This window comes from Novosphingobium sp. BF6, from assembly GCF_058273105.1.
Genome location: NZ_CM177775.1, coordinates 2288094 through 2345764 on the forward strand (window position 1 = coordinate 2288094; position 57671 = coordinate 2345764).

Consider the following 57671-nt stretch of genomic DNA (forward strand, 5'->3'; position numbering starts at 1 on the left):
ACTATCGATCCTGAAGCAAGATTTTCTATACGCCAGAGAGGTTGCTGCGGATAGCAGCAACCTCTCTGCATCCTCATTAGTTGTCCCGCTTCCAACCGAATGCCGAAAGCATGATGTCGAACAGCCGGGTGTTCGGCATGAAGCCATGCACTTTGTCTGCACCAGGGCCGGTTGCGGCTACGATGACCTCCTCGCCCGTGTGTCCGTCCTGCACGCTAATGACTTCGTTGGCGGTATTTGTCATGCCCAGCTTGGCGGCTTCGACATCGTACTGCTCCAGCAGCGGCGTCCCACGCTTGCCACCACCCACGCGCAGGCCGAAGCTGTGGTCCGCGGTAAACAGGATCAGCGTATCCTTGCCCGCGATCTGGCTGACGCGGCGGATCATGTCGTCCATTTCCTTGACGTGCGCGAGGCCCTTCTTCGCATCGTCAGTGTGCATGTCCCACTCGACCATCAGGAAATAGCCCTTGGGGTTGCGCGCAAGCTGGGCGATCGTCGCTTCCACTGCCGGAATCGGTGCGAAGTCGGCGTCTCGCAGCACGGCCACGCGGGCACCGTCGCGCACGATCGCCGGGTCTTCGCCATAGCGGTAGCCCGCCGCGTTGAAGGCCTTCTCCGGCGTGGTCTGCTGTGCGGCAAACGACCCGGCGGCATCGGCGCGGCCCTTGCCGATCAGGATGTCCACGCCGTCACCGAAGCGGGGCTTGAGCATCTGGCGAAAGATCTCGTCCTTGTTCTTGCGGGCACCGACGTGAGCGAAGGTCGCCGCGGGCGTCGCGTCCCAGATCTTCATATTCGTCATGACGCCGGTGGAAAGGCCGCGCTCCTCGGCATATTCGAGCAGGCTCTTGACCGGTACGACCGCGCCGCCGGTTCCCGAGGGAATGGCCGAGACCATAGCGTTGTTGGTCTTGTGGCCGGTCATGATCGCGGTCATCCCCGCACCCGAATCCGTCACCCACTGGTTGAGCGAGGACGTGTCCGACAGGCCGACGTAAGGCATCGTGTGGATGTACAGCGACTGCGGCGCGTCATTGGCAAGGATGCCGCCCGCGTTGAGCGTGGGCAGGCCGCCCGCATCGCCTAGAAACAGGATCACGTTGCGCGCTTCCTGCGCCATGGCGCTGCCCGAGGCACTTGACAGGAGGAGAGCGGAGAGCCCCGCGAGGACGCGGCGTGTCTTGGGAGAAAGGGTCATTCGGATGCTCCTTGATGATCGGATGAAGACGCAGGAAGGCGCGAAAGGATCAGGCGGGCGCGCAGGCCGGGGTGGTTGTCCTCCAGTTCCAGCCGCCCGCCGTGCAGCGAGGCCACCGCACTCGCCAGGCTGAGGCCGAGGCCCGTGCCCGGCGTGCTGCGCGAAGCGTCGAGGCGGCCGAACTTGCGCATCGCCTCGTCGCGGCGCGATGCGGGGATGCCGCTTGCGCGATCGGCGACGCAGATCTGCGCCTCGGCATCGACGGCTTCGGCCTCCAGCGCGATCAATCCGCCCGCCGCGCCGTACTTCAGTGCATTGTCAATGAGGTTCGCCAGCGCGCGCGCCACCAAGGCGCGGTTGCCGTGCAGTTCCAGGCAGGGCGGGCAGGCGACGGTGATCGTCACGCCCCCGGCTGCGGCCAGCGGCTGGTAGATCTCGCCAAGGTCGGCCAGCATTGCGCCAAGGTCGAACGGTTCGAACGTGCCGCGCCCCACCCCGGCTTCAGCACGGCTGATCTCCAGTGCGCTTTCCAGCATGTGCAGGACGATGCCGACTTCGTGCGCGATCGCCTCGAACCGGGCGAGATCGGCCGGATCGGGTGCTGCCGCCAGCGCCTCGGTGACCTGGATGTGGATGCGGGTCAGCGGAGACCGCAAATCGTGGGCCAAGGCGTCGGTAAGGGTGCGATGTTCCTCCACCAGCACTTCGATCCGGTCGAGCATGGCGTTCAGCGAAGTCTTGAGCCGGTCCACCGGATCGCCGCTGCCGTCCGTCTCGGCACGGCGGCGCAAGTCCCCGGCGCCGACATGCTCGCCCACGGTGGCGATCGTCTCGACCATGCGGTTCATCTCACGCACCAGCACGATGCTGCCGAGCAGGCCGATCGGGATCGCCAGCGCCAGCGCGCCGGCAAGTCCGCGCAGCAGTGCCAGCTGCATATGGATGCGGTTGTCGAGCAGGCCGCCCAGCAGCAGTCGCTCACCGGTCGGATAGCGGGTCGTCAGGACGAGAAACTCTTCCGGCCTGGCGCGGTCCTGCCGGTGCAGCAGGCCGGTTCGCCACGTCTCGGGTGCGCCGATACCCGGGGGCCAGGCCAGGACATTGCCCGCGAGCTTTCGGCCCCGCGCATCGACGAGCAGAATGGCGGTGTCGTCCTTGTAATCCGGCCCCGACCGGTCCGCGACCGCCTTGCCGAGGTTGGGAATACCGCCCCGTTTGTAATGGCTGAGCAGATGGCTCTGCTCGTGCTCCAGCGGGCGCTGGAAGTTCGACAGGAGGATGCGGTCGGTCTCGAAATAGACGTAGAGCAGCGCGGGCACGGTGCATGCGAAGCACAGCGCCAGATACAGCAGCAGGAACTTGCCTGCCGTGGAGCGCCAGGGCGCGCGTCGACGAAGGAGGGAGGCGAAGTTCACCGCGGCGTCCCAAGCCTGTATCCAGCACCGCGCACGGTGCGGAGTAAAGGCACCAGACCCGGTCGGTCGACTTCCTTGCGCAAGTTGCTGACGTAGACGTCGATGACATTGGTGCCGGGATCGAAGTCGTAGTTCCACACCTTCTGGAAGATCATCGAGCGGGTGACGACCTGTCCCTGGTTGCGCATCAGGAATTCGAGAAGCTGGATCGCCCGCGGTTGCAACATCAGCACATGTCCGGCGCGCTCGGCACGGGACGCGAGCAGGTCCAGCGTGAGGTCTTCGCAGGCAAGTCGGGTCACGACGGCCGGTGCTGTGGCACGGCGCCGATGGAACACTTCCAGACGGGCCAGCAGTTCGGGCATGGCGAAGGGCTTGACCAGATAGTCGTCCGATCCGGCGCGCAGGCCCCGGACGCGCTCGTCGGTGGAGCCGATGGCGGAAAGGATGATGACCGGCGTGTCGCAGCCCTGCGCGCGCAGCGTCTCCAGCAGGGTCAGGCCATCGAGGCCGGGCAGCATCCGGTCGAGCACGATCCCGTCCAGATCGCCCGACTGCGCCAGTTCGAGACCCCGCAACCCGTCTGCCGCGCGTTGGACGCGGTAGCCCTCCTGTTCGAGGCCGGAAGCCAGGAAGTCTGCGGTGGCGGGGTCGTCCTCGACGACCAGGATGGTCCTGTTCATGCTGCTCCGGTCTGCGGGAAGGAGGCGCCCGCCGGGCGCCTCCCTCGTTTTACGCTCAGAAGTTGACGCGCACACCGGCAAGGTAGCGGCGACCGAACGTTTCGTGTTCGATCGGGCGCGAATAGACACCCTGATAACGGATACCCGCCTCGTTGGTGAGGTTGTTGGCATCGAGATAGAGCTGGACGTTCTCGTTGATCGAGTAGCGCAGCGAAGCGTCGAGACGCGCCACGTTGGCCCAGTAGGCATCGCCAATGATGTCGCCGTCGCCCAGCGAGTCGAGGTATGCCTTCTGCCACTGGTAGCTGACGCGGGCCGAGAAGCCGTAGCGCTCGTAGTAACCCGAGACGTTGTAGATCAGCGGCGAGGCGCCCGGCAGATCGGTGGTGCGGCCGTCCGGCGTGGTCGCCTTGGAGTCATTGAGCGTCAGGTTGGCCTGAACGCCGAAGCCCTGCGCCCAGTCGGGCAGGCCGGCGGCACGGGCAAGGCCTTCGAACGGCTGCGAGAACGCAAACTCGACGCCGGTGATATGGCCGCCGCCGCCGTTGGCCACAGTGGAGTAGCGATAGTCCGAACGGTCCACGCCCGCCGAGTTGAGAACGTCGGAACCGAACGAGGTCAGCTCGACGTCGTAGAGAATGTTCTTCAGGTCCTTGTAGTAGCCGCCGACCGAGAAGAACCCGCGCGAGGGCATGTACCATTCGAAGTAGAGGTCCACGCCCTTGGCGCGTTCCGGCTTGGCCTTGGGATTGCCGCCCGAGACCACCTGCTCGACGTCGTTGTACGAGAAGTTCGGGCGCATCTGGTCATAGTCGGGACGGGCGGCGCCGGTGTTCCCCGACAGGCGCAGCTTCATGTCGCGATTGATGTCCCAGTTGATGTGGATGCTGGGATAGACCGAGGTGAAGCTGTTGGAGACGTGGGTGGGCGTCCAGGCATTGTCCACCAGGGACAGGGCCGAGCCGGTGTTGGTGATCCGCTCGATGCGGGCGCCGTAGACGATATTGCCCCAGTCGAAATAGCTGGTGCCCATCGCGTAACCGGCGATGACTTCCTCGGTCACGCGGTAGTTGTTCTTTTCGCTGGTGTCCTTCTGGATCTGCGCGGCACCGGCGGCGACGTACTTGTCGAACAGCGCCTCACCCAGTTCGCTGGAGAAGTATTTCCAGCCGTAGCCCATCGGCAGCTTGCCCTTGTAGGGTGTGTCGATGCTGATATCCGCCTGGGTGGGGTTCGTCAGACCCGCGGCGGCGAGCGTCGCCGGGGTCACTTCCAGCACGGAGCGGGTCGAGGTCTTGACGCGCTTGTCGTACTCGCCGCCGAACTGGAACACGGTTTCGGCACCGAACAGATCGAGGTTGTGCTCGATGTCCAGCTTCGCGGTATAGGCATTGGTGCGATCGAGCTGGCGGTTGCGCGTCATCGACAGGAAGTTCAGCTCGGTTGGCGAGATGAACGGTCGCGATGCACCGGCGCTATAGGTGCCGTTCGAATTGAGCACGGTGTCGTAGAGCTGGATCTTCGACAGGTTCGGGTCGGTGAAATCGTAGACCAGCGTGGGACGCTTGGTGAAATCGCTCGGGCTGGCCCACGACGACTGGAACGGCGGCTTGCTGCGGTCATCGGCGCGGGTGTAGTTCAGGCGCCACCTGACCTTCCACGAGTCCATCGCGTGCTCGCCCGCCAGGGTATTGGTGAAGATGCTCTGGCGCGAGGAGTTGGAGTTCAGCGTGCTCTCGATCTCGGCACCGTAGAGGGTGCCCTGCATCGGCGTGTTGCCGGTGCGGATATCGGCATAGCCGGTGGTCTTGCCCACCGTGCTGCTGCCGGTCTTCTTGGCGTCCTGATCGAGGTCGAAGACCCAGGCATTGCGCAGTTCGTCATCGCGGAACTGGCTGTAGATCGAGGACAGGAACACCTTGTTGTCGCTGTCCGGGCGCCATTCGAGGCGGCCGGAGAACGACGTGTTACTGCGCTTCAGGCGATAGAGCTTGTTCTGCGTCTTGGCGTTCCAGATGCGGTCCTCGCCGCCCGGCTCCTGGTCTTCCGGCGAGATTTCCCAGGAGTTCTCGAAGTTGTCGGTCACCATGTCGCGCTCATAGCGCGAGGCGCCGACGAGGATGCCGAGCGTGTCGTTCGCGAAGCGGTCTGACAGGAAACCGCTGAGGTTGTACTGCTTGCCCTGGCCCAGGTCGTTGTAGCCGTAGCCCGCATCCAGCGCACCCTTCAGGCCGGGATAGTCGAACGGGCTGCGTGTCACGATGTTGATGTTGCCTGCCACGGTTTCGCCCGGCATGTCGGCCGTCACGGCCTTGCGGATGATCGTCTGGCTGGCGATCGAGGACGGGATCGTGTCGAAGCGGGTCTCGCGTCCGGCGGGGCTGATGACGTTGACGCCGTCGAAAGCCATCGTCGTCCAGCTTGCCGGTGAGCCGCGCAAGCTGATGTAGCGTTCCTGACCCTGATCGCGGCCGACGCTGACGCCCGGCAGGCGGCTGACGGCGGCGGCGATGTTCTGGTCGGGGAAGCGGCCTGCACTGTCAGCGGCGATGACATCGACCAGCGAGGTGGACGAGCGCTTGATCTGGAGCGCGGCTTCTTCCGATTCCGCGATCGGGCGGCTGCCGCTGACCACGATGTCGTTCGCAGCGTCCACCGCACGAGGCTTGAGGGCGACGCGCAGGTCGGCGGCACCGGCTTCGACCGCCTGATGGCCGGTCTCATAGCCGATATAGGCAATGCTCAGCTGCTGGGTGCCCGCGGGCACGCGCTGGAGCGTGAAGCGGCCGTCGCTGTCGGTTACGCCGACGATGTCCGAGCCGTCCACACGCACTTCGGCGCCGCGCAGGAAATCTCCCGCGCCGTTCACCACTACGCCCGAAATGCGGCCCTCTGCACGCACGGCGGTTTCCGACTGGGCCTGCGCGGGCGCGAAGGTCAGCGGCAGGCTCGAACCGGCGACGGCCGCGATGGCGACTTGCAGACGCAGACGGTTCTTCGAATTGCTCAGGAAAATCGACATGACAAATAGCCCCCTTCTTCGCAATTCAAAGAATTGCGAATTTCCAATATACTGAGTTATTCGTGAAAGCATTTTCCGCGGCGGCGGAATTGGCTGTACTTACACCTTGTGTATTGATTTCCCATCCGCACGGTAATTGCGGCGCGACATCGTTGTGGTTCGTTGGGAAGGCGCACTAGGCAGGGCTATTTACGCTTCTGTGACATTCGCGAAGATTAGGGAAATTTAAGATTTAGCCTGAGGGGTGCTCCCTTTCGACGATCCTCACGATATCGGGCCGATCTTTCCTTCAAGGAGCGGCGCGCCTGTCTTGGAACCGTCACAAAGCCTGCATACCGGCTAGGGCGCACCTAACAGGGGAACTTCCCGTCATGAATCACACGCCGCGCTTGCGCCCGATCGGCGCCCTGCTTGCCGTCGCTTCGGCGCTTGCGCTTTCCGCTACCGCCGGTGCCGCGCCCAAGGCTGCCGATCTGACCGTGGAGCGCGTCGTTATCTTGATGCGCCATGGCGTGCGCCCCTCCACCAAGTTTCCGGCAACTCCCGAAGGCACCACGCGCGAGGCATGGCCCGCCTGGTCGACGCCCGCGGGAGATCTGACTCCGCACGGCGCCGAGGGTATCCGCCGCCTGGCCGCCTACGACCGCGAAGTGCTGGCAATTCAGGGTCTGCTGCCCGCCACCGGCTGCGCCGCTCCGGGAACGATCAGTGCCTGGTCCAGCGGCAGCTCGCGCGCGATCAAGACCGGGCTGGCCTTCATCGAGACGCTGCAACCGGGCTGCAAGGTTGCTCTCGATCATCCAGCCGGCGAGGATGATGAGGACCAGTTCCACCCCTCCACATCCAAAGCTGCGATGGACGGGGACCGGGCGCTGGCGGCATCACAGGCGCAGTTCCCGGCGAGCGGGCTGCAAGGCGTGATCGCCGCGCGCAAGGCGGACTTCGCCACGCTGGAGCGCATCGTCGGCGTGCCGGTGGACACCACCTCGACGCTGAAGGCGACGCCGGGCGACAAGCCCGACCTCAAGGGCGGCCTTTCGTTCGGATCGACGGCGGGGCAAACGATCCTGCTCCAGTACCTGGAAGGCATGCCGATGGAGCAGGTCGGCTGGGGCCGCGCGAGCAAGGCGGACATTCGCGCCATCCTGCGCTTCCACCCGATCAAGTTCCAGTACGAGACGCGCCCCGCCTACGTCGCGCAGCGCCTGGCTGCGCCGATTGTCACGCGCATCGTCGATGCCCTGTCCGGGCAGGGTGGTCGCCTGACGCTGCTGTTCGGGCACGACACCAACATCGCCGCACTGGGCGGCTTCTACGATCTGCACTGGACAATGGCCGACTACCCGCGCGACGACATCGCGCCTGGCGGCGCCATCGGCTTCGAGCTGGTGCGCGATGCCGCAGGTCGGCGCTATGTCCGCGTTTTCCAGCAAGCGCAGTCGATGGACCAGTTGCGCAGTCTCGCGCCGCTAAGCCAAGCCACTCCGCCAAGCCGCAGCTATCTTGCACTTCCGGGATGCGGATCAGGGAGCAAGCCATGCGATCTGGAGACGTTTGAAAAGCTGACGCGCGAACGATTGGCCAACCCTACCGGCTAAAGGCGCGATTGACGCTTTCGGACGAGCAACTCGCGCTTCCGGTCACGGGAGGCGTTCAGTCGAGTTTCTGAAACCCAGAAGGCTGAATTACTCCATTTTTGTGTCAAAACGAAAGCGCCGATATAGCGGTCGTCGCCGGTGCGCGAGAGGCTCAAAACGTTCATTCATTCTCCAGTGGAATGGAGAATGGAGTTTGACCTTCAAATCAGGCTTTGCACTCAAATTTCCGATTCGGTAGCGCATCATTCATGCAATTTAGACCTATTCGCCAGTCCGTTCTCTGCGCCTTTGCATCTCTCTGCCTGACGAGTTGCACGGACTCGGCGGATTACATGTCCATAGAGGACTTCAGGAAACTCTGCCGGCACTTCAAGTTCATTGGAGCCGAGTGGATGCCTGTTGCCGATACCCTTCGGAGTAAGATCGCATCTGGGGAAATCAACCGCGATCGCGAAATATTGTTTAAAAGCGGATTGCATAATTCCGGAGAATACAGGCGTCCGCTCGGCAAATTGAGCAGGTATAAAAATCTCTGGATCATGATCATCGACGTGAATTACAATGGACGGCGGGTTATGCAGATGATCATGCCGACATATCGCGTTAAAGGAAGTTGGATATCGCTAAGCGCTCCGGAATATCATGAACTAGATTGTTCCGGTGAGAATGGAAAATCGCTAAGCGATTACATCTAGAGATGCACTCAACCCGAGTGAATATAGCAAGCGGGTAGGCTGACCTTAATCGCCTCTGATGTTGATGCTTACGTGGAAAAGCCAATCCGGCAGTGCCATTCCAAATGGCAACTAGCCACCCATCTCCGACGTAAGCGGCGCGCACCTGCGCTCCCGTAACCGAAACGGCAAGATTTCACGATTTTTGATCCGAAATGTGCCTGACCGGACCCGCCGACTTTGCAGACGTGGCCAGCGGCAGGATTCGAACCCGCACCTCGCGTAACGAGCTCCGCCCGAAGGCAACGGGATTCTCCATTCTCCCACGCTGACAAACCATCGTAGCTCAGGCTGCTACCAATCTACATACAGAGTACCCAACAAAGCGGAATGGCGGATTTTCAGAGTTTTAACCGAAAACCTACCGCTCCGGAGTCCCGACCTTTCCGACTTTGAGGGAACCTAACTCGGGCGCCAGGACCGGTCGGTCGTTCAGCCGAAGGGCGGCTTTTCAGGATTTTAATCCGAAACTTGCCCTTCCGGAGCCGCCGACATTGCGGACGTATTGGCCCGACCTGATAGGGCTTTTATACACCCAAGCACCATTCCACTAAAATGTAGCGGAGCCTTTGCAAAAGGCGCTCAGGGAGGTTCGCAGATGATTAGATTTGGGGGATTTTATGTTCAAGATGGATCGCGAATTCAGCTGCCCTTGAGAGAAAATCCTGATCTAAATTCAATTATTGCCGCGATGACATCCATTAGCGACTACGGAGTTATTGTCCTCATATACTCGGATGAAGGTTTAAAAATTTCCGAGTTAAAAATACATATCAGCAAATTCCGTTATATGCCGCATCTAGAAACTATTACTGCAGACGGAGTGATCGTTAGATCGATCGACAACCATGAAATGATTTGTGGATTGATTGAATTCATGGGCGAACTATATCCTTCTGGTAATATTACCGATGATATCCAGTATGTAGTTGATATCTGTGCCGAGTTCATTAATTCTGGAACCGTTTCGGGAATGATTGTGATCTGAGCCGATCAAATCCAGATTTGCTGTTTTCCCCGACATTTTGGTCGTAGAGGGTCTCGATCCGCCCCAGGCATAGCGTCCGTCCGTTCAGATTGTGGCCAACCCAGCAATTGGCCGCTTTCATGGCGCCACAGAGGCCACGTGAAGGTCAGCTAAGTCGGGGATTCCAGACATTGCAAACGCAGCGTGCTTATTGCACTGCAGTCATATGCAAGGGACCGATCCGATAGCGCCAACGTCGATCGAACACTCGATCGATGAAGTTTGGAATGGAGAGGAGTTGGATCAATATTACAACTTTATCGATTATCATTTCGAAGAATCTGGCGCTTATCTGCGGGCACGATTTTATCTAGATGAGCCGCAAAAGGTTTTTCTGAGCGGTCCGTTTGAATCGCGTCGAAGCAAGGTCGCTGTTGCAGCAGACAGTACTCGGGAAGCTGTCATCACATACTTGAAGCGGCGCTTCGCGAAAATTGTGGCGCGGTAAAAGCCAACGTCCGATTTAGGGCGGTCCGGTCAGGCACCTTTCGGATTAAAATCGTGAAATCTTGCCGCTCCGGTTACGGGAGCGCAGGTGCGCGTCGCTTACGTCGGAGATGGGTGGTTTTGCGACGGTCTGTTTTTCGACATCTTCACCGGTAAAACCGACCTTCAGCTAGTCGCAGTGAGAAAGCGGCAAGGCACCGCGCTCTTGGGGCACTTCATGGACGTGCCATCTCGCGGATAGTTTTTTCACGGTAGCATCTGCAAATGCCTTCGCTTCATTCAGGTCGTCACCGTTAAATCCTATCGCGATTTGATCTGTAGGCAGGCCTAGGTTTCCAGCACCAAAGCTAAATGCACTTCCTCTCTCCGCCCCAATATTCACAGCGCGGTCATTTACGGGCACGTTTTTATTATCTGAGGCCAGATTTTTTAATTCATCATGTGTTTGGCCGCTTCGATCAAAAAACTTCATTCGATATGATTGCGCGATTTCATTCATGAAGCTGGTAAAAGCCGGAATTTCTTGCGGACCAGCGAGACAAAACTGAACCATGCGGAAAGGCTGCTTCCCTTGGGAGCAGCCTGCCAACCCTAAGATCAAAACACCAAGTATCGTAGCGCGGGAAACGATAACTAACCGCATACCTTACCGCCCTCATGTCTGCTTTCAGGAGTGATCCATGAAAGAATGAGAGGCTGCAAGGGGGCGGGTTCGGTCAGGCACCTTTCGGATTAAAATCGTGAAATCTTGCCGTTCCGGTTACGGGACCGCAGTTGCGCGCCGCTTACGTCGGAGATGGGTGGATTGCGGTCAGACTGCCTGATAGCCTCTGGCCATGGATTTCTCAATAATCTTGGTGTTGCCCATCGCAGCGCTCATTGCGTTTATTACCTGCATCGGAGCAGCGGTCGCCTCACATCCGAGGCCGCGTCTGATCTGGCCATGCGCTCTGTCGATCCTGCTGACAGCTTCCGTGTTTACAGGCCTACCTTCGGCCGCGTTATTCGGCGTCTGGGCTATGACCCTTTTCGTGGTCACTGTTTGGGCGGGGATGGGAACGGTATTCGGGGCGCTTTTGGCAAAATTGGCCACCGCTGCGATCCGTCTTTTTAGGACCAGTTGAACGTCGCCTTTGTCGGCGTGTCCGGAAAGGCGGGTTCGTGGTTAAAATCGTGCAAGGCTGCCATATGTCAGGAGTTGCCATTCCAGCAGCCAGAGGGGAACAGCTCAAGTTGGTCGACTGCCGAATCCGTGCGAGCGTCTGCTATGCCCGCAACCCGGCTCCGGTCCGGACATTCGCCTAACGGCCAGTGTTGCGCGTTGGCATTTGGAAAGCTGCCGGTCTGCCCCTGGCGAGTGAAAATCGAAGGCTGAACGGCCGACAAGGGTCGGCTCAGGATGTGATAGCCATCTGATGTGACAGCCAGTATCGGTCTTGGACACTCACACTGTGCTGACCGTACCACCGTCGATGACGAACTCGTTGACCCGAACGCCTTTAGGACCGAGCTCCTTCGAGATCGAATTACTGTAGGTCCTCAGCGCAGCCTTGGCGGCGGAATAGCCGGTGGTGGATTCGGGCAGCGGGAGGACGGACTGGATCGAGGTGAGGTGAACCACAATGCCCTCGCCCCTCTCGAGCATCTGGGGATCAGCAACCGATCGAGCCGGACTGTCGCAAGGAGATTGAGGTTCATCTCGGCAAGCCAGTGGTCATCTGTCAGCGCGGTGAAGCCACCTGCCGGCGAAGCTGAACCGCCGATGACATGGGCAAGAATGTCGATGCCGCCCAGCCGCTCCAACGCAACCTTGGCTAGCGCTTCGCCACCCTTTGCGGTCGTTAGGTCCGCCTGCACATATTCGACGCCTTCTATGGTGTCCCTGATCGAGCGGGCGGCGGTGATGACACGGGCTCCGCCAGCCAGGAAGCGCTTTACAGTGGCGCGGCCCAGTCCTTTCGTGCCACCGCTGACGAGAACGCGTTTACCGGCGAACTCGGCGGGATCGGCCCTGATACTCATAGCGTGACCTCCAGCTTTGCGATGGCGCCGTTCACAAGCGTGTCTTCGGATAGTGAGCCCCCTTCGAGAACTGATCGACTTTATTTACCTTCGAATCCGGTCTTTGTCGCAGCGCGTGCATCGATCCAGCTCAAAGGGCGTGTACCTCTACTCTGGCGGCTCGACGGCAGCTACTTTTGTTCAATCAGCAGGCGGTTCAACCGCGGGCCGCGTATGCATGACTGGGCCCTTTTGAGAACTAATCGCTCCTACTTGTCTTCGGCCCCTGTGAAAATTACTGTGGGCAGCCGCAATTCCACCTCGAACCCGGTCACGCCGCCTAAGATCTGCACGGTACCGCCATGCGCGAGCATAATGGCCTTTACCATGCTCAGACCAAGCCCATGCCCCTCGGTGCTGCGGGACCGCTCTGCACGTGCGAAGCGCCGGAACAATCTACTTCTGTCTGCCTCGGTGACGCCAGGACCATCGTCGGACAGGGACAGGACGATTTCACCATCATCCGCGCTTGCTTTGAGCCTGGCAACGGTTCCCATTGCGGTGTGTCGTAAGGTGTTATCAAGTAGGTTTGCCAGTGCCTGACTCAATAGACGGCGATCGCCTGCCGTCACCAACCCCTGCGCGATTCCGTGTTGAAGGAACCTGCCGCTATCCTCGAAATCCGGCCCGTAGGTTTCAACCATCTGTTCAAGCAAAAGCGAAACGTCGATTTCCTGCCGCGGAATTTTCTCGGAAAGCCCTTCAACTTCGGCAATCCGCAGCAAAGATGCGAAAATTTCCAGCAAGTCTGAAGCTTGCCTTCGTGCGTTTTCTATCAGGCTCAGACGAACGGAGGCATCTCCCGCCACTTCGGCCATTTCAAGGCTGCCGCAGAGCCGGGTCAGAGGCGTTCGCAGGTCATGGGCAACGTCGCTCGACACCTGCCTGAGGTTTTCCATTAGGTTTTCGATGCGATCCAGCATGCGGTTCAGTGTGCCGGACAAGCGGTCGAACTCGCTGCCGGATCCGTCGAGGGGAATGCGGCGTGCCAAATCCCCCTCGATGATCGCCTGCGCCGTCGTATCGATCCGGCTGAGCCGACGGCGCGTCACCCAGCCGACGAGACCGGCTGCCAACAGACCGAGCACAAGACTGGCCGCCATGGCCCCTGCAAAGAGACGCGACAATGTCCAGTCGATCTCATCCAGATCGGAGCGGTCCGCCGCCACGACAAGCACTCCGCCGGGAACCCGGGTGACAAGCGCCTGTGCGATCCCTTCGCGCCCGGAACCCTTGTGCCGATAAGCCAGAAGTTCCTCAAAGCCTTCGCGCGAGGGAAGCTGAGCATCGAGCGCCCCGGCGAGAGACTTGCCGCGATCGTCGGTCAGGAGATAGTCGAGACTGGCGGTGGACCGCGCAGCCTCGCGCCGACCGATCGCGGCAGTCAGCGCGGGAAGACCATCGTTCCTGGCTTCGGCGAGCAGGCCCGAGGTCTCGGCCGCGATGCGATGATCGAGCTGCTGTTCGAACGCCTCGTGCGTGACTTCGTAGGCAACCGCGCCGATTGCCACGATCCCCAGCGCGAAGACCAGCGCGACGATGGCGACAAGGCCTGTCGTCGTCCTCCAGAACCGGCGCATCCTAACGAGACCTGATCATGTAGCCCGCGCCCCGGATGGTCTCGATGGCGTCTTCCTCGAAACCGGCGTTGAGCTTGGACCGCAGGCGGCTTAGGTGGGTTTCGACGATATTGGTCTTGGGATCGAAATCGAAATCCCAGACCCGTTCCAGTAGCATCGTGCGCGTCATGATCCGGCGGGGATTGCGCATGAGTTCCGCCAGCAGAGTAAATTCGCGCGGCTGCAAAGCGATGCGCTGCCCTTTCCGATCCACGGTGCGACGGTGCAGATCCAGCACGATATCTCCCACCTCCAGTCGATGGACCTCCGCACGGACTGCCGGACGGCGGGCCAATGCATTGATCCGCGCCAAAAGCTCGGAAAAGGCGAAAGGCTTCACCAGATAGTCGTCGGCGCCCGCATCGAGCCCGTCTACACGATCGGCGATGCCGCCCACCGCCGTCAGCATCAGCGCCGGGGTTTCATCGGCGGCGGCTCTCAAAGCCTTGACCACAGAGAGCCCGTCCAGCCCCGGCAACATGCGGTCGACGACGATCACGTCGAAACCACCGCCGGTAGCCTCGAAAAGGCCGTCGCGACCGTCGCGGGCGAGGACGACAGTGTGCCCCGCCTCCTCCAGTCCGCGCGAAACGAACCGGCCGGTTTCCTCGTCGTCCTCGATCATCAGGATTCGCATAGTCGCATGCCTTAGCCCGGCTCCTGCACGGTGCGCCAGCCACCTCCGAGTGCGCGAAACAGGGCAACTTCTGCAGCAGCCACCGCAAGATCGCTTTGCGCCTTGGCCAGTCGCGCATTGGCCAGAGTGCGCTCGGCATCGACTTGGAGCAGCCCCGAGGCATCGCCCTGACGTACGCGGGCCGCGGAACGCCGGGAATAGGCCTGCGCCTCCACCACCGCATCGGTCAGCAGAGCGTTGCGCCGTACTTCGGCATCGTAGCCCGCGAGCGCCGTTTCCACTTCCCGCAGGGCCTTCAGCACGACCACGTCCCACCCCGCCAGAGCCGCCTGCTCAGAGGCGCGGGACTGCGCCAACATCGCCCTTGCCGGCCCCTGGTTGGGAAAGGCCCAGCTCACCAGCGGCGTGGCGACAGCGTCAAAGCCGCCCGCCAGCAGGCCCAGCGCGCCACCCAGGTTGACGCGCGGATAGAGGTCCGCCCGCGCCACCCCCACCCGCGCGGTGGCAGCAGCGAGCTTGCGCTCGGCCTCGCGAATGTCGGGTCGGCGCAGGAGCAGCGCGGTGCCGTCACCCACCGGAGCGGCTGCGGCGAGGCGCGGCGGCTTGATGCAGGCGAAACTATAGCCGCGCGCCTCCGCCGGAGGCCGTCCCTGCAACGTGGCGATGCGATAGAGCGCATTGGCCCGCTGCGCTTCGTAAGGCGCGAGTGCCGCGCGTGAGGACGCCGCCAGCGCCGCCGATTGCGAGACTTCGAGCGGCGAAACGTCGCCCGCGCTCAATTGCTCGCGCACAAGTGCCAGCGAACGATCCTGCGCAGCGACGATCGCCTCGGCCTCGCGCTGGGCCTGATTGGCCGAACAGAGATCGACATAGGCCTGAACCATATCCGCAACGACCGTGACTTTCACGGCATCGAGCGCGGCCTGCTGGGCCTCCGCATCGGCCTGCGCGGCCAGCGCGCCAGAGCGCAGACGGCCGAACAAGTCGATGTCCCAGCTAGCCGTCGCGGCGATATCCCAGTCGCTGGCGGAAACAGATGCGGCGCTGGGTTGCTGGCTGGGATTGTCGAGCGTCAGTGCGCTTTCGATTGTCGTCGTCGGCAGGCGGGCCGCCCTGGCCGACCGCAAGGCGGCGCGGGCACCGTCGAGGTTGGCATAGGCGACGCGCAGGTCGGCGTTGGCGGCAAGGCTTCCTGCGACGAGTTCGTCGAGCTGCGGGTCCGCATAGAGCCGCCACCAGTCGTCCGGGACCGGTGCGATCGAGGAGACCGGCAGGCTGGCGAAGGCTCCCGTCGCGCTCGGCGGCGCGACCGGGGCCGGGACCTTCGGCGCGGTCATGCAGGCGGAGGTCGCAAGGGCGAGAAGCGGCGCAAGGCGCCGGGCGAAGCGCACGCTCATGCCTGCGCCTCCCTGCCCTGCTCGCTTGAGGCGCGGCGCTCCTCCCCGAAGCGTCCATAAAGCGACGGCATCAGAAAGAGGTTGAGCACTGTCGAGGAGATCAGCCCGCCCAGGATGACGATCGCCATGGGATGTTCGATCTCGTGCCCCGGCGCATGGCCCGCGACAATCAACGGCACGAGGGCAAGGCCCGCGCAGGCCGCCGTCATCAGGATCGGCACCAGCCGTTCCTCGGCACCGCGCAGCACCAGTTCCCGGCCAAACGGCATACCTTCCTGCCGCTCCAGATGGCGATAGTGCGAAAGCAGCATGATGCCGTTGCGCGCGGCGATGCCGATCACCGTCACGAAGCCGACCAGCGAACCCAGCGAGAGCATGCCGCCGGTGAAGGCGACCGCGACCACCCCGCCGACGAGCGCGAACGGCAGGCTCACACCGACGAGCACGGTGATCCGGCGCGAGCGAAATTCGATCCACACGAGCAGCAGGACGCCCAGCAGGCAGAGGGCGCCGGTGGTCCAAAGGCGCTGACGCGATTCCTTGAGGGCCGCATATTCGCCCAGCACTTCGGGGTGATAGCCTGCCGCGAACGTCACTTTGTCGACAGCCGCCTCGACCTCGCGCGCCACGGTGCCGAGCTCCGCGCCGGAGACGTTCAGCGTTACGTCGAGACGGCGCTGGCCGTTCTCGCGCTTCACTTCGTTGGGCGCGGGAACGATTTGCACATCGGCCACGTCGGACAGGCGCACCGGCGCTCCGGTAGGCGACTGGATCATCAGGTCGCGCAGGGCGTGGATATTGCCGCGCACTTCGGGTTCTCCCCATATCGCCACGTCGAAGGCGCGCTGGTTGCGGTAGATTTCGCCGACCTTCTGCTGCGCGACGAGCGTCTGGGCCTGCCGCCGCACTTCGCCCGCCGTCAGGCCGAGCCGCGCCAGTTCGGCTGCGCGCGGCTGGATGCGCAGCTGGGCGGCCAGCACCTGGCTCTCCAGCTTGAGATCGGCGACCCCCTGGATTTTCGCGATGGCATCGCGCACCCGCTGACCGGCGGCGCGCAATTCGTCCTGATCGGGACCGTAGATCCGCACGACGACCGTGGCACCGGCCCCGGTGAGCACTTCCTTGATCCGCTCGCGAAGGTAGGTGAGCACGTCGCGGAACAGGCCCGGATAGCCGTCTATCACGTCCTTGATACGCTTCACCGAAGCATCGTAGTCCGCCTTTTCATCGAGACTGATCCACAGTTCGGTGAAGTTGGGGCCGACCACTTCGTCGGCCTGCTCGGCGCGGCCGATATGGGCGCCGAAGTTGCGCACGCCCGGAATGGACCGCAGTTCCTTCGAGGCGCGGATAGTGATGCGGTCCATCGCCTCGATCGAGGTGCCGGGCTTCTCGACGAAGTGCATGAGGAAATCCGTCTCGCGGAAATCGGGCAGGAACTGGTCCTTGAAGGTCGTATAGCCGATTCCCGCCAGCAGCAGCCCTCCGGCCACGACGCCGACCGCCAGCTTCGGCCGTACGATCACCGCAGGCAGCGCGCCGACGTAACGGCGCTTGAGCCAGCCGACCACGCGGGTATCCCGCTCCGGCCTCAGCGGTGCATTGGGCAGCAGCATCAGGCATAGCGCCGGCGTCACGGTCAGCGCCACGAGCAGCGAGGCCGCGATCGCCAGCACATAGGCGATTGCCAGCGGCTGGAAGAACGTTCCGGCAAGCCCGCCGAGGAAGAATATCGGCAGGAACACCATCATCACGATCAGCGAGGCGAAGACCACGGCCGAGCGCACCTCCAGGGAAGCGGCCAACACGACCGCGAAAGCGGATTTCGGATCTTTCGCTTCGCGGTTGAGCCGTAGGCGGCGGGCGATGTTTTCGACATCGATGATCGCATCGTCGACAACTTCGCCCAGCGCAATGACGAGGCCTGCGATGACCATGACGTTGATCGTCGCCCCGCTCCACAGCAGGACCAGTCCGGCTCCAAGAAGCGAAAGCGGGATCGCCGTGAGGCTGATCGCGGCCTGCCGCCAGTCGCGGGTGAACAGGAACAGCACTGCCGCAACGAGCGCGCAGCCGATCAGCAGCGCCCGGGTCAGGTTGTCGATGGAGCGTTCGATGAAGGTCGCCGGGCGGAAGATGGTGGTGTCGACCTTCACCTCGCCCAGCCCCGGCTTCAGTTCGGCGATGGCTGCCTCGACCGCGCGGGTGAGTTCGAGCGTGTTGGCGGTCGGCTGTTTCTCGACGATGAGCATGATGCCAGGTACGTCGTCGATGATCGCATTGCCGATCGGCGGGGCATGACCGTCCACGACGCGGGCAACGTCGCCGAGTCGGACCGGCGCGTCGCCGCTCTGCCTGACGATCGCCTGCGCCAGTTGGCCCGCATCCTGCACCATGCCTGACTGCTGGACGGCGATGCGCTGGTTCGGGGTATCGACGAAACCGCCGCCGCCCACCAGCACGGCATCACCCGTCGCTGCACGCACTTCGGCCAGCGTCACGCCCGCCGCCCGCAGCCGGTCGGGGTCGACCAGCACTTGCAACTGTCGGTCGCGCTGCCCCCAGACCGCAACATTGGCCACGCCCGGCACCGCCATCAGCCGGGGCCGGATCGTCCAGCGCACCAGCTCGGAGAGCTTCATCTGGTCGAGCTTGTCCGAGGTCAGCCCGATCTTCATCGCCCGGCTGGTCGAGGACAGCGGCGGCATCAGCACCGGCTGTCGCGCCGCGAGCGGCAGGCGCGCCTGCACTTGCGCTACGCGCTCACCCACCATCTGGCGCGCGCGCATAACATCGGTGCCGCGCTCGAAAAGGATCTGCACCGAGGACAGGCCGAGCACCGACTTGGAGCGCAGTGTGATCAGGTCCGGCACGCCGTTCACCGCGGTCTCGATCGGAACGGTAACGAGGCTCTCGACTTCCTCGGTCGACAGGCCGGGCGCCTCGGTCTGGATCTCGACCATCGGCGGTGCGAATTCAGGGAAGACGTCCAATGGCACATCGCGACCGGCACGCAGGCCGAGCACGATCAGGACGGCGGCCAGCGCGAGCACGAGCACGCGCTGGACGAGGGCGAAGCGAACGAGACCGGCCAGCATCAGTGGGCCGCTCCGAATTCGGTGCCGAACAGCTCAGCCGCGCCGACGGACACGATCTCGGCTCCATTTTCCAGTCCGCGAGCGAGCAACGCCTGACCGTTCACTTCGGAGGCCACCTCCACGCGCTGGCGCACGAATGTGTCCTTGGCGGTGCGGCGATAGACCCATTCACCGCCGTAGATATCCCGCAGGATTGCGGAAGACGGGACCGACAGGCCCTCTTTGCGGCCCGCCATCGGCAAGTCCACCGAAACGCGCTGGCCGACGCGGAAGCGCCGGTCGCGATTGTCGAGCGCGTAATAGAGATCGACCGTACCTGCCGCCGTGTTCGCCGAAGGCGGCGCCGCGACCGGACGCGCCCCGCGCGCGCCGCCCTGCACACCGATCCCGCGCACCATGGCTTCAGCCCCCCGCGTCAGGTCGCCAAGGTCACTGGCAAAGACCGAGGCCCGCACCCAAAGGGTCGCCTGGTTGCCTAGCGCACCAACGGCCGGGCCGAGCAGGCGGCGCTGCTGCTGCGCCGCGTCTGCCAGAGCCTGAGTCGCGCCCAAGGCCGCCGCCGCCTCATCGCGGGCACGCACGCTGCCGGCCTCTTCGCGAACGAGGGCCTCCGCCCGGTTCAGGGCTATCCGCGCCAATCTGGCCTGAGCCTGGGTGCGCGCCACCTCGCCGTCCGCACTCGCTTGCTGGGTGCCTATCTGCTGGAGATTGCTGAGCGCGCCGGTCGGCACGCCGTTTGCGCTGGTGGGGGGCACCACCACCTCCCCGGAAACCTCCCGCATCCGCTGCGCCGAACCACCACCGACGCGGGACATTTCGATGCCGAGCCGCCGCTGCGCGGCCGGGGTCAGCGTCAATCGCAGCAGTTCCGTCTCATGCGCGATGAGTTCGGCATGGGACGGAGAAGCCGCCTGTTTGGAGGAAGGCTGCCCGCAAGCAGCGACAGCGATCGGAAGGATCAGGATGAGTGTCTGGCGCATGACGCATGCGCTATCCCATCGTCATTGGGAGAAGCTGGAGGGCACTATACAATTTCCCAATGTCGCAGCTCCGGCTCCACCAGAGCGACGGTCCGGCCTCGGAGGGCCGGACCGTCTCGAACATCAGAGCGCGAAACGCACCGTACCCAGAACGGTGCGAGGCGCTCCGGGCAGGTTCAGCAATGGCGAAGTGCCATGCCCAGAGACAATATAGTTCTTGTCGAACAGGTTGTAGACGTTGAGCTGCAACCGCGCCGGTCCCACGCGGGTCCAGGCCATCGCATCGGCGGTGAAGTAATGCTCCAGCACCGTGGTATTGGCAGGGTCGGCCCAGCGATTGCCGACATAGTTCGCCCCCGCACCGATGCCGAACCGGTCTCCGAAGCTCTTGGTGAGGAAGGCATTCGCGGCGTGCTTCGGCGTCAGCGTCGCCCCCTTGTTCGCGAAGAGCGGATTTGCCGATTCCGTTACCTTGGCATCGAGATAAGCGTAGCCGACGATTGCGCGGAAGCCCGAAGGCAGATCGAGCGCACCCGAAACTTCGATCCCGCGCGTCCGCTGGGTGCCGATCGGGACGACCACTTGCGGATTGGCCGGATCGCTGCCCTTGATCCCGGTACGGCGCAGAATGAAGGCGGAAACCTGGATATTCAGGCGACTGCCCATCAGCGTGTACTTGGCGCCGACTTCCTTGTTCGTGGTCTTCTCCGGCGCGATGTCCGCATTGTTGGCCGCGAGCGCGAAAGTCTCTGCCGAAGGCTGGAAACTGGTGCTCCACGAAGCATAGTAAGACTGCACATCGTCCGGCTGGAAGACGAGGCCCGCGCGAGGGCTCCATTTCTTGTCGGTGCGTTCCAGCGGTGTCGCACGGGCGGGGATGATCAGTTCGGTCTTCTGCTTGAACCAGTCGTGGCGGACGCCGACCAGAGCCTTGAAGCCCGCGCCCAGCTCGACAAAGTCCTGCACGTAGAGACCGCGCGTGTCGAAGGTCGATGTGGACTTGGCGCTCAAGGCCGTGAAGTTCGCGTTGGAGACGGTCGGAAGCACCGGATCGAGGATCGACGTCACCGCCACGACGCGCGACGCGATGGTGTCGGCATCCTTCACCTGTCGGGAAATCTCGAAGCCGTAGAGGACGGTATGCTTCGTACCGCCCAGCTCGAACTTGTGCGTCAGTTCGGACTGGTTGGACCAGCCGTCCTCGTCGCGCAGAATGCCGCCGTGCGAAAGCGTAACCGTACCGGCCGACGCGTTGACTGCGGTGGTATTGGTGTTGTGGCGATCGAGCGTATAGCGATAGTGCCGGAAACCGTTGCGGAACGACAGGGCATCCGAGAACCGGTGGGCCAGCGTCACTGTCTGCGAGAGCACTTCCGAACGGCTCACGTCGGCATCACGGGCATTGGCGGCGCCATAATAAGTCGGGCGGGGAACATCGACGACATGGCCGTTGATACCAGGGATGCCGAAGTCGGTCAGACGGCGATCCTTCAGGTAGTCGGCCTGGATCAGGATCGTGGTATCCTTGCCCTCTCCCAGCAGAAGCGAGGGCGCTAGCGCAATGCGCTTGACGAACTGCTGATCGCGGAAGCTGTCGCTGTCCTCAAGTGCGCCGGTCACGCGGAAGCCGACGCCCGAGACGGCATCGAACCGACCCAGATCGATCTCGCCGCGCGCGGTGTCCTTCGAACCATAAGTCAGCGTGCCGGAAAGGACTTCGACATTCGGCTTCTTGGTCACGCGATTGATCAGGCCGCCCGACGAACCTCGGCCGTAAAGCACGGCGGCCGGGCCTTTCACGACCTCGACCCGTTCGACGTTGGAAAGATCGCGGAAATAGAGCCCGTCGTCGCGAAATCCATCGACATACTGGTCGGCGATGGCCGTGAAGCCGCGGATCGTCACCTGATCGCGCTGACCGTCGCCATGCGAGAACGAGACACCGGGAACGTTTTTCAATGCGTCCTGCAAGGATAGCGCACGCTGGTCGCGCAGGACTTCGGACGGGACGACCGCAACCGACTGCGGCAGGTCCTTGAGAGGTATCGCGATCTTTGCCGCCCCGGTTTCCTGCGCGACATAGCCTTCGTTCTCGCGCACTCCGGTGACGATGATCGAGCCTTCCTGTTCACCCTCTGCTGCCGCGGCATGGTCGGGCAAAGCTATCGGGAGGGCAATGACGGTCGAGACGAGAAGGCGCGCAAAAGCGCCCTTCGAAGCGAAGAGTGGCATCACAGGCAATCTGAACATCCCTCATGAAATTTTCTGCGACCGCGTATCAATAGCACTTCCGCCTTGCAACAATTTGTTACATATCGTTACAGGACGCCTCATCATCAAGGCGTTGGCTTTGCTTGCAAGCCTCGGAATTATCTGCCTTTCCAACTGCCCCCCGTTCGTTGAAATTATTGTGAGAAAGCCTCCTCCTATTGTCCTCGCCGCCACCGTGGATAGAGCAAGGACCGCATTGCAAATGACTCGCAGTTACGCGAGAGGCTCGCCATACTTCATCGAACCGGGCTTTGGGCCTGCGAAAGGACCTGAAGCGGATAGGCCATGCGCATTCTCGTTGTCGAAGACGATAGCGCCCTTGCGGCGGAACTTTCCCGAACGCTGCGGGGCGAGAACCTGGCTGTCGACCTCGCGGTCGATGGGGAGGAAGGCCTGCATCTGGCGACGACCGAGCACTACGACGCAATGGTCCTGGATCTCGGTCTTGCCAAGATGGACGGTATCGCGCTCTTGCGGGATTGCCGGGAGAAGGAACTGACCCTCCCCGTCCTGATCCTCACCGCCCGCGATTCCTGGGCGGACAAGGTGGCCGGTTTTCGCGCCGGTGCAGATGACTACATGACAAAGCCGTTTCTGCCCCAGGAGCTGACGATGCGGTTGCGGGCCCTGGTCCGGCGTGCCAACGGCCATGCGGCGACGCGACTTGCCTGCGGGCGGCTGACTTACGATGCCCAGCTGGGCCACTTCGAACTGGACGGACTGGCCCTTCGGCTAACCGCTTTCGAATGGCGCGTCCTCTCCGCGCTGATGTTGCGCAAGGGCATCGTGGTCGAACGCCGGGAGTTGTTGGAGCGCGTCTATGAGTACGATGCCGATTCCGATTCCAACTCGCTGGACGTGATCATCGGCAGGCTGCGGCGCAAGATCGGTGCGGAGATGATCGAGACCGTTCGCGGACGCGGCTATCGCCTCGGCCCGGCCTGATCCCTCCCCTCCGTTTCCAACGCAGATCAGCGGGGCAGCAACAGCGCGGCTCGCAGACCTCCCAATGCCGATTTTTGCAGTGTCAGGGTTCCTCCATGCAATTCGGCGAGTTCCCGGGCAATGGGCAACCCGAACCCATGTCCATCCCCGCGCTCGTCGAGCCGCAGCCCCGGCAGCAGGACTTGTTTCAGCGCCGCATCGCCCAGTCCCGGCCCATCGTCTTCCACGACCATTTCCAGCATCCTGTCTCGTTCGGTCGCGGTAATTTGGACATGACTGCTCGCCCACTTCGCGGCATTGTCGAGAAGGTTTCCGAGCATCTCGCCGAGGTCCTGAGGGTCGCATTTGACCGACATGTCCTCCGGAACCTTGACATGGAACGCGATGTTACGGTCCATGTGGATACGCCTCAGGGCGTTCACGAGATCGGCCACGACCGGCGCCACGGCGACCGACAGGCGCCCCGGCGCTCCGGGGGATGAAGCCCGTGCGCGCCCGAGATGATGGCGAATGGCGCGATCGATCTGCTCGACCAGTTCCGCAAGGTCCCCTTCCGGATCCTTATGGGCATCGCTCAGCTTGATCTTGAGGGTAGCCAGAGGCGTCTTCAGGCTGTGGGCAAGGTTCGCGACATGCGAACGCGCACGCGCCAGCGAGGCCTCGTTCTCGTCCAGCAGGTCGTTTGCTTCCCGAACGACGGCACGCAGTTCGGCAGGCTGGTCGCCGGGAATCCGGGCAATCCGTCCGCCACGCACATCTTCAAGCGATTGCTTGAGGCGTGCCAACGGCTTCAAACCGATCCGCAACTGCAACAGCGACGTCGCCAACAGGACGATGCTCAGCCCGCCCAGGATCAGCAACACGGGACGGACAGCCGCGGTTCGCAGCCTCTCGTAGACTGCGCGAGGCGCCGTCGCGGCAATACGAACCCGCCCTCCCGGCGTATCCCTGTCCAGCACCCTCACATAGAGATCGCCCGAGCGTCCGGTCCGCAGCAGGCTTGGAGGCGCACGGAAATGCCCTTCCCGGCCGCGTGGCCCTTCTTCACGAAAATCGAGCTTGCCGATGGCTTCCGTGGAGTTCACGACAACCCGAGACGTCTCGATCCTCCAGGACCATCCACGTCGATACTGGGTGAAGGGGCCGATCTCCACCAGCATGGTCCGATCCACCGAACCGTCCGGACGGACGCTGCGCGCCAATAGCCCGATCTGACCGTCAAGGCTCTGGTTGATGCTGCGCTGAACGTAAACATTGAGCACCGCCTCAACGGAAAGGCTCGCGGCGATCAGGGCCGCCACTGTCAGCACCGTGCCGACAAGAAGCAAACGCCCCCTGATGGAAATCCTGGACAGCGCCGATGCGAGCGCCGCCCGGTATGATGCTATCGACATGATGCGGTTCCGGAAGCAGGCCTTGCGGATAGCGCCTGGAACCGAGCATTGTCAAAGGCGGCAGCTTCCCCGCACACGGCGTGTACGGCTTCTTAAACCGAACATGAACGATCCAGTTCACGTTCGGTCTGGAAGCGCTTCGCTAGACAAGTTCAATGCGAACGCTTCGTTACAATGTCCGGTCGCGGAGCCTGTCAGGATGCGACGAGGACGTCTCGGGATGTGCGTCCGCGGGTGCATTGCAGTCTCCTCGCACGATCGCCGAAGGGGCGTTGATCTCGCTCGCATCGCTTGCCTTTCGCGAACGTCGCCTCGTCCTGGCTCTTAGAGGGCTGCGTCACCCGACAGCGGCAGAGAGCGCCCGAATTGCCGCCAACCTTTCCGCCCCGCTCCATGAGGCATTTGCACGATTGGCCCGCGAGGCGAAGTCATGCGGGATTCAGGTACTCCCACCGGGAGCGCCCGTTCTCAGTCTCGACGAGAACACGATCCTGCATCGTATCGCTGCTCTGCAACGGCCCTCGATCTCGGGCAACTGGCGCTTCGTCAATGCGCTGCAACAGGCGATGAAGGCCTGTGCGGATACTTTGGCGCAAAACGCCCGGCGCCTGCCTGCGCGCGCGATATTGCAGGAGCGCGATACATCGCAGAATCCGTCGCTGCGGATCGAGTGCGCCGGCAAGGGCAGCGTCACGCGCAACCTCAACACATATGCCCTGCGGCGCGCGAAACTATGGGACGGCCATTCCGAGCCGCCCCCCGGAACGCTGAAAGCCAAAGCCCTCGAAATCGTCCGGCGCCATCCGGTGGCAACCACCGCGCAGTTTCTCGCGGCAGGAATCACGCATCAATATCTGAGCGCCCTTCATCACGAAGGGTTCGTGGAGCGCATCGGACAGGGAGTCTACAGCTTCCCCAGCAGGCTCATGAAAAAGGCGGACCCATAGAAAAATACAATGTAAACACCCAACACTTAAAATACATTCGACCACACTGACAGCAACAGCTGTTGGTGTTTTTGGCATGCACGAATTACTAGATCATATTTTGTTACACTTTATTTCCAATTGCGATATTTTTTCTTGCCAGAATCGCAATTCATTCTCATTAGCGCCCCTGAATTGATCCATACGAACACGCTTCAGGGGGTTTCATGTCTCTTTCACGCCTGCGATCAGCCCATGCTTCCGCGCCCGCCTACCTCGCCATGAGCCTGGGTCTTGCCGCAAGCCCCGCCCTCGCGCAGGAAGCGAGCCAACCTGCAGCACCGCGACTGGGCGGCGTGACCGTTTCCGACACCGCCATCGATGAGGGCAGCTACAAGGCCGACGCGGCAGACTCCCCCAAGTATACCGCCCCGCTCGTCGACACGCCGCGCTCGATCACGGTCATTCCGGCGCAAGTCATCCGGGACACAGCTTCGGCCTCGCTCACCGAAGCCCTGCGCACCGTTCCCGGCATCACTTTGGGGGCCGGCGAAGGCGGAAACCCGCTCGGCGACCGTCCGTTCATCCGCGGCTTCGACAGCCAGGCCAGCACGTATCTCGACGGCGTGCGCGATGTCGGCGCCCAGAGCCGCGAAGTCTTCGCGGTCGAGCAGATCGAGGTCGTGAAGGGTTCGGACAGCTCGATGGGCGGCCGCGGCAGCGCCGGCGGCAGCCTCAACCTGGTTTCGAAAGTGCCCACCGCAGACCGCTTCATCGCCGCGAGCGGCAGCCTCGGCACCGACGACTACAAGCGCGCCACCGTGGACGTGAACCAGCCGCTGAACGACTTCGTCGGCCTGCGCGTCGCCGCCATGTGGCACGACCAGGACGTTGCCGGTCGCGACGCGATCTGGTCGAAGCGCTGGGGCGTCGCCCCCTCGATCAAGCTGGGGTTGAACGGCCCGACCAGCCTGACGGTCAGCTACTATCACCTCGAAACCGACGAACTGCCGGATTCGGGCATTCCCTATCTCTACACTTCCGCCAATGTCCCGGCAGGCGTGACCGAAACCGCCCCGGCGGACCGCTACACCACGATCAGCGGTGTCGCAGTCGATCGTCCGCGCGGCGCCTTCTACGGCCTCAAGGACCGCGACTTCCGCAAGACCAATGTCGACAACTTCACGGTCCGCGCCCAGCACGAATTCGACAACGGCATCACCCTGCGCAACACCTCGCGCTACGGTCGCAGCGAGCAGAGCTACGTCTGGACCCAGCCCGATGACCAGCAGGGCAATGTCTACGGCGTCCGCAACACGACAAGCGGCGTCATCACCGCGCCGGGCGGCCAGGTTTGGCGCCGCGCCAATACCCGTTACAGCTACTCGGAAGGCCTCATCAACCAGACCGACCTGTTCGGCGAAGTCAGCCCCTTCGGCCTCAAGAACAGCTTCGCCGCCAGCTTCGAATGGGCGCGTGAAAAGGCCGCGAACGGCACTTTCGTTTCCAACGCGGCGACCGGCGCCGCGATCGCGACCGCGTCCTCGCAAAGCCCGCGCTGCAATGTCAGCATGCTGGCGCGCTACAACTGCACCTCGGTGGACAACCCCAACCCGAACGACCCCTGGGTGAGCTACGCCAGCGACACCTCTTCGGCTCTCGCCTCGATCGAGCGCAGCCTGCCCAAGACCTGGACGCTCTCGCGCGTCGACAGCTGGGGCGTCTCGCTGTTCGACACGATCACAATCACCGATAACCTGTTGCTCAATCTCGGCGGCCGCTACGATCACTACAAGACCGAAGTAAGCCCCGGCCTCACCGCGACCTCGACGGCGAACCGTGCCTGGGTCAGCCGCACCGACGACTTGTGGAACTATCAGGCCGGCCTCGTCTTCAAGCCGACCGCCGACAGCAGCATCTACATCTCGACTTCCAGCTCCGCGTCGCCTCCGGGCTCGTACCTGGCGCAAGGCAGCGAGGGCAACGCGCTCAACACGACGACACAGGCCCTTACCGACGCGCTCAAGGTCGAGAAAACCAAGTCCTACGAAGTCGGCACCAAGTGGAACCTGCTGGGGGACACTCTCGCGCTGACGCTGGCCGCTTTCCAGACTCGCACCAAGAATGCGCGAACGACGGGTGAAAACGGCACCGTGGCCTTCATCGGCGATCGCCGTATCCGCGGGTTCGAATTCGGCTTTAACGGCAATATCACGCCGGAGTGGAACGTATTCGGCGGTTACACCTACATGGACGCGAAGATTGTCGACGGCGGCATCACCACGACGACGGCGATCGACACCGTAACCGGCCAGAGCGTCACGATCTTCGGCCCCTCGGTCAGCACCGGCACGCCGTTCCCGAACACGCCGAAGCACAGCTTCACCGCCTTCACTAACTACAACGTGACGCAGCAGTTCACCGTCGGCGGCGGCGCGATCTACATGAGCAAGGTCTACGGTGGCATCCAGGAAGTCGGCTCGCGCACCATCACGGGAGGCCAGCTCGTCCTGCCGCGGACCTTGGCGCGCATGGTTCCGAGCTACTGGCGCTTCGATGCCAATGCCTCTTACAAGATCAATGACTTCGCCCTGGTCCAGGTCAACGTCCAGAACGTCTTCAACAAACTGTACTACGACAAGGCCTATACGGCGCACTACGCCAACCAGGCGGCAGGGCGCACCGCAATCCTGACGCTCAACCTAAAGTACTGACGGCCCCGGAACGGTCAATGTATCGGCTCGCCTTCGATGGAAGGCGAGCCGCGCTACCGCGCGCTGACACGAACCTCATGGAAATGCCGCAATCGATCCAGTTCGTGTGCGTGTCGTCGAGGCCCGAGCCTACCATCGACGGCAAACCGATTGATCCGGAAAAAGGCAAGCAGTACGACGCGGGCGTGATGGCTGAACTAAGAATCTGCTTGGCAAATACCCAAGAGCGGATCTTCGTTGCGGCACCGGCCAATTTCGCCTTCAGCGAATTTCCGAACGGGCTTAAGCGCTCGATGCGTCCTGGTCCACTTGGATACCTTGCGGTCGATGGACGGAGCAATCAGCTCACGGTTGCTGTGAACGTAATTGCGAAAACTGTCCTTGTCTTCGACGACGCCGATCAGACGCACCGCAAGCATGTCGTTGATCGGACCTCCGATATCTCCCGTCGCGCGGAAGGCATTCCAACTCCCGTAACTCAAGCTGGCGTTTGCCTGAAATTCCTCGGGCGGTGCCTTGGTGACAATGTTGAGCGAGCCGCCGGGCTCCCCTCGCCCTGATAGTGCTGCGGCGGCTCCCTTCAGGAATTCGAAACGCTCGACCGTCGCGACATCGATCGGAGGTGTGAAACCCAAGTTGCTGGCGAAGCGATTGATCAGAATATCCGGACCGCCGTTCTCATCACCCGCGAAACCGCGGATGGAATACTTGTCCCAAAGTCCGCCAAAATCGTTCTGACGCGCCACCCCGCCAGCCAGATCGAGCGCCGCGTCCAATCGCGTTGCGCCGATTCTTTCGAGCATTGCGGATTCGATGACGCTGATACTTTGCGGATAGCGGAGAACGGTAACGTCGCTGCCGGTGATGCTCGCATTCGCATCGCGAGAACCCGTGACAACGATATCCGCGTCGTCATTGCCCTGGGTCTGCGCAAAGGCCGATGGTTCCAGTGTCAAGGCCGACATGATTATGGCAAACGATGAGGCTCGTGCTGGTTCATGGACCCCTCGACGGCAAGGTAGCTGCGCGGCTATCCGCCCCGCGATGCGAATGCGAGCTAGTCGCATATATACGACTGCCGTTGGCAATGGTTGGAGCATTGTCCAGCCGCTAATGCCTGCATTGGGAAAGAGTAATCTTCGTCCCTTCGCGAAGGATGGCTTCCCGGCATGACGCCGGGACGCCGCGCCGCTCAGGTCTTCGCCGCCTGAGCGGCAAGCTCGTCGGTCGGTCTCTCCTTCGGCAGGGTCAATCGGACCAGAATAGGCATCGCCAGCAGTACCAGCGGGTACTGGAGCAGCAGCCCGGCGATGATGGCGATCGCCAGCGGTTGCTGAATTCCCGAGCCCTGCCCGATCGCAAGCGCCAGCGGCAGGAGCGTGAGGATCGCCGCCAGCGTCGTCATCGTGATCGGACGCACGCGGTTACGGCTCGCCTCGCGCGTCGCCTGGGCTGCGGGCATGTGATGGGCCATCTCCTCGAATTCGGAGACGTAGAAGATCGCCATCTCGGTGCCGATGCCGATGATCATCGTCATGCCCATCAGCGCCGTGATGTTGAGGTCCACCCCCGACAGCCACAGAGCGGTGAACACCGCCGTCGTCGACAGCAACGAGCAACCGATGATGATGACCGGCGGCCAGATCCGGCGATAGAGCACGAGCAGCAGGATGAACTCCGCGATCAGCGCGGCGCCGAACACCCGGATGAGCCCCGAGAACGCAATCTGCTGCTGCTGGTAGAGGCCGCCCATCTCGTAGCGCACGCCGGGCCCCAAGGCGGCGGGCTTATCGAGCGCGGCTGTCACGTCGGCCACTGCCGCCCCGATGCCGCGCCCCTGGATGCGGCCGGTGACGGCCACCATCGGCTCCAGATTCTCACGCGAGATCTGCGGCTGTCCGGCCACCGTCTCCAGCGTCGCGACGCGCGAGATCGGGAAGAGATGGCCGTCGCTCGCCCGGATCGGCAACCTGGCGAGATCAGCCTCGCTCATGGTCAGGGCGTTCGGCAGGCGCACGCGCACGTCCACGGTCTTGGTGGACTGCGCCAGCGTGGTCGCTACCGTTCCGCTCAGCGCCGCCGAAAGCTGCGCCTCGACATCCGCCGGAGCGACGCCCTCCATCCCGGCGCGCACCGGATCGACATGAACGTCGATCGCGTCACCCGCCAGGCGCACGCCGTCCTTGACTTCGACCACGCCCGCTACCTTGGAAACGATGCCCGCGACTTTCTTCGCCTCGGCCTGAAGCACCGAAGGATCGGACGAGAACAGCTTGACCTCGATCGGCTGCGGAACGGCGGTAAGGTCGCCGATGAGATCTTCCATCAGCTGCGCGACCTCGACCTCGACGCCGGGCACCTTCAGCCCGACATCTTCGGCCACCGAAGCCGCCAATTCCTCGGTCGGGGTGGTGTGATCGGGCTTGAGCTTGACGAAGTAGTCGCCGTGGTAGCTCTGCCCCAGATCGCCGCCAAGACCCGTGCCAAGGCGCCGCGAGAAGGTCAGCACTTCCGGGTTATCGCGCAGTATCCGGTCGACCTGGGCGATCTGCCGGCTGCTTTCGTCGAGCGAGGTTCCCGGGGCCGTGAAGTAATCCATCACGAAGCCGCCCTCGTCGACCTTGGGCATGAAGCCGGTCGGGACGTTCGAGTAACCGAGATAGCCGATGGCCAGCAGGGGCACGAGCACCGCAGCCAGGATCCATGGACGCCGCGACAGGCCGTCGATGGCACGGTCGTGCGTGCGACCAAGGCGACCAGCGCCTGCCTCGCCGGGATCGCGCCACTTGCGAAAATCGACCAGCCAGCGGACCAGCACGGGCACCACGAAAGCGGTCATCGCCCAGGAAATCGCCAGCGCCGCCGCCATCGTCACCGAGAGCGCCTTCGAGAAGGCGCCGGTGACGCCGCTGAGGAACGAAAGCGGCAGGAAAACAATCAGCGTCGCGAGGCTGGAGCCGGTCAGCGGCGCCATGAACTCGCGGGCGGCCGGGATCACCGCGCTGTCGCCGACGACCTGACCGTCCGGCCCGGTCGCGCCCGCGCGGCGGGCGATATGCTCGACCATCACGATCACGTCGTCGATCAGCAGCCCCACGGCAGCGGCGATGCCGCCGAGCGTCATGATGTTGAACGACATGCCCAGGGCGCTGAGAACCAGAACCGTCGCCGCCAGGGTGGCGGGAACCACGATCGCCGCCACCAGGGTCACGCGCCAGCTGCGCAGGAACCAGAGCAGCACCAGCGCGGCGAGCAGGAGGCCGATCAGCACGGCATCGCGAACGCTTGCCACGGATTCAGTCACCAGCTGGCTCTGGTCGTACCAGTTCACCAGCTTCACGCCCGGCGGCAGCTTCAGCGTCGCCAGCTTGGCCTGCACCTCCTGCGCGATCTGCACGGCATTGCCGTCCGGCTGTTCGTAGATGTTGAACAGCACGGCGGGGCGGCCGTCCTCGACGATGCGCTGCCACTGCGGAACGCGGCCGTTCTGCACGGTCGCGACGTCGCGCACCCGCACGATCCCGGCCGGATCGGACTGGACGACGATATCGCCGACCTGATCGGCCGTCAGCACGCTACGATCGGCGATGACCAGCGACAGGCGCCCCCGGTCCTGGACCTGACCGGTCGCGCTGAGCACGTTGCCGCTCCGGATCGCGGTGGCCAGATCGGTCATCGCCATGTTGTGATCGGCAAGGCGCTGCGGATCGGCAAGAACCTGGACTTCCGCCGTATCGCCGCCCTGCACGCCGACGCGGGCCAGCCCGGTGATCGAAGAAAGCAGCGGCGTGATCTGGTAGCGGGCCAGATCCTGCAGGGCCACGGGATCAGCCCTATCGGAAACCAGGGCATAGGAAATGATCGGGAAGACCGTCGGATCCATCCTTCGCACGCCGTACTGGGTGCCGGAGGGCAGCTGCGGAAGAATGCGCGCCACTGCGGAATCGACCAGCAGCGTGCTCGACACCATGTCGCGGTTCCAGCCGAAGTCGATCGAGATCTGCGCCGAGCCGCGGCTCGTTTCCGAGCGGACATCCTGAACGCCGGGGATGGCGCGAATGGCTTCCTCGACCGGGCGCGTGACGGTGAGCGCGGTCTGGTCGGCCGGACGACTGCCGGCATCGAGATCGACGACAACGCGCGGGAAGGAAACTTGCGGGAACAGGCCGATCGGCAGCGAGAAGGCGGCCACCAGCCCCGCTACCGCCATGGCGAGCGCGATGAGGACGAAAGCCCGGGACTGCTTGTGGAGAAGCTTTTCAAGCATCAACGCCCCCGTCGCACGGCGTCGCCGTCGTTGAGCTGATAGGCGCCTTCGACGATAACGGGTGCGCGGGGATCGAGCGGACCGGAAACGACATCGCCGTCCTGCGAGGAAAGCGCGACCTGGACCGGCACGGCCTTGGCGTTTCCGGCCACGTCCTGGAAGATGCGCGCGGGCCCATTGGCAGTCACGACAGAAGCGTGCGGCACCACCCAGCCGGAAACGTCGCCGGTCTGGATCGCAACCTGAACCCCTTCTCCCGGCAGCAGCGATCCGGCGGGGAACGAGACGTCGACATCGACCATGCGCGTGCGGGCATTGAGCATGTCGTCCATCCGGACCACTTTACCTGCGATCTGGCCTGCGCCCTCGTTCTGGCCGGAGAGACGTTGAAGCGTGACCGTCTGCCCGGGGCGCACGGCGGCCTTGGCTGCCGGGTCGATACCCACCGTCACCACGAGGCCGCCGGCCTTGGCGAGCGTCACGATCGGCGCACCGGGCTGCGGGCGGTCGCCCACGCCCGCCGAGACCAGAGTGACGATGCCGTCATAGGGCGCGCGCAGGGTCTGTACCGCACTGCCGGCGCCTTCGGCGGATAGCCCCGCCAGCGCGATGCGGGCATCCGAAACCGCCTTGTCGGCCTGGACCAGCTGGTCGGAAGTGGCGAGCTGCTGGCTGAGCAACTGCGCTGTCGTATTGCGCTGCTTCTGTGCGGCAGCCAGCGCGTCGGCCGCTTGCAGGTAGGCGCTGCGGGCGGTCGGCGCGACGGCAAAGGTCGCCAGCACCTGCCCTGCCCTCACCGCCGCGCCCTGCGTCACGGCAAGCGAGGTCACCTGCCCGGGCTGTGCCATGCTGATGGTCGTCGTGCCGTTCTGGGATGGTGCGACGGCGCCATAGGCGGTGACCAGAGCAGGCAGCGAGCCCTGCTTCGCAGGAACCACGGCCACGGCGACGCTGCTGGAAGGCGGCGAATTCTGCGAGGTATTGCCGCCACAGGCGCAGAGCGCGAACGTGAGGGCCGACGCTGCGAGATAGGGGGCGAGATAGGGCGCGAGATAAGGCGCAAGATAGATGGATTTCACGGGCGGACTCCGGCAGGATCGGAAGGCAGGTCGGCGCCAGGAAGCTCGACGGATGGAAGCGCGGCGCCGGTCAGCGTCTGGATGGCGATCTGGCGATCGAGAAGCGCAAGCTGGAGGGTGAGCACCTCCTGTTCCTTGGCGAAACGGTTCGCAATCAGGTCGAGGTAGGACCGCTCGTCGAGGCGAGATGCCTGGAATTCGCTCTGAGCTCGGCGCGCCGCTTCGCGCGCGGCGGGGAGATCGCGCAGTGTCGATTCCAGTTGGGTCGTCAGCTGGATCGCTTCCGAAAGCATCGAGCCCACTTCGCCGGTCGCGGCGGCGAGCCGGGCTTCATATTCGGCATGAAGCTGCGCGCGGGTGGCATTAGCAATGGCGACATTGCCCTGGTTTCGATCGAAGATCGGCAGGCCGAGCGTGACGTTCGGGCCGCCGTTGATGACCTTGGCGTTATCGCTCGCGACGCTGCCGCCCAGGACGAGATCGGGAAACTGTGACAGCACCGCCTGACGCACCCCCTCGTCGGCCGCGGCATAGCCGAGGCGCAGCGCCAACAGGTCGGGGCGGCGGTCCGGCAGCGACGGCAGGGCCGCGCGCACGGCAGCGGGGTCAAAGGGCGGAAGATCGACGCTCTGGGCAAGCTCCACCGTCGCTTCGGGGGTCAGGCCCAGCAGAGCATTGAGCTGATGCCGCAAGGCGAGCTGGTTCTGGTCGAGCACCTGCAGGGTGCTTCGCGAAACCTGGAGCGCAACCCGATCGGGGGCGATCGTAGCCAGCGTCACGTTACCCGCCGCCAGAGCCTTTTCCAGACGGGCGTTGCGGGCAAGCAGAAGCTCGTACTGCTCCCGATAGACGGGCCGACTGTTCTCGCTCACGATCAGGTTGGCGGCAAGCTGCCGCGCCTTGCCCGCGACCTGCCACTCCTGCCAGACGATGTCCGCAGCGACCTGCTGCTCGCTGTCCTGCGCGGCCCTGCGACGCGACTTGTAGGTGATGAGCGCCTTGATGTCCTGAGAAAGCCCGAAGTTCCACGCCGGGACAGTGCCGACACCGGAGAGCAACGGCAGGAATGCCCCGGAAATCGAGGGATTAGGAAGAATTCCGGCCTGTTTCGTCTGACCGGCCGCCACGCCGCGGCGCAGTCGGGCGGCCCGCAGATCGGGATTGTTCGCAAGCGCCAGGGTCACCACCTGTTCGACCGACAGGGGGGCGCCGGGCGCCTGGGCTTCCCGCAACCCGCCAACGTCCTGTGCCAGCGGCGCGGAAGCAGGCAAGGCAAGCGGCGTATAATGCGCGCAGGCGGACAGAAGGCAGGCAGTAAAGCCCGCGGCGCCCAATGCGACGACTTTTCGAAGAGACGATCCAGCCATGAATGTCCACGCTTGAAAGGATGGCCGCGTGGCGCACCCGGGGGCGAAACTCCCCACCGGGGAGCGGCGATGAATTAGCCAGCGGTATCCGCGAGCGGGCCGTTTTCGAGCACCGAACCGTTGATCGCATCCACTCCGACCTCGAAGGCGCCGTGGCGTGTCAGGATGTCGAAGGAGTAACGCAGGCCGCTCCCGCCACTTTCCTTTTCAAGCTCCTGCGCGGTGATCGTACCGGCATGTTGCCGAAGCGCGATCGTACGCGCCGCCAGCAGGTCGATCTTCGCATCATGCGCATAAGGGCTCTGGTCCAGCTCGACGGCCAGGGCCGGAACAGGAGATGCCAGCGACACACAGAGCAGCGAAAGTCCAAGAACGGCGAGAGCTTTCATGAGAGACACTCCACAGGTTTCGAGAGACCTCTAGCGCATGCAACCTTCGCTCAGGATTGAGCCGACATTAGGAATTCCCAACTTGTCATCAGCGACCGAGTGTGCGCCATAAGGACGGTTGAACCCGCATTGCCCCAAGGAGCCGATGCCGATGAAAATCCTCTTCCTTGAGGATGACGACGAGTTGCGAAACCATGTGGAGCGCTCGCTTCAAGCGGCAGGCCATGTGACGGACAGCTGCACTTCGGGCGCCGATGCGCTCTATCTTGCAACCACGAACCAGTACGACGTGCTGGTGCTCGACCGCATGGTGCCGGGTCTCGACGGGCTCAGCGTCATGAAAGCCCTGCGCGCCGCGAATGTCCTGACGCCGATACTGCTGCTGACCGCGATGGACGGAGTCGAAGACCGTGTCGAAGGTCTCGAAGCCGGCGCCGACGACTATCTGGTGAAGCCGTTCGCGGTCTCGGAACTGGCCGCGCGCCTCAATGCACTACTGCGCCGCCCGCCGATGCCCGACAGCGTATCCGTGCTGCGGGCCGGTGATCTGGAGATCGATCTGATCCGGCGCACCGTCACACGCGCAGGGCGCAAGATCGACTTGCAGGCGCAGGAGTTCAAGCTGCTGGAGTATCTGATGCGCCATGCCGGGCAACTGGTCACGCGCACGATGCTCCTTGAGAACGTCTGGTCGTTTCACTTCGATCCGCGCAGCAACATCATAGAAAGCCACATGAGCCGCCTCAGGACCAAGGTCGATCGCGGCTTCGGCTGCGAACTGATCCAGACCGTGCGGGGCGCGGGATATCGCATCGATGGCGGCTGAGCCGCTCCGCCGCTCCGTTCTGCGCAGCGGAGCCTTTCGCTTCGCCGTGCTGTTCGCCGCCGTTTTCGCGATCGGATCGCTGCTCGTGCTGATTGCGGTGCAGCGGCAGATCGAGGGCTATGCCGTCGCCGCCACCGACGCCAGCCTGCGGAACGAAATGAAGATCCTGCGTTCCGAATACGAGGCGCTCGGGCTCGACGGCCTGACCGAGGCAATCTCCCGCCATTCGCACACCGGCAAGGATCCCCAGTTCCGCTTTCGCCTGGTGGACGGATCGGGACGCGTAATCGCCGGAGACCTGCCTGCCGACGCCACCCTCGTAGGACCTGGTATCCTCAAGGTCCGCGAAGTGAACATGGCGGTTCGCGGCGAGGCGATCGAAACCTTCAAGACCCTCGGCGCCGCCCTGCCCGGCACGTTCCACCTCGTGGTGGGCACTGACATGTTCGACGTGCGCACCGTTGTGGAACGCCTGAGAATCTTCACGCTGGCCTGCGGCATCGGCATCACCTTGTTCGCGCTCGCCGGCGGCTATTTCGTCGGCAGCCTCTTCATACGCCGCCTCAACGGCGTGAACTCGTCGGTCAACCGGATCATGGCGGGTGCCTTGGGCGAACGCATCCCGACCATCGGCCTGGGACCGGAGTTCGACGAGCTTTCGGGCAATCTCAATCTCATGCTCGACCGGATACAGGGCCTGATGGAGGGGCTGAGGCAGGTATCCACCGATATCGCGCACGACCTGCGCACGCCGCTCACCCGGCTGCGCCAGAACCTGGAAGGCCTGCGCGGCACCGAGACGCTGACCGGCTACGATGCGGGGATCGAAGCGGCCCTGGAGCAGACCGACGAAATCCTGACGATCTTCCGGGCCCTGCTCCGGATCGGAACGCTCGAAGGCGGTGCCGGTCGCAGCCGCTTTACCCGGCTGGACCTGAGCGAGATGATCGAACGTGTCGGGGGTGCCTACGAACCGGTGGCGGAAGACTCTGGACATCGCCTCGACGTGGAACTGGAACCGGGCCTCATGGTCACGGGCGACGGTGAGCTGCTGGCACAGATGTTCACCAACCTGATCGAGAACGCCCTGGTCCATACGCCTCCCGGCACTCGCATCCTGCTGCATGCACGGCGATCCGGCGAAGGCGTCATCGCGGAAGTGCGCGACGATGGACCGGGCATCCCGGCGGAAGAGCGCGACAGGGTCTTCGTCCGCTTCTATCGCCTCGATGCCAGCCGGAGCACACCCGGATCGGGACTGGGGCTATCCCTGGTCCGCGCAATCGCCAGCCTTCACCACGTCATGCCTATCCTGGAAGACAACGGGCCAGGCCTGAAGATCGTCCTGAAATTTCCGCCGACTCCCCAGCCGCTTCCCCAGTCGGCTGCCGCAATTGATGCCGGGGACCGAACCTGAAGCGGACCGCTTCCCGTATTCACCGATCGGACATTTTCCATGCTCAGCCTTCCTCTGCTTTTCGCCGCCGCTCTGGTTCCTTCAACGCCCGATCTCGGCAAGGCGGAAGGGCAATGCCGGGCCGGCGAAACCGGGCCTGCGTTTCTGGTCGAGGTCGTGGGTCTCAAGGATCGGAGCGGGCGACTGAAACTGGAAGTCTATCCAGCCAACCAGACGGACTTCCTGGCCGACGACAATATTCTGGTCAGTGCCGGCAAGACCTTCCGGCGGGTGGAAGTGCCGGTTCCCGCCAGCGGCACGCCCACTCTTTGCGTGCGCCTTCCCGCGGCGGGGACCTATGCCGTGAGCCTGCTTCACGACCGGGATACGGATCGCCGGTTCAACTGGCGAATTGACGGAATCGGTTTCTCCGGCAACCCCAAGCTCGGATGGAGCAAGCCTGCCGCCGCCAAAGTGGCCACCCGGGCCGGGGATACACCCACTTCCATTCGCATCGTGCTCAATTATCGCAGCGGCCTGGGCGTCGCTCCGCTCAGACAGGAACGGTAACGGAGGCCGGAGCAGCATCCTTGGCGAGCGCGGGAAGCGATACTTCGATGGTAAGCCCTCCCCCGCTGCTCCGCGCGCAAACCGTGCCGCCATGCGCCGACACGATAGCCTGTACGATGCTGAGGCCCAATCCGTGCCCCGGTCGCGACCGGCCAGGGTCCAATCGCACCAGCCTGTCGAATATGCGCTGCTGGTCTTTCTCCGCCACGCCGGGTCCATTATCGGATACCGTCAGGACAATCTCCTGACCCCGTCTGCAAACAGATAGCTGGACGTTCGTATCGCGCGGCGTGTGGACCAGCGCATTGTCGAGCAGGCTGGCCACGATGCGCTGGAGCAACGCCCGATCTCCCAGAACCCAGACCTGCTCGATATCGATGAAAAGCCGGTGTCCCGAATCTTCAAAAGCGGCGCGATGGGCTTCGGCAATCTGATCGGCAGCGGCTCCGAAATCGACGCGAACGAAACGTCGCTGCGCATGCCTGCCATCGATTTCCGCAAGGGAAAGCAGACCTGCAAACAGATCCGCGAGCGCATTTCCATCTTCGATTGCCGCTTCCAGCAACATGCGCTGCCTGGGATCCGTGGACATCGAAACTGAACACGCCAACCTGGTCCTTATCCGGCTGAGCGGTGTGCGCAGGTCATGCGCCAGGCCGCTCGAAAGTTCACGCAGCCGCGTGACCAGCGCCACGATCCTGTCGAGCATGCCGTTGAGCACGGTCGCCAGTTCGTCGAATTCGTCGGAGAGGCCCTCCACCGGCATTCTCCGCGACATGTCTCCCGCCATGATCGCCTCGGCACCGCGCGACATGGCATCGAGCCGCCGCCGAACGGCGCGGCCGAAGCCGAGGATCAACACCAGGTTGACGAGGAACAGGATCCCGAACGCCGCAAGAAAAAGGCGCAGGAGTATCGCGTCGGTCTGGTCGACGGCGGTTCGATCCGCCGCAACCAGAAGGGAACCGCCGCCATCAAGCCGGGAATGCAATCCCTGGGCAATGGCCTCGCGCCCGTCGGATCGCCGGAAATGGATGAATTCGCTCCACCCCAGAGGCGGCATGGCCGCGTCTAGCCGGCCTGCCCGGCGCCTGCCGCCCGCATCCGTGACGATATACCCCATCGTCCGATCAAAGCCGGGGTCGACAAGCGCCAGATGACCTGTCGGTTCCGGAGGCCTGTCGCGGTCCTTGGCGCTGACCAGATCGACCAGCGCCTCGAAGCCGTGAGCACGCTGGAATTGCAGGAGCGTGCGGGTATCGACGGCAACCCGCTCGTCGATCTGCCGCTCGACTTCCTCGTGGACGTACCAGTATGTCAGCCCCCCGAGCGCCGCCGTTATCAGGCAGGAAACGAAGGCAACTGCCAGTGCCAGCGATCTTACCGTCCTGGGATAAGGCAGGCGTCGAAGCCTTGCCCCGCCCAAGGCTTCACTCGGCATCGGTATTCAGGATGTATCCCGATCCCCGAATGGTTCGTATCGCATTGACGGAAAAGCCTTCGTTCAACTTCGCTCGCAGCCTGCTCATGTGGGTCTCGACGATATTCGTCTGGGGATCGAACCCGAAATTCCAGACTTTCTCCAAAAGCAACGTCCGGGTCACGACCCTGTCGGCATTACGCATGAGATGTTCCAGAATGCTGAACTCGCGCGGTTGAAGTTCGACGGACCTGCCGCCGCGCTTCACCGTTCTGCGCAGCAGGCTCATTTCGATGCCCCCAGCGTTGAGAACCTGCTGATGGACAACCGGCGCGACGCGGCGCGACAGGGCGGTGAGGCGCGCGGCCAGTTCCGCAAAGGCGAAGGGCTTGACCAGGTAGTCGTCCGCGCCGGCTTCCAGCGCCTCGACCCTGTCCTCGATCCCCGCCAGCGCCGTCAGCATGATGACGGGGGTCTGGCAGCCTTCGCGGCGCGCCTCCTGCATCACCGACAGACCATCGAGGCCCCCAACCATCCTGTCGAGAACGGCGACGTCGAATTCCTCCTCCAAAAGCATGTGCAATGCATCGTCGCCGACAGTGGCCACCGCGACGTTGTGGCCCAGTTCGCCCAGGCCGTTCTCCAGGTAGGATGACAGTTCCGCATCATCTTCCAGAACAAGAACTTTCATCGCTATTGCTTGCCCTCGATTACAAAACATGGCTCGAACATTGGGGTTACATTGGGGCGAGCACAATTATCGTCCATCTTGCTTCCCCGCTCTTGGGCAAGACATGGCCTGCCTGTATCGGCGCCGACGAGTGCGAATGGTTCTCATTATCTTTCACACTTTCCAATCGCAGGTTCAGGGGAATATTCAAGATGTCAAAACCGCTCCCGATGCGGCGTACCAAGGTTCTCGCGCTTGCCGCGAGCGCCGCCGCAGCCCTCGCCAGTTCGCAGGTTCACGCTCAGGACAACGCCCTCGGCCGCATCACGGTGATCGGCACCGCGATCAAGGACGACGAATCGCAATCCTCCTACAAGACGTCGCGCAGCACGACTGCGACGAAGACGGATACTCCGCTTCTGGATGTGCCGCAGTCGGTCAGTGTCGTCACACTCAAGCAGATCCAGGACCAGGCTGCCGGCAGCATCGGCGATGCCATCCGTTACATTCCGGGCGTCTTCTCGGCTCAGGGTGAAGGCAACCGCGAGACGCTGGTGCTGCGCGGCAACTCGACCACGGGCGATTTCTTCGTCGACGGGATGCGCGACGACATCCAGACCTATCGCGACTTCTACAACATCGAGCGCCTGGAAGTCTTCAAGGGTCCGAATGCCATGATCTTCGGGCGCGGCGGCGTCGGCGGCGTGGTGAACCGCGTGACCAAGGTGGCCAACGGACAACTGATCCGCGCCTTTCGTCTCGAAGGCGGCAGCTTCGATCACGTCCGCGGTCAGTTCGATCTCGGCGCCCCGCTGGGTAGCGCCGTTTCGGCACGCGTGACGGGCGTGTACCAGAATAGCGACAGCTACCGGGACGGCGTGACCAACCGGCGCTGGGGCTTCAACCCGACGGTGACCTTCACCCCCGGACCCGATACCACCGTCACCCTAGGCTACGAGCACTTCGAGGACGAGCGCGTGGCTGATCGCGGCGTATCCAGCTATCAGGGCAAGCCGCTGCGCACGCCCCGCTCGCAGTTCTTCGGCGATCCCGACCAGAGCCCCACCTGGACCAATACCGATGCCGCCTCGCTCTACGTCGAGCACAGTTTCAGCGACCGCGTGTCGCTGCGCAACCGTACGCGCTATGCCGACTACGACAAGTTCTACCAGAACGTGTTCCCGGCCGCGGTCAACACGGCGCCAATGACCAATCCCGCCGGCCTTCTCGCCGGAACTTACGGTGCCGGTACGATCGTTGCGATCCAGGGCTATAACCAGCGCACCAATCGCAAGAACTTCATCAACCAGACCGACCTCAACGCCCAGTTCTCGACGGGATCGATCGAGCATACCCTGCTGATCGGCGGCGAGTACGGTCATCAGAAGACCGACAACTTGCGCGAAGAGGGCTTCTTCCCCACCGCGACCAATGCCCAGGGCATTCAAACCATCTATGCGACGGTGAACAATCCCACGATCTCGCGTCCCGACATGCTGTGGCGCCCGGTCGCCAGTAGCGGTGCGAACAGGGGCACCACGGAACTCTTCGCCGGCTATATCCAGGACCAGATCTCGCTCTCCAGCATGATCGACGTGATCGTCGGCGTCCGTTACGAACATCTGAAGACCCGCGTCACCGATACGCGGACCGTCGGCTTCCCGGTGGGTCAGCAGCGGGAATTCACGGCTACCGACAACCTGTGGTCGCCGCGCGCTGGGCTGATCTTCAAGCCGGTCGAGAACGCCTCGATCTATGCCAGCTATTCGCGCACCTTCCTGCCGCGCGGCGGCGATCAGCTCACCGGCCTGACGCTCAGCACCCAGAGCCTGGCGCCGGAAAAGTTCCAGAACTACGAACTGGGCGCGAAGTGGGACATCCTGCCCACGTTCAACGTCGCTGCCGCCGTGTTCCAGCTCGACCGCAGCAACGTGCTGGCGCTGAGCGATCCCAACAACCCTTCCTCCCCGACCGTGCCGATCGGCCGCCAGCGGACCAAGGGCGTGGAACTGAGCGCAACCGGCAACATCACCAGGCAGCTCAGCATGGTCGGCGCCTACACGTACTCGGACGGCACGTTCCTCGACGACGTGTCGGGCACGGTTAAGGCCGGCAATATCCTGCCGAACATGCCCAAGCATGCCGCCTCGCTCTGGACCCGCTTCGATCCCGTCGAGCAGTTCGGTGCGGCCGTGGGCATTCTATACCAAGGCAAGCGCTATGCCTCGACCGACAATGCCGTCTCGATGCCCGGCTATACGCGCGTCGATGCCGCGCTCTACTACAACCTGACCGAAACCGTCAGCGCGCAGGTGAATGTCGAGAACCTCTTCAACAAGCGCTACTTCCTCTTCGCGCACAGCAACACGAATGCCACCCCCGGCTCGCCGACGGCCTTCAAGGTGGGGCTGAACGCACGGTTCTGACCCGCAGCGATCCCCTTTCCCCGGAACTTCGGTTCCGGGGAACGGCTTGACGGACCATGCGGACTGCGCCACCCGCATCCCATGCCGAGACGCAAGGATATCTGGCGCTGCGCGATCGTGACGCGGCCTCTCGACCGGGTGCTTGCGGGCGATTACGGCCCGCAGGAACTTGCATGGTTCCCCGAGGAGCCCGAGTTCACCTTCCTTGCCGACCCCTTCGGCTTCGACGACGGATCCCACCTTCACGCCTTCGCCGAACAGTACGACTATCGCACCCGGCACGGCGTTATCGAAAGGCTGACTTTCGACCGCGAGCTGAGGCTCGTTGACCGACGGCTCGTTCTGGAAGAAGCCTGGCACCTCTCCTACCCGCAGGTCTTCGCGGGCGAAGGCGCCGTCTGGATGCTGCCCGAGGCCCATCGGTCCGGCAAGCTCACGCTCTATCGCGGAAGCGAGGATCTGGTGCGGTGGCGCCCCGAATGCATCATCGCGCTGGACTGCGTGCCCGTCGATGCCTCGATCCTGCACCATGACGGGCGCTGGTGGCTGTTCTATTCCTCCGCGGAAGACCGGGAGACCAAGCAAGGCTCGCTCCACCTGGCCTGGGCGGAGAGCCTGACCGGCCCCTGGACGCCGCATCCTGCCAATCCGGTGCGTCGCGACAAGGCCTCATCCCGTCCCGGCGGCGCCCCGACCGTGCTCGGCGGCCGGATCATGCTGCCCACGCAGGACTGCTCTCAAACCTACGGCGGCGCGATAAGGCCGCTATGGATCGACCGCCTCGATCCGGACCACTTCGCGGCTTCGTCCGGCGCGGCGCTGGCTTTTCCGCCGGGCGCTCCGGCCGGATGCGAGGGCATGCATACGCTCAACGCATGCGGCGACTTCACGCTGCTCGACGTAAAGACGATCGACCGTTCGCTGAAAGGTCTGGCGCTCGATATCCGGCGCCTTACCGGCGGATACGCTCGCAGATAGCCCTGCCGGTGCGCGAGAAGGCTCGCGGCGAAAAGCGCTCCAGCATATCGGCGCGCGCCGCGCGCCCCATCTTGGGGAAACGCTCCGGACGGCTCAGAGCCTGCCTCAGACACTCCGCAAGTGCGGCCGGACTTTGCGGGGAGCAAAGCCAGCCGGTCGTGTCGGGCCTGACCGAGGCGGCCAATTCGCCGACCCTAGACGCGATGATCGGCAAGCCGGCCGTCATCGCTTCGTGACCGGCGATACAGAAGCCTTCCGAGCGGGACGGCTGAACATAAAGATGGCAGGACGCCAGGAATCGCTTCGGGTCTTCGACATATCCCGGCAAGCGAAAATCACTCAGCCCGGCGGCTCGCGCCAGGGACTGGAGACGATCCCGCTCTTCGCCTTCTCCGGCGATATCGAGGATCCAGGGCACCGGCGCGGTAAACCCGTTCTGCCGCAACTGCGCGAGCGCCTCGATCAGCACGTCATAGCCCTTCACGGGATGCAGGCGCCCGAGGCTGCCGATGCGCAGAACCTCGCCGTCCCGGCGCGGCCGGGCGATCGGCATTGCCGGATCGACGGCATAGATCGGCCAGATCGCCAGGCGGTCTGCGGAGATGCCGATGTGCTCCTGCGCGAAGGTGGCCACCGTCTGCGAATCCGCCACCCAGAGCATCGCCCGGGATTGCAGCAGGCGTAGCAGGCGCAGGTTCCAGGGTTTGAGAAAGGCCGCATGCTGCCAGGAAACGACCGGAAGCCCCAAGGCCTGACCGGCGAGGAGACCGAGCGAAGTCGCCCGGCTGAGCGAGGTCCAGAGATGGGTCGCGCGCCAGGCGCGAACTTCCCGCATGATCCAGCGCAAGGCGTGAAGATGATCCTTGCTCCCGCCGTCCCGCACAAGCGGATCGAGGCCCTCGGCTTCAATGGCCGCCAGCGCCCGTCCGTCACGCCGCGTGAGCGCGAAGACCCGGACTTCCGCTCCCGCCTCGGAAAGGGCCCGGGCGATGGACGGAACCGGAAGTGCAGCCCCGCCCCCTTCCACGGAGTTGATGATATAGGCAATCCGCATGGCACTCACCGGTCCAGACTGCTGCGCCAGACCAGCAGGACCAGGAGTCCGCTGGCGACGATGCTCTGGCCCAGCGCCTGGATGCCCGCTCCCCTCAATCCATAATGCGCAAGCAGCCAGGGAAGCGCGGAAAGGAACACGAGGCTGGCGAGCAGGTTCGCGGCCATGGAACGAAACGGGTGGCCAAGCGCGGAAATCGCCGAGCTGCAAGGCGGGCCGATCAGGGCGATGGCGCGTGCCAGAACCAGCACGATCATCACGCCCGCCGCGCCCATGAAGGCCTCGCCGGCGAGCAGATGCAGGATCTGCCGCGGAAACAGCGCGACCACCGCCACCACGGGCATCGCGGCCAGAAGTCCGATACCGACGATCTTGCCCAGGATACGGCGAAGCGCGGAACCGCCGTGTCCCTCTGCGACCACATGCGCAAGTTCGGCATAGGCGGTATTGCCCAGGATCTGTGCGGGCTGGGCAATGATGACGGTAGCCCGCTGAGCGACGGAATAGAGGCCGGCCATCGCCGGCCCCATGACCCAACCCACGACCAGCGGCGCCACGCGCCCGGCCAGTTCGCTCAAGGTCACGTCGGCATTGCTGGCGATGAGGAACCTGAATATCCCTGGATTCTCGGCTGCGACATCGCCCTTGCCCGGCTGCCGCAAGACCTCGCCGAGATTTCGCGCGGCAAGCCAGAGGCCCATCGCCCAAAGCACCGTGAATTCGGCAAGAGCCGCCACGAGCCAGGCGACGAGAAACGAGCGCAGCCCCCAGCCGCAGGCGATCACGATCAGCGCTCCGCCCAGGCGAACGACCGGCTGCACCAGATTGTGCAGGCCCAGAAGATCGAACCGGCCGCATAGCTGAAGATAGCCCGCAGGGGTCGATCGCACGGAACCCAGAACCGCGAAGGCATAGAAGGGAGCAAAGGCCATCGCCTTGGGGGTCCAGTCGAGATGCGGCCCTACGAGCGGAACGAGCAGGACGGCGGCAAGGATGGCAAGGCCGCCGCCGATCAGTTCGACTTTGGCCCCGTATCGCAGCAACCGCGCCAGACGATGGGGTTCATCGCGGCGCTGCGCCTCTGCCCCGTAACGAACGACCGCCTGCCAGGACGGGAATTCGACGATCCCGCATACGGTGGTAATATAGGCATGGACGAGGACGAGCACGCCGTAGTCCGAAGGCCCAAGGAAACGGGTTGCCAGCAGAAGGTAGCCGAGACTGACGATCCCCGCACCGGCCTTCCCCCCCAGGACCATGCCCAGCGAGACGAAGATTCGCCCGACACCGCGATTGCCGTGCGCTTTCGCGGTTTCACCTGCTGCATCCTCGGATGAAGCGGCCGTCGGATGCCATCCCCGGGACTTCATGCCGGAACCAGCTTGAGGTGGCGGTGCGACTTCACATGTCGCTCGGCAAATCGGGAAATGGCTTCGGCAGCACGTACCGACGACGGCTTCGTGCGAAGATCGAAGCTCTGCCGGAACAGCGCTTCCTGTACGCTTCGGTACTTCAGTTCGTGAAGCTCGTCCGCCCGTGCAATGGCGCCCGGAAGCTCATCGGGGCTGGATATGACCTCGCCCGCCGTCCAGTGCAGAAAGTTCGGATTGCCCTGCCACTGGTGCCCCTGGCTATTGAGAAAGATGCAGGGCCTGGGCTTCAGCAGGAACTCATAGACTTGGCTACTGGCGTCGCCAAGGTAGATATCGGCGGCCATCGTATAGGTCATGTCCGTGGAAGCGCGGCTTCCGAGATCGATCTTGATGTTCTCACCGCGCAGGAAGCGCTGCGGGATCGCGCCGGGTTTCTCGACGGTCAGCTTGTCGATCGTCACGACGAACTGCCGCTGGAACAGCATGACGTGCGGCGCGAAGATCAGGCCATTACGCTCGTCGGCCAGAAAGGTTTCGAACACGCCATGCCCATGCCGGAACCAGGACGACAGATGCGGCGAGCAATGCGGATTGTAGAGCACGACCTTGTCGGCGGCCGGCAGGAACCGCTTTCCGGGAGAATCCTTCAACGCGTCGAACTTCGGGTAGCCGACGAGGCTGATCCTGTCCGGATCGACTCCGGCCTCGACGATAAGCCGGTCGCGGATCTTGGCCCCCGAACAGAGAACATGATCAAAGCAGGCGCTGGCCTTGTCGAAGCCGATGGCACGATCCCCTGCCCCATGCCGGGTATGGACGATGGCCAGATCAGGAAGACCGTATCGCTTCTTGAGAAGCAGGGATGTCTTCTCCGCCACCACGAGAACGTCGAGCTTCCTGAAAAAATCGAGGTTGTCGCGGTAGACGAGCAACTTGCTCGCTGGAAGCACTTTCCCGAAGATCGCGTCCATCCTTCGGGAAAAGGCCGAAGGAGCAAGTTCGACATGCTGAATGCGCGTACCGATAAGGTCGCCGCCCAGCCGGCGCACTTCCGCGGCCAGCGAAGCGTTCGTCGTGGCGACGATCAGTTCACCGGAGAAGCCCTGTCCAGCCATCGCCAAGGCAATCGGAAGGCTATGAGCGACCTGGTGAGTCTGGTCGTGATTGAACAGGAATCCTATGCGCATGACGCAGAGACTCCACGGGAGCATTCGACCCGCATCTGCAATTTGGAGTTTTTTCGTTCATCGCGCCCGCCGTTTTCCGGAGAAAACCGTTTTCTCCGGTCAGGCCGCAGCCCGCATCCGCCCCAGCATCTCGTAATGCGCGAACAGACGGGCGAAGTGATCCCTGTGACTGATGACGTCGCCGGCAACATGGCTGACGGCGCTGCCCATACTCAGGGCGCCCCGTCGTTCCAGGCAGAAGGCTGCGATCGCATCGGACGCGGCATGAACGCTGGCCGCTTCATATCGCATGCCTGCACCGTCGCGGGCATGTTCGGCGGCGCCCCCGCGATCCGGAACGATCACCGGCGTCCCGCTCGCCCTTGCCTCGGCCGCCACCATGCAGAAGGTCTCCGCCTCGCAGCCGTGGATCAGCGCATCGGCACTCGCCAGGGTCGCGGCAAACGCCTTGCGGTCGCGAATGGGTTCGAACAGGCGGACGTGGGGGTTGCCGCCGATCGCACGCTGGATGGCCCGGCGCTCCCGGCCTTCGCCGAACAGGACCAGGCCCACCGGAACCCGGCGACTGGCTGCGGCGACCGCCTCGACCACCATAGGCCACCGCTTTTCCGGAGCGAGACGCCCCGCCGCAACCAGCAACCGGGCATTCCCGTCCAGCCCGCAGGCAGAGAGCAACGTCCTTCGCAGCGCCTCGTCCCGCAGGTTCGGCGAGAACGTCTCCGCCTCGATCCCCAGCGGATGCACCGCTACGCCGCACACACCGCCCTGCCTCAACCTCTCGGCCAGGCTCCGGTTGGCACAGACCGTCACGTCATAGTGCCCGCCCAGATGGCGCAGATGCTCCCAGTAGCGGTTGAACTGGCGGTCTATCCGTCTGGTCGAGAAAACCGGCCCGAACCAGCGATAGGCATAAGCCGCCAGGGGATCGGCATGCATCACGAGACTGCGCAGTGCCGCCCCCTGCCACCGCGAGACCATCAGCGGGCTGCGCCAGGGCGAGGAGACTTCCACGACGTCGGGCGCCTCCGCATCGAGAATGGCGTGCAGGGCCTGTTCGTCGGCGAAGTAGCCGTACTTCCTGTCGAGAGGGAAGCGGGGAGACGGCGTCGTCACGATCCGCGCGCCCGGCCCCCTGTCCAGAACCGCGTATGCATCGCCGGGCGCGACGATCACCACCTCATGGCCGAGCTGCGATGCGAGGTGGAGCTTCTGGTCGATGTAGGTCCTGACACCGCCACCTTGCGGTGAATAGAATGCGCAAACGTCGAGAATTTTCATGGAATTCAGCTCGCAGGCATTTCCGGCTCGGTACGCGGCGACGATCCGCCGGTCAGGCCGGTGATGTGGCGCACGAGATCGGTCAGGACGATCGCGACGCCGAGTACGACGTGGACCAGCAGGATGACCGAGGCCATCATCGTCATCAGCGCGGCGATATTGGTCTCATGGCCCAGGGTGAACACCGCGAGTCCGGCGAAGGCCACGTCCTTGTTCGGCACGAAGGGAAGTCGGGACACCAGTAGCCGCAGGGTCGAAAGGAGAAGCCAGGAAGTGACCGGCACTTGCGGCAGCACCATGTGCCAGAGCACCGCCGAAAGCACGGTGGTCACGACGATCCGCAGGAGATGCGCTTCCAGGATGAACCGCAGTTCCGCGCGCGGCAGCGTGAATATCCGGCGGCGCAGGAACATGGCCGCGATGGAGGTGACCAGCACGATGCACAGCGACAGCAGGACCGAGGAGTGATCGAGGCTGATATCGCTGGCCTGGATCAGCGGAACCATAGCCAGCACGAGCAGCAGGGTAACGCCGTTGCCAGCCATTGCCGACAGGATGGCCACATCCTTGATCGCACCGAACGGCGTGGCCGTCATCGCCTGGCGCCTCCGCGCCCAGGCATAGAAATAGGCCTCACCGAGATATCCGAAGAGCAGCTCGTTGCACACGAGCTTGCGCAGCAAGGGCACGATCCCGCCGACGGGCAGACGCCAGAGCCGCCGGAAGATGACCCATTCGCTGAACGGGCCTGCCAGATAGAACAGCGCGAAAACCACCCAGAAGGACGGGGAAGCCGGCACGAGCTGGAAGATGCGCTCCGGGTTCATGCCGTGCATGGCCAGAACGACGGCAAGCGCGACGATCACCGAAAACAGGAGGGGCAGAAGCGCCGCCATGCGCAGCCGCGAGGCCCGGTCCTGGGCACGAAGCTCAGGAAAATACGGCGCCGGGGCGTCAAGCGTTACAGTCTGGGACAAGGGACAGTCCTCGTTTCTCGAAAAAGCTGGGAGGGCCGAAGGTCAGCGAGACAGCTCGGGCAGAACTTCACGCTGGATGCGCTCGGCCTGCCGCACGGCGGCGCGCAGGACGGCGATATAGGCTGCCGAGGCCTGTTCCAGCGTAAAGCGACCGGCATAGGCGCGCAGGAACGGCTCGGGCGTGGGAAGCCCTTCAGGATCGGCGATGGCCGCCGCCATGGCGGCCCTGTCGCCGACCGGCACCAGAATTCCTCTCGATCCGTCGCCCAGCAGGGTCGCCATGCTGCTTGAACAGTCCGTTGCGATGACCGGCAATCCAGCCGCGATCGCCTCGATCACGACGGCGGGGACGCCTTCGTAGTTGGAGGACAGCAACAGGCAATCCGCCGCTTGCAGGTAGGTATCGGGACAAAGGACATGCCCCGCGAAAGTCACCGTGCCCTGAAGCGCCAGGTAGCGCACGGTACGCTCCAGAGCGGCACGCTCGGAGCCGCCGCCGACGATAGTTAGCCTGTCGCCCGGGCGGAAGCCGGATGCGAAAGCCAGGAGCAGCATCGTGAGGTTCTTCTGCGGCGCCAGTCGTCCGACCGCGACAAAATGCCGGGGCAGTTCCGGCTTGCGATCCCGCGGAATGGCCAGAAGCCGCTCGAAGCGGCGGCGATCGAGGGCGGGATCGTGGATCGTGACGATACGATGCGCTCCGACGCCCATGCCCAGGGCGATCTCCTCGGCCATGGGTTCGGCAAGCGCGACGAAGCGCTCCAGCATCAGGCCGTTGATCTTGAGCCAGAGACGATAGCAGACCCTGCGGAAGTTAGACTTGTCCTTGCGAACCAGATCGTTGCTGACCTTGACGACCACCGGCGGGCAGCGATCCCCGAACAGCAGCTTCATGACCACGCAAACGACCGTGTAGGTATTGCCGGGACAGAAGATCACGTCGGCGCGGGATTGCAGAAGATAGCGCATCATGCACCACATCATCCAGAGCGTCTCGAAAGTGCCGCTCGGTATGGGGCAGCGGGTAGTGAAGTAGTTCAACCCGCGCGGCGCGTTCTGCCGGTCCAGTCCCTCGTCGCGCCCCAACACCACGACGATGTCGTGTCCGAACTCCTGCCAGCGTACGGCAAGATTGAGCGCCACGCGCTCGACCCCGCCCGGCTCGAAGCTATGGATGGGAAGGACGATCCTGAGGGGTTCGATCATGCCGGTATGACTCCGGCACCATCATCGACCCGCACATGGAGGTCAGGAAAATTTCATCGCGTCAGGTCGGCGTAGCGGGAAGGCACATGACGGCGCGAGAAGGCCGCCAATGTCCTGTCGATGCTGCGCAGGATGGAAGGCTTGGTGACATCCCCGGGATGGACGGCAATGCGCACCGTCCCCTGTCCCTGCAAGGCGTGACGTGCCAAGCTCGCGAAGAACAATGACGATGCGGTCCGCATCGTGCTGCGGCTGGCCCAGGTAATGACCGGCCCGCGCACGATCGGCGCCCGTTCGCGACCGGGGCGCCAGACGCGGAAGTGGTCTTCCGCCAAGGAGAATCCGCAGTCGCCCAGCGCGGCAAGGGCGCCGGGCCCGTAAAGCCAGGCCGGCGCGATGAAGCCCGCCACGGGCACGCCGACGATATCTTCCAGCAGCGCCTTGCCGTCGCGCATGCGGGCCAGCGCTTCTGCATGGGAAAGCCCGAGAAACTCGCCCTCGCCCGCCGTCATGTGGCGGGCCTTGAAACCCTCGGCGCCGGTGTGGCTGCTGTCGTCGCGGTGATACCATCCGTGCACGAACATCTCGACGCCGGATGCCGCCCAGCCGCGCAGGCGAGACTGGAAGGAAGGGCTTTCAGCCAACGGTGCCCTGCCCCAGTGGTCGGGCACGACCAGCATCGCGAAACGGGCGTGACCCAGCCTGGCTTCGAGCAATTCGACAAGACGGTCGATCTGCGCCTCGAAACAGGGCGCGACATCGTGGATGGAGACGAGCAGGCGGCCTTCAGAATTGGGCATCGATACCGATCCTGATCGAACGGGGGCGCATCGGTGTCTGCTGCCGCCCTCCGGTTACGCTGAAAGGATTTCCGAAGGCGAAAGTATTGCCCCGGTCGTTGAGCACGTTGGCGAAATCGAGGGACAACCCCCAACGCTCGAAGCCCAGCCGCCCGCCCATCGAAAGATCGTAGTAGCGCCCCTGGCCAAGCGCGAACGGCGCGAGGATGGCCAGCTTCGAGTGCCCGACGTAGCGCAGCGCCGTGTCCAGGGTCAGGTTGGCGCGGCCGACGGCATGCGTGAACTTGGCGGCGGTCCGCCAGCCCTCGTCCGCGACGTTCGGCAGATCGCGATCTTCCGTATTGTCGAAACCGGGTGCCGGATGCGACAGGCTGCTGGAATTCAGAAAACCTGCCGCTTCCAGCGACAGGCCATCGATCGGTCTCCAGGCCAGTGTCGCGGCGACGTTGCGGACCCGTCCCGAGCCGATATTCGCGACGTAGGGCAGGCCGTCCATCGCCACGAGGTCAGCCTGGATGTCGCGCCAGCGGGCTACCGAAGCGGCCAGGCTGCCGGAAAGTCGCGCCCCCTCGTCCATGCCGAAACGCAGGCCCAACTCTGCCGTCTGGATGCGGTCCGACGCGAAGCGATCGGCGGTGGGATCGGTGGTAGAACCCGCGACTTGCAGTCCGCCCGGTCTATACCCTTCCTGGAAGCGCGCGTAGACGAGGATCCCCGCGCCGGGTTTCCAGGACAGGGCGGCGGATGGCAGGAAACGCTTCTGCCGGCGGACGGGCTCGAAATCGGCGCCACCAGCATCTTGGGAATCGCCTTGGAACTCGCTCGTCTGGCGAACGTAGCTGAAACGACCGCCCACTGTCAGGGTAACGTCGGCGCTAAGGGGAATGCCCGTCTCACCGAACAGCGCCGCGTCCAGAGTGGTGTTGGCCACATTGGAGATCTGCGCGAGAGCATCAGGCGCCCCAAGGCTGCGAACTCCGCGATCGATGTTCTGAATGAGGCTGATCCCGCCCAGCCATGTTCCCCGGTTTCCCCAGCTGCCGTTCACCCGGGTTTCGTGAGAGAGCAGCTTTACGGTCTCATCTTCCCGATACTCCCGCACAGCCACCGATGGAGCAAGCGTCGCATCGAAGACGGAGTCGATGCGGTGGTGCGCGTAGCCGGTCGATGAGACGAGCTGCATGGCCCCCCAGTCCCGCGAGACCGTCAGGCCGATCAGCCGGTAGTCGTTGTCGAACGGCTGGGCGATGGCGGAGGAGCGAACGAGGTCCGGCTCGCCGCGCAGGGTATACTGGCCGTCGCGGGAATCGAGGTCCTGAGCCGTCGCCGTGAGATCGACGGTCCATGATGCGTCCGGCTGCCAGCGAAGCGCCGCGCGCAGGCCGGATACGACATTGCGATTGATGTCGCTGAGGCCGCGCCCCGTATCGTCGATATAGCCGCCCTCCACGCTATGATAGGCCACCGCGCGAAGCGCGAGACGATCCGCCACCAGCGGCAGATTGCCGACGAGCACGCCATCGCCCCCAGGGGCGCCGTCCTGCGTGAAACGCAGGCCGAAGGCACCGTCCAGCGTCGTCGCCGACAGGTTCGGCGGCGTGGGCACGAGCCGGATGATCCCGCCGAGCGTACCGGCACCGTAGAGTGTGCCTTGCGGCCCTTCCAACACTTCGACCCGGGCTATGTCATGAAGCGCCAGATCGGGATCGGGCGCGCTGTAGATCAGGCGCATATCGCCTAGATACTGGCTGATCGTGGCCTGGCTGGTCCCGTTGAAGCTGCTATCCGCAATCCCCCGGATGAAGATCTTGTTGCGACCGGGGCCAAGGTTGGTCGAGGACAGTTCGGGCAACTTGCCCAGGATATAGCCCGTTCCCCGCGCGCCGGCTCTGACCAGTTCTTCACGCTCGGGCACGACGACGGCCAGACTGGCCGGATAGTCGGCCAGACCAAGCTTCTGCTTGGTTGCGGTCACCACGATGTCCGGCCCGACCGTCTCGGTAATCGGTTTCGGCGGTGCGATCCTGGGAGGACGCGGCGGCGAGACCGCGCGCAGTCTTTCAAGGCGTACAGTCCGCGCATCCACCATGCGGAAATCGTAGCCGGACCCCGCCAGCACTCGGCGCAACGCCTCAGCCACGTCATAGCGTCCGGCAACGCCGCGGGTCGTCAAGCGCCCGAGAGCTGGATCACCCAGAGCGATCGAAACACCCGCCTGCTCGGCCAGCACGAGCAGGGCATCGGAAAGCCTTCCGGCAGGCACCGAGAAAGCGATTTTTCGCTGCGACTGGGCACCTGCCGCTTCCGGTATATTCAATGCGACCGCAAAGAGCGCGGGAACAATCAGGCTAACGTGTGATCGACCAACCATCGGAGGTTTCGATTACCTTTGCATCGATCAGGATTGCGAGGCGCTTGCGCAAGGCCGCATCATCGCCGTCCAATTGTATGACACCTGTGAATCTGGCCTTCGATAGTTCCGGTCCCAGTTCGATGGCAACACCTCTCGCTCTCGTAATATCACCTGCGACGTCCATCAGGGGGACATCGCGGTAGACCAGCTTGCCCCGCGTCCAGGCGCCGATGTCGGAAACGGCCTTGTTGCCTTCCTCCAGCGTGTCGCCGCGCACGGCCAAGGTGTCGCCAGCATTGAGCCGAAGCCGCGTCATTCCATCCTCGAAGCGAACCGCACCTTCGGCCACTTCGAGCTCGACGCTTCGTCCATTCGAGCGGACGTTGAATACCGTGCCGACATCCACGATCCGCTGCGATCCGATGGTCAGGGTAAAGGGCCTGCCCGTGTCATGGCGCACCGAAAACTGCGCTTCGCCCGACTTGAGTTCCGCAACGCGCGGATCGGACTTGCTGAGAACGACCTGGGTGCCGCCGTTGAGCATGATCCTGCTGCCGTCCGAAAGCGCCATTGTCCTGGCCTCCCCCGGCGCGGTCGACACTAGGTAGGACTGTTCCCGTCCGGCCATCACGGCCCAGGTCCCAGTAGCGGCAAGCGCAACGCTCGCGGCCATCGCAGGCCACATCCAGCGCCGCTGCCGAGCCGGACGGATGGGGGTGACGGGGCACATGGAAGATACAGGATCGCAACCGGCTTCGTCCGCTTCCTGCCGGGCCAAGGCCATGGCGGGTTCAAGCCCGAGATCCGCATCGCAGACCTCTTCGTAAGCGGTGTTGTTGCGCGCGTCCGCTTCCAGCCATTCGGCGAACTCGATCCAGTCGCTCTCGCTCGCGTCCGCAAGTCGCACGAGCCAGGCAATCGCCTGTTCGTGAGCGCTTCCCTCTTCAAGACGAACCATCGGTCCCTCCTGTTCCATCGGCTTCACCGGGCATTCGTTCCAATTGCGTACGCACCTCAAGCAGAGCGCGATAGGCGCGCTGGAGGTGCTTTTCCACAGCGCTCAGACTGATATCGAATTCCTCGGCAATGGATTTCTGGGACCTGCCCTCAATCCTGAACTGACGAAACGCATAAGCCGTCCGTTCAGGCAGTTCCGCCAGCCGGCTCTCGACACGCATCAACTGATCGCGGGCGACCAAGGCGGCTTCGGCGCTAGGGGAGGTGTCCGCCTGTTCGCCGCCGCCGTCCGCACCGTGCCATTCGGCTTCCCTGGCAAGCCGGCGCGTTTCGGTGCGCCGTCTGGTATGCGCCATGTTGTTCAGGATCTGATAGAGATAGGCCCGCGGCGATCGGATCGGCCCGGAAACGCTCGCTTCCAGGCGGATATAGAGGTCCTGCAGGAGGTCTTCGGCATCGGCCTCACTCATCCGGCGCGCCAGCAGGAAACGGCGAAGCTCCCCGCGCATGGCAAGACATATCTGTCGTAAACCTCCGTCCGCCGGCACTTCCTGACCGAGCGACGTCATGGCACGTCCTCCCTGCGCAAACGGTCTCTCCTCCATCACGTAGAGCAAATGTTCGAAGGGTCTGCCAGAGTTCACCATCGCAGCCCTCAAAATTCCATGGCCGGACTGACACCGGCATCGCGGCGCCGACGCAGGACCTGACGGTCGCCGGGGATGTTCCTGGGCATTTCCATCCAGGCCTCGAGTCTCGAAGGGCCAGTGGCGACAAGCGCGCCGGCCCGCCCCATCATTGTAAATCGCCACATGGAAGTCCCTCCCTTCGCGTCTCAAGCGGTGAGCTGTCCAAGAGACTCCGAGCGAGGCTCCGACCCGCACCCGAAAAATCCGATGCGGAAATTATGTCTCCGCGGAGTCTAGGCGACATCGCAATTGGAGTGCGCGCTCGTGAACCGAGTTGGATTTTTTACGATTGCCCTGTTGGTCGGCATTGTTGCCGCCACCATCGCCCGTCCCTTGCCTGCCGCCGTCACCGAAGAAATCGGGAGGTCGCCAACCGCCCCGCATGAAGGCCTTTCGATCATGACGTACAATGTGAAAGGCCTCCCCTTCCCCGCCGCCCTTGGCCGCTCCTCCGCAATGGGCAAAATCGCAAAGCGACTGCGCGGCTTGCGGCTGCAAGGGCGCCAACCCGACGTCATCGCGCTTCAGGAAGCCTTCATTCCCGAGGCCAAAGCAATCGCAAAACAAGCGGGTTACCGATATGTCGCGACAGGACCCGCCGCTTCGGATGTACAGGCCCTGGCGAAATCAACGGCTGAACAGCCCGACTACGCGCCGCTCACCGATCCATCATGGTTCAAGGGCGAGACCGAGGGGAAATGGATAGACAGCGGGCTGGTGATCATGTCCGACTATCCGATCGTGGCGAGCCGCAAGATGGCCTATCCCGACCATGCCTGCGCGGGCTACGACTGTCTTGCGGCCAAAGGGGTGCTGGTTACCTGGATCAGGCTGCCGGGGCATGCGCAGCCGGTCGCGGTTGCGGACATCCATCTCAACTCCCGGAGCGCTTCGGGTGTATCCACCGAGAAGGCGAACGCCGCCTATCGACTGCAGTTGACCTCGGCCCGCGCCTTCATCCGCAGCCATGTTTCCCCTCGCACCAGCCTGGTCTTTGCAGGCGACTTCAACGTCGGCCACGATCCCGATCGCATCGCCGCCGCCACTTCGCTCGTCGGCCGGGGCGCGGGCGCCGCGGAAGCCTCAGCCCAAGGCATCGCCGGAGCACCGGTCGCTTCACCGGATTTAGCGGCGGTCATCAAGCGCGCGAAGGACAAGCAGTATTTCCGCGCAGGAAACGGCGAAACGCTGTCCGTGAAGAAGCTGGAAGTGCCGTTCGGTCTCGAAAACGGCGGAACGACTTTGTCGGATCACTTGGGCTATGTTGCGTTCTACCGTTTCGATTGAACCCGGGTCACTAGACCATCGGTAATCCGGACCTTTCCTTCCCTACCGTGTATTACAAGGAGAAGTTGCAAATGCCTCGCATTTGCGTAACAAGCCCGCAAAATTTCATCTTAGAGGGGGCGACATGCACGACACCAGGATCTCACACCGCGCGGCTTTGGTCTGCGCAGCGGCGATCAGCATGGTGCCGGGTATTGCCGCCGGCCAGACTGCCGATGTGCCGGAATCCCCGCGAGCCGAAGATATCGTCGTCACGGCCGACCGCCGCGACACCTTCAGTGCCGACTTCGTGCAGGCGGGGACCTTCCGCGATGCCCGTCTCCGCGATACGCCGCTCACCGTCGCCGTCCTGACGAAGGACCTCCTAGAGGCCCAGCAGGCACGCTCTGTGATCGACGCAGTCCGCAACACACCGGGAGTGACGCAGGCGCAGATCAACAGCGCGATCTACAGCAACCTCGCCATTCGCGGCATCACGCTCAACAACTTCACGAACGTGCGCTGGAACGGGGTGCTACCGATCGTGAACCTGATCGAGCAGCCGATCGAGAGCAAGGACCGCATCGAAGTCCTCAAGGGCGCCGCCGGTCTCTACTACGGCTTCGCCACACCTTCGGGCATCATCAACCTGGTCACCGAGCGTCCCGCGAATACCCCGGTAAGCCGCATCGATTTCCAGGGAGACAGCAACGGCGCGGCAGGCGCCAGCTTCGACGTCTCGCAAAGTCTTGGAAATACCGCCGGCCTGCGCGTCAACGCGGGCGCCTCCACGGTGGAAACCGGGATCAGGCGCACGTCCGGTTCGCGGCGCTTCGTTTCGGGTGCGTTCGATTGGCGCCCCCTGGACGGCTTGGAAGTGCTCCTCGATGCCGAGTACAACTTCAAGACCGTCACCGAGCCGACCGAATTCAGTCTGCCGGCCGCCGTGAACGGCGCGATCAGCCTGCCACCGC

42 protein-coding genes, 1 tRNA gene and 1 pseudogene (1 of these 44 only partly in view) are annotated in these 57671 nt (G+C 63.5%); 13 read left to right on the forward strand and 31 right to left on the reverse strand.

Going from position 1 to position 57671, the window contains the following annotated elements; translation table 11 throughout:
• Positions 1 to 76: 76 nt before the first annotated feature.
• The 4 genes from AC4D6D_RS11170 to AC4D6D_RS11185 are packed head-to-tail and all read right to left on the reverse strand — an operon-like array spanning position 77 to position 6321.
• Positions 77 to 1201, reverse strand: coding sequence for an alkaline phosphatase (locus AC4D6D_RS11170; RefSeq protein ID WP_491325325.1), 1125 nt, complete (start codon positions 1199 to 1201; stop codon positions 77 to 79).
• Positions 1198 to 2616: a sensor histidine kinase gene (locus AC4D6D_RS11175; protein ID WP_491325326.1), complete on the reverse strand. Its 1419-nt coding sequence runs from the start codon at positions 2614 to 2616 to the stop codon at positions 1198 to 1200. Before AC4D6D_RS11175 ends, AC4D6D_RS11170 begins: the two co-directional genes overlap by 4 nt.
• Entirely contained in the window at positions 2613 to 3299 is a 687-nt protein-coding gene (locus AC4D6D_RS11180; RefSeq protein ID WP_491325327.1) for a response regulator transcription factor, read from the reverse strand. The genes AC4D6D_RS11175 and AC4D6D_RS11180 overlap by 4 nt, the downstream gene beginning before the upstream one ends.
• A 55-nt stretch (positions 3300 to 3354) precedes the next feature.
• A complete protein-coding gene (locus AC4D6D_RS11185; protein WP_491325328.1) occupies positions 3355 to 6321 on the reverse strand; it encodes a TonB-dependent receptor in 2967 nt (988 codons plus the stop codon).
• Between the two features lie 371 nt (positions 6322 to 6692).
• On the opposite strand from AC4D6D_RS11185, the gene AC4D6D_RS11190 reads away from it, so the two are divergent.
• Positions 6693 to 7919 carry a histidine-type phosphatase gene (locus tag AC4D6D_RS11190; RefSeq protein WP_491325329.1) on the forward strand — a complete coding sequence of 409 codons (1227 nt, stop codon included), beginning with the start codon at positions 6693 to 6695 and terminating at the stop codon, positions 7917 to 7919.
• A 924-nt stretch (positions 7920 to 8843) separates the two neighbouring features.
• Here AC4D6D_RS11190 and AC4D6D_RS11195 read toward each other — a convergent pair.
• Positions 8844 to 8926 (reverse strand) — tRNA-OTHER (locus AC4D6D_RS11195).
• Positions 8927 to 9158: 232 nt separating this feature from the next.
• On the opposite strand from AC4D6D_RS11195, the gene AC4D6D_RS11200 reads away from it, so the two are divergent.
• On the forward strand, positions 9159 to 9641 hold the full coding sequence (locus AC4D6D_RS11200) for a DUF6911 family protein (protein ID WP_491325330.1): 483 nt from the start codon (positions 9159 to 9161) through the stop codon (positions 9639 to 9641).
• A gap of 205 nt (positions 9642 to 9846) precedes the next feature.
• Positions 9847 to 10128 (forward strand): hypothetical protein, encoded by a 282-nt coding sequence (locus tag AC4D6D_RS11205; RefSeq protein ID WP_491325331.1) that lies wholly within the window; start codon positions 9847 to 9849, stop codon positions 10126 to 10128.
• A 168-nt stretch (positions 10129 to 10296) separates the two neighbouring features.
• Here the strand turns inward: AC4D6D_RS11205 and AC4D6D_RS11210 are convergent, their stop codons facing one another.
• The 8 genes and pseudogenes from AC4D6D_RS11210 to AC4D6D_RS11245 all read right to left on the reverse strand — a co-directional run bounded on the left by AC4D6D_RS11210 (position 10297) and on the right by AC4D6D_RS11245 (position 22151).
• The gene (locus AC4D6D_RS11210; protein WP_491325332.1) at positions 10297 to 10770 is read right to left on the reverse strand and encodes a hypothetical protein; all 474 of its coding nucleotides are present in this window, start codon (positions 10768 to 10770) and stop codon (positions 10297 to 10299) included.
• Between the two features lie 801 nt (positions 10771 to 11571).
• Positions 11572 to 12149 (reverse strand): annotated as a pseudogene (locus tag AC4D6D_RS11215) (oxidoreductase).
• Between the two features lie 248 nt (positions 12150 to 12397).
• A complete protein-coding gene (locus AC4D6D_RS11220) occupies positions 12398 to 13768 on the reverse strand; it encodes a HAMP domain-containing sensor histidine kinase (RefSeq protein ID WP_491325333.1) in 1371 nt (456 codons plus the stop codon).
• 1 nt (position 13769) lies between these two features.
• On the reverse strand, positions 13770 to 14444 hold the full coding sequence (locus AC4D6D_RS11225) for a response regulator transcription factor (protein ID WP_491325334.1): 675 nt from the start codon (positions 14442 to 14444) through the stop codon (positions 13770 to 13772).
• An 11-nt stretch (positions 14445 to 14455) separates the two neighbouring features.
• On the reverse strand, positions 14456 to 15841 hold the full coding sequence (locus tag AC4D6D_RS11230; protein ID WP_491325335.1) for an efflux transporter outer membrane subunit: 1386 nt from the start codon (positions 15839 to 15841) through the stop codon (positions 14456 to 14458).
• Positions 15838 to 18939: an efflux RND transporter permease subunit gene (locus AC4D6D_RS11235; RefSeq protein ID WP_491325336.1), complete on the reverse strand. Its 3102-nt coding sequence runs from the start codon at positions 18937 to 18939 to the stop codon at positions 15838 to 15840. Before AC4D6D_RS11235 ends, AC4D6D_RS11230 begins: the two co-directional genes overlap by 4 nt.
• On the reverse strand, positions 18939 to 19919 hold the full coding sequence (locus AC4D6D_RS11240) for an efflux RND transporter periplasmic adaptor subunit (protein WP_491325337.1): 981 nt from the start codon (positions 19917 to 19919) through the stop codon (positions 18939 to 18941). The genes AC4D6D_RS11235 and AC4D6D_RS11240 overlap by 1 nt, the downstream gene beginning before the upstream one ends.
• A 123-nt stretch (positions 19920 to 20042) precedes the next feature.
• Complete coding sequence (locus AC4D6D_RS11245) at positions 20043 to 22151, reverse strand: TonB-dependent receptor (protein ID WP_491325338.1); 2109 nt, start codon at positions 22149 to 22151, stop codon at positions 20043 to 20045.
• Positions 22152 to 22475: 324 nt separating this feature from the next.
• On the opposite strand from AC4D6D_RS11245, the gene AC4D6D_RS11250 reads away from it, so the two are divergent.
• The gene (locus tag AC4D6D_RS11250; protein WP_491325339.1) at positions 22476 to 23135 is read left to right on the forward strand and encodes a response regulator transcription factor; all 660 of its coding nucleotides are present in this window, start codon (positions 22476 to 22478) and stop codon (positions 23133 to 23135) included.
• Between the two features lie 26 nt (positions 23136 to 23161).
• Here AC4D6D_RS11250 and AC4D6D_RS11255 read toward each other — a convergent pair whose 3' ends face one another.
• Positions 23162 to 24529, reverse strand: a complete 1368-nt coding sequence (locus AC4D6D_RS11255; protein WP_491325340.1) for a sensor histidine kinase — start codon at positions 24527 to 24529, stop codon at positions 23162 to 23164.
• Positions 24530 to 24801: 272 nt separating this feature from the next.
• Here AC4D6D_RS11255 and AC4D6D_RS11260 point away from each other — a divergent pair, with 272 nt between their 5' ends.
• Positions 24802 to 25476 carry a type IV toxin-antitoxin system AbiEi family antitoxin domain-containing protein gene (locus AC4D6D_RS11260; protein ID WP_491325341.1) on the forward strand — a complete coding sequence of 225 codons (675 nt, stop codon included), beginning with the start codon at positions 24802 to 24804 and terminating at the stop codon, positions 25474 to 25476.
• 206 nt (positions 25477 to 25682) lie between these two features.
• A complete protein-coding gene (locus AC4D6D_RS11265; RefSeq protein ID WP_491325342.1) occupies positions 25683 to 28169 on the forward strand; it encodes a TonB-dependent receptor in 2487 nt (828 codons plus the stop codon).
• A 197-nt stretch (positions 28170 to 28366) separates the two neighbouring features.
• Here AC4D6D_RS11265 and AC4D6D_RS11270 read toward each other — a convergent pair whose 3' ends face one another.
• The 5 genes from AC4D6D_RS11270 to AC4D6D_RS11290 form a co-directional block, all read right to left on the reverse strand.
• Positions 28367 to 29134, reverse strand: a complete 768-nt coding sequence (locus AC4D6D_RS11270) for a TonB-dependent siderophore receptor (protein WP_491325343.1) — start codon at positions 29132 to 29134, stop codon at positions 28367 to 28369.
• Between the two features lie 227 nt (positions 29135 to 29361).
• Entirely contained in the window at positions 29362 to 32436 is a 3075-nt protein-coding gene (locus AC4D6D_RS11275; RefSeq protein ID WP_491325344.1) for an efflux RND transporter permease subunit, read from the reverse strand.
• Entirely contained in the window at positions 32436 to 33515 is a 1080-nt protein-coding gene (locus AC4D6D_RS11280) for an efflux RND transporter periplasmic adaptor subunit (protein ID WP_491325345.1), read from the reverse strand. Before AC4D6D_RS11280 ends, AC4D6D_RS11275 begins: the two co-directional genes overlap by 1 nt.
• A complete protein-coding gene (locus tag AC4D6D_RS11285) occupies positions 33512 to 34882 on the reverse strand; it encodes a TolC family protein (RefSeq protein ID WP_491325346.1) in 1371 nt (456 codons plus the stop codon). Before AC4D6D_RS11285 ends, AC4D6D_RS11280 begins: the two co-directional genes overlap by 4 nt.
• Before the next feature lie 74 nt (positions 34883 to 34956).
• Positions 34957 to 35271 (reverse strand): PepSY domain-containing protein, encoded by a 315-nt coding sequence (locus tag AC4D6D_RS11290; protein ID WP_491325347.1) that lies wholly within the window; start codon positions 35269 to 35271, stop codon positions 34957 to 34959.
• 151 nt (positions 35272 to 35422) lie between these two features.
• On the opposite strand from AC4D6D_RS11290, the gene AC4D6D_RS11295 reads away from it, so the two are divergent.
• The 3 genes from AC4D6D_RS11295 to AC4D6D_RS11305 are packed head-to-tail and all read left to right on the forward strand — an operon-like array spanning position 35423 to position 38063.
• Positions 35423 to 36097: a response regulator transcription factor gene (locus AC4D6D_RS11295; protein ID WP_491325348.1), complete on the forward strand. Its 675-nt coding sequence runs from the start codon at positions 35423 to 35425 to the stop codon at positions 36095 to 36097.
• Positions 36087 to 37514, forward strand: a complete 1428-nt coding sequence (locus AC4D6D_RS11300; protein WP_491325349.1) for a sensor histidine kinase — start codon at positions 36087 to 36089, stop codon at positions 37512 to 37514. Before AC4D6D_RS11295 ends, AC4D6D_RS11300 begins: the two co-directional genes overlap by 11 nt.
• 39 nt (positions 37515 to 37553) lie before the next feature.
• Positions 37554 to 38063 carry a DUF2141 domain-containing protein gene (locus tag AC4D6D_RS11305; RefSeq protein ID WP_491325350.1) on the forward strand — a complete coding sequence of 170 codons (510 nt, stop codon included), beginning with the start codon at positions 37554 to 37556 and terminating at the stop codon, positions 38061 to 38063.
• Here AC4D6D_RS11305 and AC4D6D_RS11310 read toward each other — a convergent pair.
• Positions 38047 to 39504 (reverse strand): sensor histidine kinase, encoded by a 1458-nt coding sequence (locus AC4D6D_RS11310; protein WP_491325351.1) that lies wholly within the window; start codon positions 39502 to 39504, stop codon positions 38047 to 38049. The two genes, AC4D6D_RS11305 and AC4D6D_RS11310, sit on opposite strands and share 17 nt — an antisense overlap.
• Positions 39494 to 40174 carry a response regulator transcription factor gene (locus AC4D6D_RS11315; RefSeq protein WP_491325352.1) on the reverse strand — a complete coding sequence of 227 codons (681 nt, stop codon included), beginning with the start codon at positions 40172 to 40174 and terminating at the stop codon, positions 39494 to 39496. Before AC4D6D_RS11315 ends, AC4D6D_RS11310 begins: the two co-directional genes overlap by 11 nt.
• 191 nt (positions 40175 to 40365) lie before the next feature.
• Between AC4D6D_RS11315 and AC4D6D_RS11320 the strand changes: the two genes are divergently transcribed.
• Positions 40366 to 42579 carry a TonB-dependent receptor gene (locus tag AC4D6D_RS11320; protein ID WP_491325353.1) on the forward strand — a complete coding sequence of 738 codons (2214 nt, stop codon included), beginning with the start codon at positions 40366 to 40368 and terminating at the stop codon, positions 42577 to 42579.
• A gap of 81 nt (positions 42580 to 42660) precedes the next feature.
• Positions 42661 to 43557 (forward strand): glucosamine inositolphosphorylceramide transferase family protein, encoded by an 897-nt coding sequence (locus AC4D6D_RS11325; protein WP_491325354.1) that lies wholly within the window; start codon positions 42661 to 42663, stop codon positions 43555 to 43557.
• Here the strand turns inward: AC4D6D_RS11325 and AC4D6D_RS11330 are convergent.
• The 10 genes from AC4D6D_RS11330 to AC4D6D_RS11375 all read right to left on the reverse strand — a co-directional run bounded on the left by AC4D6D_RS11330 (position 43532) and on the right by AC4D6D_RS11375 (position 55311).
• The gene (locus AC4D6D_RS11330) at positions 43532 to 44611 is read right to left on the reverse strand and encodes a glycosyltransferase family 4 protein (RefSeq protein WP_491325355.1); all 1080 of its coding nucleotides are present in this window, start codon (positions 44609 to 44611) and stop codon (positions 43532 to 43534) included. The two genes, AC4D6D_RS11325 and AC4D6D_RS11330, sit on opposite strands and share 26 nt — an antisense overlap.
• Positions 44612 to 44616: 5 nt before the next feature.
• Positions 44617 to 45981 (reverse strand): lipopolysaccharide biosynthesis protein, encoded by a 1365-nt coding sequence (locus AC4D6D_RS11335; RefSeq protein ID WP_491325356.1) that lies wholly within the window; start codon positions 45979 to 45981, stop codon positions 44617 to 44619.
• The gene (locus tag AC4D6D_RS11340) at positions 45978 to 47171 is read right to left on the reverse strand and encodes a hypothetical protein (RefSeq protein WP_491325357.1); all 1194 of its coding nucleotides are present in this window, start codon (positions 47169 to 47171) and stop codon (positions 45978 to 45980) included. Before AC4D6D_RS11340 ends, AC4D6D_RS11335 begins: the two co-directional genes overlap by 4 nt.
• 99 nt (positions 47172 to 47270) lie before the next feature.
• Positions 47271 to 48449 carry a glycosyltransferase gene (locus tag AC4D6D_RS11345; protein ID WP_491325358.1) on the reverse strand — a complete coding sequence of 393 codons (1179 nt, stop codon included), beginning with the start codon at positions 48447 to 48449 and terminating at the stop codon, positions 47271 to 47273.
• 5 nt (positions 48450 to 48454) lie between these two features.
• Entirely contained in the window at positions 48455 to 49426 is a 972-nt protein-coding gene (locus tag AC4D6D_RS11350) for a hypothetical protein (RefSeq protein ID WP_491325359.1), read from the reverse strand.
• A 42-nt stretch (positions 49427 to 49468) separates the two neighbouring features.
• Positions 49469 to 50632 carry a glycosyltransferase gene (locus AC4D6D_RS11355; RefSeq protein ID WP_491325360.1) on the reverse strand — a complete coding sequence of 388 codons (1164 nt, stop codon included), beginning with the start codon at positions 50630 to 50632 and terminating at the stop codon, positions 49469 to 49471.
• A 53-nt stretch (positions 50633 to 50685) separates the two neighbouring features.
• Complete coding sequence (locus AC4D6D_RS11360; protein WP_491325361.1) at positions 50686 to 51432, reverse strand: DUF2334 domain-containing protein; 747 nt, start codon at positions 51430 to 51432, stop codon at positions 50686 to 50688.
• Positions 51419 to 53749, reverse strand: a complete 2331-nt coding sequence (locus AC4D6D_RS11365; protein ID WP_491325362.1) for a TonB-dependent receptor — start codon at positions 53747 to 53749, stop codon at positions 51419 to 51421. The genes AC4D6D_RS11360 and AC4D6D_RS11365 overlap by 14 nt, the downstream gene beginning before the upstream one ends.
• Positions 53750 to 53780: 31 nt before the next feature.
• Entirely contained in the window at positions 53781 to 54743 is a 963-nt protein-coding gene (locus tag AC4D6D_RS11370; protein ID WP_491325363.1) for a FecR family protein, read from the reverse strand.
• Entirely contained in the window at positions 54730 to 55311 is a 582-nt protein-coding gene (locus tag AC4D6D_RS11375; RefSeq protein WP_491325364.1) for an RNA polymerase sigma factor, read from the reverse strand. The genes AC4D6D_RS11370 and AC4D6D_RS11375 overlap by 14 nt, the downstream gene beginning before the upstream one ends.
• Before the next feature lie 384 nt (positions 55312 to 55695).
• Here AC4D6D_RS11375 and AC4D6D_RS11380 point away from each other — a divergent pair, with 384 nt between their 5' ends.
• Both AC4D6D_RS11380 and AC4D6D_RS11385 read left to right on the forward strand, forming a co-directional pair.
• Positions 55696 to 56718 carry an endonuclease/exonuclease/phosphatase family protein gene (locus AC4D6D_RS11380; RefSeq protein ID WP_491325365.1) on the forward strand — a complete coding sequence of 341 codons (1023 nt, stop codon included), beginning with the start codon at positions 55696 to 55698 and terminating at the stop codon, positions 56716 to 56718.
• Between the two features lie 124 nt (positions 56719 to 56842).
• On the forward strand, positions 56843 to 57671 hold the start of the coding sequence (locus tag AC4D6D_RS11385) for a TonB-dependent siderophore receptor (RefSeq protein WP_491325366.1). 1268 nt of this gene lie beyond the right edge of the window; the window shows 829 of its 2097 coding nt (coding positions 1–829); it begins with the start codon at positions 56843 to 56845; its stop codon lies off the right edge, out of view.

Excerpts from the sequence above, each read along its gene's own strand:
- AC4D6D_RS11170 (WP_491325325.1), bottom strand. The coding sequence starts at position 1,201 with ATGACCCTTTCTCCCAAGACACGCCGCGTCCTCGCGGGGCTCTCCGCT.
- AC4D6D_RS11180 (WP_491325327.1), bottom strand. The coding sequence starts at position 3,299 with ATGAACAGGACCATCCTGGTCGTCGAGGACGACCCCGCCACCGCAGAC.
- AC4D6D_RS11185 (WP_491325328.1), bottom strand. The coding sequence starts at position 6,321 with ATGTCGATTTTCCTGAGCAATTCGAAGAACCGTCTGCGTCTGCAAGTC.
- AC4D6D_RS11190 (WP_491325329.1), top strand. The coding sequence starts at position 6,693 with ATGAATCACACGCCGCGCTTGCGCCCGATCGGCGCCCTGCTTGCCGTC.
- AC4D6D_RS11205 (WP_491325331.1), top strand. The coding sequence starts at position 9,847 with ATGCAAGGGACCGATCCGATAGCGCCAACGTCGATCGAACACTCGATC.
- AC4D6D_RS11210 (WP_491325332.1), bottom strand. The coding sequence starts at position 10,770 with ATGCGGTTAGTTATCGTTTCCCGCGCTACGATACTTGGTGTTTTGATC.
- AC4D6D_RS11220 (WP_491325333.1), bottom strand. The coding sequence starts at position 13,768 with ATGCGCCGGTTCTGGAGGACGACGACAGGCCTTGTCGCCATCGTCGCG.
- AC4D6D_RS11225 (WP_491325334.1), bottom strand. The coding sequence starts at position 14,444 with ATGCGAATCCTGATGATCGAGGACGACGAGGAAACCGGCCGGTTCGTT.
- AC4D6D_RS11230 (WP_491325335.1), bottom strand. The coding sequence starts at position 15,841 with ATGAGCGTGCGCTTCGCCCGGCGCCTTGCGCCGCTTCTCGCCCTTGCG.
- AC4D6D_RS11235 (WP_491325336.1), bottom strand. The coding sequence starts at position 18,939 with ATGCTGGCCGGTCTCGTTCGCTTCGCCCTCGTCCAGCGCGTGCTCGTG.
- AC4D6D_RS11240 (WP_491325337.1), bottom strand. The coding sequence starts at position 19,919 with ATGCGCCAGACACTCATCCTGATCCTTCCGATCGCTGTCGCTGCTTGC.
- AC4D6D_RS11245 (WP_491325338.1), bottom strand. The coding sequence starts at position 22,151 with ATGCCACTCTTCGCTTCGAAGGGCGCTTTTGCGCGCCTTCTCGTCTCG.
- AC4D6D_RS11250 (WP_491325339.1), top strand. The coding sequence starts at position 22,476 with ATGCGCATTCTCGTTGTCGAAGACGATAGCGCCCTTGCGGCGGAACTT.
- AC4D6D_RS11255 (WP_491325340.1), bottom strand. The coding sequence starts at position 24,529 with ATGTCGATAGCATCATACCGGGCGGCGCTCGCATCGGCGCTGTCCAGG.
- AC4D6D_RS11265 (WP_491325342.1), top strand. The coding sequence starts at position 25,683 with ATGTCTCTTTCACGCCTGCGATCAGCCCATGCTTCCGCGCCCGCCTAC.
- AC4D6D_RS11270 (WP_491325343.1), bottom strand. The coding sequence starts at position 29,134 with ATGTCGGCCTTGACACTGGAACCATCGGCCTTTGCGCAGACCCAGGGC.
- AC4D6D_RS11275 (WP_491325344.1), bottom strand. The coding sequence starts at position 32,436 with ATGCTTGAAAAGCTTCTCCACAAGCAGTCCCGGGCTTTCGTCCTCATC.
- AC4D6D_RS11285 (WP_491325346.1), bottom strand. The coding sequence starts at position 34,882 with ATGGCTGGATCGTCTCTTCGAAAAGTCGTCGCATTGGGCGCCGCGGGC.
- AC4D6D_RS11290 (WP_491325347.1), bottom strand. The coding sequence starts at position 35,271 with ATGAAAGCTCTCGCCGTTCTTGGACTTTCGCTGCTCTGTGTGTCGCTG.
- AC4D6D_RS11295 (WP_491325348.1), top strand. The coding sequence starts at position 35,423 with ATGAAAATCCTCTTCCTTGAGGATGACGACGAGTTGCGAAACCATGTG.
- AC4D6D_RS11300 (WP_491325349.1), top strand. The coding sequence starts at position 36,087 with ATGGCGGCTGAGCCGCTCCGCCGCTCCGTTCTGCGCAGCGGAGCCTTT.
- AC4D6D_RS11305 (WP_491325350.1), top strand. The coding sequence starts at position 37,554 with ATGCTCAGCCTTCCTCTGCTTTTCGCCGCCGCTCTGGTTCCTTCAACG.
- AC4D6D_RS11310 (WP_491325351.1), bottom strand. The coding sequence starts at position 39,504 with ATGCCGAGTGAAGCCTTGGGCGGGGCAAGGCTTCGACGCCTGCCTTAT.
- AC4D6D_RS11315 (WP_491325352.1), bottom strand. The coding sequence starts at position 40,174 with ATGAAAGTTCTTGTTCTGGAAGATGATGCGGAACTGTCATCCTACCTG.
- AC4D6D_RS11320 (WP_491325353.1), top strand. The coding sequence starts at position 40,366 with ATGTCAAAACCGCTCCCGATGCGGCGTACCAAGGTTCTCGCGCTTGCC.
- AC4D6D_RS11325 (WP_491325354.1), top strand. The coding sequence starts at position 42,661 with ATGCCGAGACGCAAGGATATCTGGCGCTGCGCGATCGTGACGCGGCCT.
- AC4D6D_RS11330 (WP_491325355.1), bottom strand. The coding sequence starts at position 44,611 with ATGCGGATTGCCTATATCATCAACTCCGTGGAAGGGGGCGGGGCTGCA.
- AC4D6D_RS11335 (WP_491325356.1), bottom strand. The coding sequence starts at position 45,981 with ATGAAGTCCCGGGGATGGCATCCGACGGCCGCTTCATCCGAGGATGCA.
- AC4D6D_RS11340 (WP_491325357.1), bottom strand. The coding sequence starts at position 47,171 with ATGCGCATAGGATTCCTGTTCAATCACGACCAGACTCACCAGGTCGCT.
- AC4D6D_RS11345 (WP_491325358.1), bottom strand. The coding sequence starts at position 48,449 with ATGAAAATTCTCGACGTTTGCGCATTCTATTCACCGCAAGGTGGCGGT.
- AC4D6D_RS11355 (WP_491325360.1), bottom strand. The coding sequence starts at position 50,632 with ATGATCGAACCCCTCAGGATCGTCCTTCCCATCCATAGCTTCGAGCCG.
- AC4D6D_RS11360 (WP_491325361.1), bottom strand. The coding sequence starts at position 51,432 with ATGCCCAATTCTGAAGGCCGCCTGCTCGTCTCCATCCACGATGTCGCG.
- AC4D6D_RS11370 (WP_491325363.1), bottom strand. The coding sequence starts at position 54,743 with ATGGTTCGTCTTGAAGAGGGAAGCGCTCACGAACAGGCGATTGCCTGG.
- AC4D6D_RS11375 (WP_491325364.1), bottom strand. The coding sequence starts at position 55,311 with ATGACGTCGCTCGGTCAGGAAGTGCCGGCGGACGGAGGTTTACGACAG.